The sequence below is a fragment of the Streptomyces sp. NPDC042002 genome (genome assembly GCF_055588305.1).
Window position 1 is genome coordinate 298162 of sequence record NZ_JBVJCT010000006.1, and the last position, 57671, is coordinate 355832.

40 protein-coding genes and 1 pseudogene (1 of these 41 running past the window's edge) are annotated in these 57671 nt (G+C 70.0%); 25 read left to right on the forward strand and 16 right to left on the reverse strand.

What is annotated here, in order from left to right; translation table 11 throughout:
- On the reverse strand, nt 1-1692 hold the beginning of the coding sequence (locus tag ACZ6KY_RS12875) for a GH92 family glycosyl hydrolase (RefSeq protein ID WP_469310337.1). Its footprint begins 2133 nt before the window's first position; only the first 1692 of its 3825 coding nucleotides appear in the window; it begins with the start codon at nt 1690-1692; its stop codon lies beyond the left edge, outside the window.
- Nucleotides 1693-2178: 486 nt separating this feature from the next.
- Here ACZ6KY_RS12875 and ngcE point away from each other — a divergent pair, with 486 nt between their 5' ends.
- The 9 genes from ngcE (at nt 2179) to ACZ6KY_RS12920 (ending at nt 14450) form a co-directional block, all read left to right on the forward strand.
- On the forward strand, nt 2179-3630 hold the full coding sequence (gene ngcE / locus ACZ6KY_RS12880) for an N-acetylglucosamine/diacetylchitobiose ABC transporter substrate-binding protein (protein WP_469310338.1): 1452 nt from the start codon (nt 2179-2181) through the stop codon (nt 3628-3630).
- Between the two features lie 80 nt (nt 3631-3710).
- On the forward strand, nt 3711-4643 hold the full coding sequence (locus tag ACZ6KY_RS12885; protein ID WP_469310339.1) for a carbohydrate ABC transporter permease: 933 nt from the start codon (nt 3711-3713) through the stop codon (nt 4641-4643).
- A 15-nt stretch (nt 4644-4658) separates the two neighbouring features.
- A complete protein-coding gene (locus tag ACZ6KY_RS12890; protein ID WP_469310340.1) occupies nt 4659-5597 on the forward strand; it encodes a carbohydrate ABC transporter permease in 939 nt (312 codons plus the stop codon).
- A 240-nt stretch (nt 5598-5837) separates the two neighbouring features.
- The gene (locus tag ACZ6KY_RS12895; RefSeq protein ID WP_469310341.1) at nt 5838-7037 is read left to right on the forward strand and encodes an ROK family transcriptional regulator; all 1200 of its coding nucleotides are present in this window, start codon (nt 5838-5840) and stop codon (nt 7035-7037) included.
- A gap of 121 nt (nt 7038-7158) precedes the next feature.
- Nucleotides 7159-8262: a sugar ABC transporter substrate-binding protein gene (locus ACZ6KY_RS12900; protein WP_469310342.1), complete on the forward strand. Its 1104-nt coding sequence runs from the start codon at nt 7159-7161 to the stop codon at nt 8260-8262.
- A gap of 246 nt (nt 8263-8508) precedes the next feature.
- Nucleotides 8509-9300 carry an ATP-binding cassette domain-containing protein gene (locus ACZ6KY_RS12905; protein WP_328552899.1) on the forward strand — a complete coding sequence of 264 codons (792 nt, stop codon included), beginning with the start codon at nt 8509-8511 and terminating at the stop codon, nt 9298-9300.
- The gene (locus ACZ6KY_RS12910) at nt 9297-10619 is read left to right on the forward strand and encodes a sugar ABC transporter permease (protein ID WP_469310343.1); all 1323 of its coding nucleotides are present in this window, start codon (nt 9297-9299) and stop codon (nt 10617-10619) included. The genes ACZ6KY_RS12905 and ACZ6KY_RS12910 overlap by 4 nt, the downstream gene beginning before the upstream one ends.
- Before the next feature lie 226 nt (nt 10620-10845).
- Nucleotides 10846-12777, forward strand: coding sequence for a 1-deoxy-D-xylulose-5-phosphate synthase (gene dxs, locus ACZ6KY_RS12915; protein ID WP_469310344.1), 1932 nt, complete (start codon nt 10846-10848; stop codon nt 12775-12777).
- 149 nt (nt 12778-12926) lie between these two features.
- Nucleotides 12927-14450, forward strand: coding sequence for an amino acid permease (locus ACZ6KY_RS12920; protein ID WP_469310345.1), 1524 nt, complete (start codon nt 12927-12929; stop codon nt 14448-14450).
- A gap of 328 nt (nt 14451-14778) precedes the next feature.
- Here the strand turns inward: ACZ6KY_RS12920 and ACZ6KY_RS12925 are convergent, their stop codons facing one another.
- Nucleotides 14779-15153, reverse strand: a complete 375-nt coding sequence (locus ACZ6KY_RS12925) for a PIN domain-containing protein (RefSeq protein WP_469310346.1) — start codon at nt 15151-15153, stop codon at nt 14779-14781.
- A gap of 5 nt (nt 15154-15158) precedes the next feature.
- Nucleotides 15159-16052 (reverse strand): hypothetical protein, encoded by an 894-nt coding sequence (locus ACZ6KY_RS12930; protein WP_469310347.1) that lies wholly within the window; start codon nt 16050-16052, stop codon nt 15159-15161.
- Nucleotides 16053-16156: 104 nt separating this feature from the next.
- Between ACZ6KY_RS12930 and ACZ6KY_RS12935 the strand changes: the two genes are divergently transcribed.
- The 6 genes from ACZ6KY_RS12935 to ACZ6KY_RS12960 all read left to right on the forward strand — a co-directional run bounded on the left by ACZ6KY_RS12935 (nt 16157) and on the right by ACZ6KY_RS12960 (nt 24824).
- Nucleotides 16157-17377 carry a CapA family protein gene (locus ACZ6KY_RS12935; protein WP_469310348.1) on the forward strand — a complete coding sequence of 407 codons (1221 nt, stop codon included), beginning with the start codon at nt 16157-16159 and terminating at the stop codon, nt 17375-17377.
- A gap of 359 nt (nt 17378-17736) precedes the next feature.
- Nucleotides 17737-19998: a HAMP domain-containing protein gene (locus ACZ6KY_RS12940; protein ID WP_469310349.1), complete on the forward strand. Its 2262-nt coding sequence runs from the start codon at nt 17737-17739 to the stop codon at nt 19996-19998.
- 6 nt (nt 19999-20004) lie between these two features.
- Nucleotides 20005-22149, forward strand: coding sequence for a poly-gamma-glutamate synthase PgsB (gene pgsB, locus ACZ6KY_RS12945; RefSeq protein ID WP_469310350.1), 2145 nt, complete (start codon nt 20005-20007; stop codon nt 22147-22149).
- Nucleotides 22146-22628, forward strand: coding sequence for a poly-gamma-glutamate biosynthesis protein PgsC/CapC (locus tag ACZ6KY_RS12950; RefSeq protein WP_469310351.1), 483 nt, complete (start codon nt 22146-22148; stop codon nt 22626-22628). The genes pgsB and ACZ6KY_RS12950 overlap by 4 nt, the downstream gene beginning before the upstream one ends.
- Nucleotides 22629-22666: 38 nt before the next feature.
- Nucleotides 22667-23725: an NlpC/P60 family protein gene (locus ACZ6KY_RS12955; RefSeq protein WP_469310352.1), complete on the forward strand. Its 1059-nt coding sequence runs from the start codon at nt 22667-22669 to the stop codon at nt 23723-23725.
- Nucleotides 23726-23807: 82 nt separating this feature from the next.
- Nucleotides 23808-24824 (forward strand): PLL family lectin, encoded by a 1017-nt coding sequence (locus tag ACZ6KY_RS12960; protein WP_469310353.1) that lies wholly within the window; start codon nt 23808-23810, stop codon nt 24822-24824.
- A gap of 243 nt (nt 24825-25067) precedes the next feature.
- On the opposite strand, the gene ACZ6KY_RS12965 is transcribed toward ACZ6KY_RS12960, so the two are convergent.
- Nucleotides 25068-26183: an LCP family protein gene (locus ACZ6KY_RS12965; protein WP_469310354.1), complete on the reverse strand. Its 1116-nt coding sequence runs from the start codon at nt 26181-26183 to the stop codon at nt 25068-25070.
- A gap of 458 nt (nt 26184-26641) precedes the next feature.
- On the opposite strand from ACZ6KY_RS12965, the gene ACZ6KY_RS12970 reads away from it, so the two are divergent.
- The 6 genes from ACZ6KY_RS12970 to ACZ6KY_RS12995 all read left to right on the forward strand — a co-directional run bounded on the left by ACZ6KY_RS12970 (nt 26642) and on the right by ACZ6KY_RS12995 (nt 38335).
- Entirely contained in the window at nt 26642-28444 is a 1803-nt protein-coding gene (locus ACZ6KY_RS12970) for a stealth family protein (protein WP_469310355.1), read from the forward strand.
- A gap of 95 nt (nt 28445-28539) precedes the next feature.
- Complete coding sequence (locus tag ACZ6KY_RS12975; protein WP_469310356.1) at nt 28540-29406, forward strand: hypothetical protein; 867 nt, start codon at nt 28540-28542, stop codon at nt 29404-29406.
- Between the two features lie 9 nt (nt 29407-29415).
- Complete coding sequence (locus tag ACZ6KY_RS12980; RefSeq protein WP_469310357.1) at nt 29416-32286, forward strand: stealth conserved region 3 domain-containing protein; 2871 nt, start codon at nt 29416-29418, stop codon at nt 32284-32286.
- A gap of 35 nt (nt 32287-32321) precedes the next feature.
- The gene (locus ACZ6KY_RS12985) at nt 32322-34292 is read left to right on the forward strand and encodes a PIG-L family deacetylase (protein WP_469310358.1); all 1971 of its coding nucleotides are present in this window, start codon (nt 32322-32324) and stop codon (nt 34290-34292) included.
- A gap of 576 nt (nt 34293-34868) precedes the next feature.
- A complete protein-coding gene (locus ACZ6KY_RS12990; protein ID WP_469310359.1) occupies nt 34869-36884 on the forward strand; it encodes a PIG-L family deacetylase in 2016 nt (671 codons plus the stop codon).
- A gap of 50 nt (nt 36885-36934) precedes the next feature.
- The gene (locus ACZ6KY_RS12995) at nt 36935-38335 is read left to right on the forward strand and encodes a GDSL-type esterase/lipase family protein (protein WP_469310360.1); all 1401 of its coding nucleotides are present in this window, start codon (nt 36935-36937) and stop codon (nt 38333-38335) included.
- An 88-nt stretch (nt 38336-38423) separates the two neighbouring features.
- On the opposite strand, the gene ACZ6KY_RS13000 is transcribed toward ACZ6KY_RS12995, so the two are convergent.
- The 5 genes from ACZ6KY_RS13000 to ACZ6KY_RS13020 form a co-directional block, all read right to left on the reverse strand.
- Nucleotides 38424-40559, reverse strand: coding sequence for a 3-hydroxyacyl-CoA dehydrogenase NAD-binding domain-containing protein (locus tag ACZ6KY_RS13000; RefSeq protein ID WP_469310361.1), 2136 nt, complete (start codon nt 40557-40559; stop codon nt 38424-38426).
- Nucleotides 40556-41782 (reverse strand): thiolase family protein, encoded by a 1227-nt coding sequence (locus tag ACZ6KY_RS13005; protein WP_261704412.1) that lies wholly within the window; start codon nt 41780-41782, stop codon nt 40556-40558. The genes ACZ6KY_RS13000 and ACZ6KY_RS13005 overlap by 4 nt, the downstream gene beginning before the upstream one ends.
- Before the next feature lie 349 nt (nt 41783-42131).
- Nucleotides 42132-43409 carry an HRDC domain-containing protein gene (locus ACZ6KY_RS13010; protein WP_469310362.1) on the reverse strand — a complete coding sequence of 426 codons (1278 nt, stop codon included), beginning with the start codon at nt 43407-43409 and terminating at the stop codon, nt 42132-42134.
- 170 nt (nt 43410-43579) lie between these two features.
- Entirely contained in the window at nt 43580-44242 is a 663-nt protein-coding gene (locus tag ACZ6KY_RS13015; protein WP_469310363.1) for a LuxR C-terminal-related transcriptional regulator, read from the reverse strand.
- Between the two features lie 280 nt (nt 44243-44522).
- Nucleotides 44523-45200: a DUF3000 domain-containing protein gene (locus tag ACZ6KY_RS13020; protein WP_469310364.1), complete on the reverse strand. Its 678-nt coding sequence runs from the start codon at nt 45198-45200 to the stop codon at nt 44523-44525.
- Nucleotides 45201-45385: 185 nt separating this feature from the next.
- On the opposite strand from ACZ6KY_RS13020, the gene hemE reads away from it, so the two are divergent.
- Complete coding sequence (gene hemE, locus ACZ6KY_RS13025; RefSeq protein WP_469310365.1) at nt 45386-46453, forward strand: uroporphyrinogen decarboxylase; 1068 nt, start codon at nt 45386-45388, stop codon at nt 46451-46453.
- A gap of 22 nt (nt 46454-46475) precedes the next feature.
- Here the strand turns inward: hemE and ACZ6KY_RS13030 are convergent, their stop codons facing one another.
- Nucleotides 46476-47294 (reverse strand): rhomboid family intramembrane serine protease, encoded by an 819-nt coding sequence (locus tag ACZ6KY_RS13030; RefSeq protein ID WP_469310366.1) that lies wholly within the window; start codon nt 47292-47294, stop codon nt 46476-46478.
- A 209-nt stretch (nt 47295-47503) separates the two neighbouring features.
- Between ACZ6KY_RS13030 and ACZ6KY_RS13035 the strand changes: the two genes are divergently transcribed.
- Complete coding sequence (locus ACZ6KY_RS13035) at nt 47504-47836, forward strand: hypothetical protein (protein ID WP_401331607.1); 333 nt, start codon at nt 47504-47506, stop codon at nt 47834-47836.
- A gap of 195 nt (nt 47837-48031) precedes the next feature.
- Here ACZ6KY_RS13035 and ACZ6KY_RS13040 read toward each other — a convergent pair whose 3' ends face one another.
- Together ACZ6KY_RS13040 and ACZ6KY_RS13045 are read right to left on the reverse strand one after the other, a co-directional pair.
- The gene (locus ACZ6KY_RS13040; RefSeq protein ID WP_469310388.1) at nt 48032-49480 is read right to left on the reverse strand and encodes an FAD-dependent oxidoreductase; all 1449 of its coding nucleotides are present in this window, start codon (nt 49478-49480) and stop codon (nt 48032-48034) included.
- 33 nt (nt 49481-49513) lie between these two features.
- Nucleotides 49514-50548: a DUF4349 domain-containing protein gene (locus tag ACZ6KY_RS13045; RefSeq protein ID WP_469310389.1), complete on the reverse strand. Its 1035-nt coding sequence runs from the start codon at nt 50546-50548 to the stop codon at nt 49514-49516.
- A gap of 285 nt (nt 50549-50833) precedes the next feature.
- On the opposite strand from ACZ6KY_RS13045, the gene hemG reads away from it, so the two are divergent.
- Together hemG and hemQ are read left to right on the forward strand one after the other, a co-directional pair.
- Entirely contained in the window at nt 50834-52324 is a 1491-nt protein-coding gene (gene hemG, locus ACZ6KY_RS13050; RefSeq protein ID WP_469310367.1) for a protoporphyrinogen oxidase, read from the forward strand.
- A gap of 4 nt (nt 52325-52328) precedes the next feature.
- The gene (hemQ, locus tag ACZ6KY_RS13055) at nt 52329-53060 is read left to right on the forward strand and encodes a hydrogen peroxide-dependent heme synthase (RefSeq protein WP_469310368.1); all 732 of its coding nucleotides are present in this window, start codon (nt 52329-52331) and stop codon (nt 53058-53060) included.
- An 81-nt stretch (nt 53061-53141) separates the two neighbouring features.
- Here the strand turns inward: hemQ and ACZ6KY_RS13060 are convergent, their stop codons facing one another.
- The 4 genes and pseudogenes from ACZ6KY_RS13060 to ACZ6KY_RS13075 form a co-directional block, all read right to left on the reverse strand.
- A complete protein-coding gene (locus ACZ6KY_RS13060; protein WP_469310369.1) occupies nt 53142-54779 on the reverse strand; it encodes an alpha/beta hydrolase in 1638 nt (545 codons plus the stop codon).
- 150 nt (nt 54780-54929) lie between these two features.
- Complete coding sequence (locus tag ACZ6KY_RS13065) at nt 54930-55712, reverse strand: TIGR04222 domain-containing membrane protein (RefSeq protein WP_469310370.1); 783 nt, start codon at nt 55710-55712, stop codon at nt 54930-54932.
- A gap of 223 nt (nt 55713-55935) precedes the next feature.
- Nucleotides 55936-56076: pseudogene (locus ACZ6KY_RS13070) on the reverse strand (DUF4142 domain-containing protein); the annotation flags it as partial.
- Nucleotides 56077-56112: 36 nt separating this feature from the next.
- On the reverse strand, nt 56113-57576 hold the full coding sequence (locus ACZ6KY_RS13075; protein ID WP_469310371.1) for an MbnB/TglH/ChrH family RiPP precursor modification enzyme: 1464 nt from the start codon (nt 57574-57576) through the stop codon (nt 56113-56115).
- Nucleotides 57577-57671 lie beyond the last annotated feature (95 nt).

A 57671-nucleotide genomic window follows, 5' to 3' on the forward strand; every position in this document is an offset into this window, starting at 1 on the left:
CTGCTCGGTCACGTTGTCGAAGATCACGCTCGCGTCGTCACCGGGATAGGTGAAGCGCAGGGCGGCGGCGTGATCGGTCGGCGCCATCTCCGCCTTCAGACCGTTCTCGAAGGTCACCCCGTAGTAGTACGGCCGCGCGGTCTCGTTCTCGTGCCGGAAGGCCAGTTCGCGGGCCGTGCGCCCGGTGTCCGGGGTGCCCGCGGCGGTCGACGGCATCACCTGGAAGGTCTGCCGGTCACCCATCCAGGGGCTCGGCTCATGGCTCGCGCTGAACGCCTGGATGGTGGGCAGATTGTCCGCGTTGTTGGCGCGGGCGTAGTCGTACAGCCAGCTCAGCGAGCCCGCGTTGGTCACCGGCGTCCAGAAGTTGAAGCCGTGCGGGACAGCCGTCGCCGGGAAGTTGTTGCCGCGCGAGAAGCCGCCGCTGGAGTTGGTGCCGCGGGTCGTCAGCGCGTAGTCGGCCAGGTGTGCCTTGGGCCTCTCCGGGGCGGCCGTCTTCAGGGAGACGTCGTCCAGCCAGCCGCGGAACCTCGCGGGGCCCTTCGGCGAGTCGTACGCGAGGAGGATCCGGTCGACGGTCCTCCCGGCCGCGACGGAGCCGATCCGCGAGGCCACGTTGTTCCACTGGTTCACGTAGAGCACCTTGGACGCGCCCTGGCCCTGCGGCGTCAGCGCGAATCCGTGCTGGTCCACGGCGTTCAGATCACTCAGTGAGGTGCCGTCGGTGAAGACCAGGTCCACGGCCACGTTCGTGGCGTCGTAGTCCCGGTCGCCGTCCGCCATCGAGGGGAAGATCCGGTACGACAGTTCGGTGTCGCGGCCGACGGCGACGTTCACGTCGAAGACCTTGTTGTACGAGTACGCACGGCCGTCACCCTTGTGGGTGCCGGCGTAGCGCAGTGCCCGCTTGCCGGTGAAGCCCGCGCCCGCCTTGGCGGTCGGTGAGCCGCTCGGCCCCCGGTCCACGAGCGAGAGCATGTCCTTGGGCGTCGGGTCGTCGCTCTGGCCCGTCGAGAACTGGACGTCGGCGATCTGAAGGATGTCGCCGCCGTTGTTCTTGGTGACATCGAGCCGGAAGTGCTGGTACTCGACGGGACTTTGGATGTCGTACGTCTTCGTCTGGAACCGCTCGCCGAAGGATTCGCCGGAGCGGGTGTCGAGGGTCTTCCAGTCCTTGCCGTCGGTGGAGCCCTCCAGGGTCCAGTCCTGGGGGTCGCGCTCGTCGTGGTCGTTTGCGGATGTGAGCGCGTACGTGACCACCTTGACCGGCGCGTCCAGGTCGAACTCCGCCCAGCCGGTGGGCTCGAAGGTCAGCCACTTGCTGCTCGACTCGCCGTCGACGAGGTTCTCCTTGACCTCGCCCGCGCCGGTGTTCTCGCCGCTGGCCCGCACGTCGGTGACATGGTCGGTCACGTTTCCGGGGATGCCGGTGCTGTAGCCGCCGTCGACCCCGGCGGACCGCTTCGTCCCGTCGGGAGCCGTATCCACCGTGTTGAGCCAGTCCGGAGATGGATCACCCGATTCGAACGAGGAGGTGAACTCCCGGTCGGCGGCCGTCGTTCGGGCCGGCAGGGCGACCGCGGCGCCCTGCGAGGCCGCTAACAGGCAGAGGGCCGCCACCCCCAGTGCCGTCGAGGAAAGCCATCCGGTCCGACGCGTCAAACTCTGTCTGTACCGAGCTCTGTGCTGCATGCGCGAGCACTCTCCCTGCACCTGGACAACGTTGTCAATTTCGATGCGCAAGGACCATTTGGGAGCCAAGTTGACAGCGCTGTCAAGGGTGTTGGGTGTGGCATCCGGGGTGAATGCCGCGTGACGAACCGTGCATTGCGTTCATTGCGGGAGGCCGGCCGCTGTGGATCTTCGCCGGGGTGGTCCGGGGCTGCCCCATATTTCCGGGAGGTCTCAACTCGGAAAAGACCGACGGTCAAACCTGCATTCGATCTTGCTCCGCTGGCGGGAAGTGGACTATACCTGTCGCGTCCGGCCAGTCGATCGACTGGCGCTGGACAGGCAGGACCCAGGGGGGAATTTCGAGGGCCGGCGGACCGTGGTTCATACACGTACCGCCGATTCGTCCCACTGAATCCCCCATGCACGACCCCAGCTTGACCTAACCGCGGTGCCGGGGAGGATCCGGTTCACCGCCTGAGTCCTGGAGAAGGCGAGGACTTGAGCATGGGATCCACTTCCGCCGAGAACAGCAGCCCCGAGGGTGTCGGCCGCCGTGACCTCATCAAGAGGTCGGCCGCACTCGGTCTGATCACCGTCCCGACGATGAGCTTCCTGTCCGCGTGTGCGAGCGGCGGGGGCGGTGACGACAAGTCCAGCGACAAGGGCACCGGCAAGACCAGCAAGGACAACCCCTTCGGTCTGAAGAAGGGCGGCGGCAAGCTCGACGTCGTCGTCTTCAAGGGCGGCTACGGCGACGACTACGCCAAGGCGTGGGAAGCGGCCTTCGACAAGAAGTGGGGCTCCAAGAGCGCCCACACCGGTACCCAGGAGATCACCGGCAAGCTCCAGCCGCGCTTCAACGGCGGCAACCCGCCGGACATCGTCGACGACTCGGGCGCCCAGCAGATCAAGCTGGACGTGCTCTACAAGAGCGGCCAACTCCTCGACCTGGCCTCGGTCCTCGACGCCCCGTCCATCGACGACCCGACCAAGAAGGTCCGCGACACCCTGATCCCGGGCACGCTCGACCCGGGCCTGCAGGGCGGCAAGGTCGTCTCGCTGAACTACATCTACACGGTGTGGGGCCTGTGGTACTCCGGCAAGCTCTTCAAGGAGAAGGGCTGGGAGGTGCCCAAGACCTGGGACGCCTTCCTCGCCATCTGCAAGGACGCCAAGTCGCAGGGCATCGGCGGTCTCGCGCACCAGGGCAAGTACCCGTACTACATCAACGTCGCCATCATGGACCTGATCGCCAAGAAGGGCGGTCTGGACGCCATGAAGGCGATCGACAACCTCGACCCCAAGGCGTTCGTCGGGTCCGACGCCGCCCTGGCGGCCGTCGAGGCGATCTACGAGGTCGTGGAAAAGGGCTACTTGATGGCCGGCACCAACGGCCTGACCCACACCGAGTCGCAGACCCGGTGGAACCAGTACAAGGCCGCGTTCATCACCTGTGGCTCCTGGCTGGAGAACGAGCAGCTCAAGCAGACCCCGGCCGACTTCGACATGAAGTTCATGCCGATGCCCAGCCTGCCCGGCGACAAGCTGCCGTTCGAGGCGATCCGGGCCGGCTCCGGTGAGCCGTTCATCATCCCGGCGAAGGCCGCGAACCTGCCCGAGGCCCAGGAGTTCATGCGCTCCATGCTCTCCAAGGAGTGGTCGACGCTCTTCGCGCAGAAGGCCAACTCGCTCACCATCCTCAAGGACGGTGTGTCCGACGGCGTGACGCTGCGTCCCGGTACGCAGTCCACCGTCGACGCGTCCAAGGCGGCGGGTGACAACACCTTCAACTACCTGTACCCCAACTGGTACAGCGAGATGGACGTCTCCATCCAGAACGCGTCCAACGAGCTGATGTCCAAGCGCATTCAGCCGAAGGAATGGCTGAAGCGGGCCCAGGCGGCGGTCGACAAGGCGGCCAAGGACCCGGAGTCCAAGAAGAACCACCGCGACTGATCACGTAAAACCCGGAACATCAGGGGCACGCGCACCCGGAACACCCGGGTCGCAGACCCGGAACACCAGGGCAGGATGCCATGCGAAAAGGGCAGTACCGGTTCGTCGCGGGGTTTCTCCTCGCACCTTTGGCGCTGTATCTGATCTTCGTGATCTGGCCTTACATACAGACCATCGGTTACTCCTTCACCGACTGGAGGGGTCAGTCGCAGACGTTCAGTTTCGTCGGCCTGGACAATTACAAGGCGTTGTTCCAGGACGACGTATTCCTCGAAGCGATCTGGCACAACATCCTGTTCCTGGTGTTCATCCCGGTGATCACCATCCTGCTCGCCCTCTTCTTCGCCTTCATGGTGAACGCGGGCGGGCGGGGTGGCGCCGGTGGCGTACAGGGCGTCGCCGGCTCGCGGTTCTACAAGATCGTGTACTTCTTCCCGCAGGTGCTGTCGCTCGCGATCGTGGCGGTGCTCTTCGGGGCCCTCTACCGCAGTGACAGCGGCGGTCTGCTCAACGGCCTGCTGATCAAGCTCGGTCTGGTCGACGGGAACAACCCCATCGAGTGGATGAACGAGCCCAACCTGGTGCTCTGGTGTCTGATGGCGGTCGTCGTCTGGCACGGCGTCGGCTTCTATCTGGTGCTGTTCTCCGCCGCCATGCAGTCCATCCCGCGGGACATCTACGAGGCCGCGCTGCTGGACGGCGCGAGCCGCGCCCACACCTTCTTCCGGGTCACCCTGCCCCTGCTGTGGGACACGGTGCAGACCGCCTGGGTCTATCTGGGCATCATCGCGATGGACATGTTCGTGCTCGTCTCGACCACGACCCAGGGCACCGGGTACGGCGGCGGGCCCGACCACCACAGCGAGGTCATGGCGAACGTCATGATGCGCAACTTCCTCTACTTCGGAAAGAGCGGCTACGCCTGCGCCATGGGCGTCGTCATGCTCTTCCTCACCCTGATCCTGTCCGTGGTCACGCTGCGCGCCACCCGCCGCGAGCGCATCGAGTTCTGAGCGGGAGACACGACTATGAGCGCACCCATCACGGAGCCGACGAAGGTCGACGGCGCCGGAGTACCCCCGCAACGAAACGCCAGGAAGGCCCCGCCCAGGCCCGGTGACAAGCGCGGTGAGGGCATGGCCCTCAACGTCTTCTCGCACGGGTTCCTGGCCCTGTGGGCGATCCTGATCATCCTGCCGCTGCTCTGGCTGGTCCTGAGCTCCTTCAAGACCGACGCGCAGATCGGCGGCTCGGCCCTCGGCTGGCCCTCCAACTGGCAGTTCGACGTCTTCATCCGGGCCTGGAACAAGGGCATCGGCGACTACTTCGCCAACACGCTGATCGTCCTGGTCTTCTCGGTCCCGCTGACCATGCTCCTCGGCGCGATGGCGGCCTACGTCCTGGCCCGCTACGAGTTCCCGGGCAACCGGCTCATCTACTACTTCTTCGTCGGCGGGGCCATGTTCCCCGTCTTCCTGGCCCTGGTGCCGCTGTTCTTCATGGTCAAGCGTCTCGACATGTTGAACACGTACCAAGGTCTGATCCTGGTGTACGTGGCCTACTCGCTGCCGTTCACCGTGTTCTTCATGCACTCCTTTTTCCGGACATTGCCCACGGCGGTCTTCGAGGCGGCGGTGCTCGACGGGGCCTCGCACACCCGGGCGTTCTTCCAAGTCATGCTGCCGATGGCCAAGCCCGGACTGCTCAGCGTCGGCATCTTCAACGTCCTCGGCCAGTGGAACCAGTACATCCTGCCCTCGGTGCTGATGCAGCCGCAGACGAGTTCGGATCCGGAACGCTACGTTCTGACCCAGGGCCTCATCCAGCTCCAGCAGCAGCAGGGGTACGCCACCGACCTTCCCGTCCTGTTCGCCGGCGTGACGATCGCGATGATCCCCATGCTGGTCGTCTACCTGTCCTTCCAGCGCCAGGTCCAGGCGGGCCTCACCTCGGCGACCCTCAAGTAACGATTCGACCCTTTCTTCGCCTACGCCACCTCTGTCCCGGGGGTGGCGTACGCGTGTCCGGGTGCGGCCGGAAATCGAACCTGAGGGCGGAGCCGATTTTCGTCAAGGACTTGACTGCGGTAACCCGTTCAGCGGAGCTTGGAGTTCACAACTTGTAAGTGACCGGGGTCCCGTTGGCGTGACCCAGATCACACGGGCGGCATCGGGGCCGCCCGGCTGAGGGCAGGAGTGGATGAGTCGATGGAGACTCCGGGGTCGCAGTCTTCGCTGCACCGAGCCAATCTGGAACGCGTCGTGCGAGCGGTGCGGCTGGCCGGCTCGCTCACGCAGGCGGAGATCGCGAGGACGACCGGCCTGTCGGCCGCGACCGTTTCCAATATCGTCCGAGAACTCAAGGACGGTGGAACGGTCGAGGTCACACCCACTTCGGCCGGCGGCCGCAGGGCGCGCAGCGTCTCCTTGAGCGGCGACGCCGGCATCGTCATCGGTGTCGACTTCGGGCATACCCATTTGCGCGTCGCGGTCGGGAACCTGGCCCATCAGGTGCTGGCGGAGGAGTCCGAGCCGCTGGACGTGGACGCCTCCGCCGCGCAGGGCTTCGACCGGGCCGAGGAACTGGTCAGCCGCCTGATCGAGGCGACCGGCGTCGACCGTTCCAAGGTCGCGGGCGTGGGGCTCGGCGTGCCGGGTCCCATCGACGTGGAATCGGGGACCCTGGGGTCCACCTCGATCCTGCCGGGCTGGACCGGCGCCAGGCCCGCCGAGGAGCTGCGGGGGCGGCTCGGCGTGCCCGTGTACGTGGACAACGACGCCAATCTGGGCGCGCTCGGCGAGATGGTCTGGGGCAGCGGGCGCGGGGTCAGGGATCTCGCGTACATCAAGGTCGCCAGCGGTGTCGGCGCGGGCCTGGTGATAGAGGGCAAGATCTACCGCGGCCCTGGCGGCACAGCGGGAGAAATCGGGCATATTACACTGGACGAATCCGGCCCCGTCTGCCGTTGCGGCAACCGCGGCTGCCTGGAGACCTTTGCGGCGGCGCGCTATGTGCTGCCGCTCCTCCAGTCCAGTCACGGGACCGATCTGACCATGGAGGGCGTGGTCAGGCTGGCGCGGGACGGAGATCCGGGCTGCCGTCGCGTGATCGCCGACGTCGGCCGACATATCGGTAGTGGAGTCGCGAATCTCTGCAATTTGCTGAACCCGAGCCGGGTGGTCCTCGGCGGCGATCTCGCCGAGGCCGGCGAGCTCGTCCTCGGGCCCATCAGGGAGTCTGTCGGCCGCTACGCGATCCCCAGCGCCGCACGTCAACTCTCGGTGTTGCCAGGGGCGCTCGGGGGCCGTGCGGAGGTCCTCGGGGCGCTTGCTCTCGCGCTCAGCGAGATGGGCGATTCGACCCTTTTGGACGGGTCTCTGCCTGTCGTTACACCTGCCTTCACTTAGAGAACGAAACACGCCGTTGCCAACCCGTTAAGTATTTACTTCTTGACGTCGCACGGGCGGCCGAGTTGACTCCAAACCACCTCGGCCGCAGCGTTGCGGCCCTGTCAGGGAGGCACCACCAATGAACAACACGATGCGTAGAGTCGTCATCGGTACCGCCGCTGTTTCCATGGCCCTCTCGGTGGCCGCTTGTGGCAAGGCCGGCGACAAGAGCTCCAGCGACAGCAGCAGCTCCTCCTCCTCGGGCAGCAAGACCATCGGTCTCCTGCTCCCCGACAGCGTCACCGCGCGCTACGAGAAGTTCGACCACCCGCTCTTCGTCTCGAAGGTCAAGGAGCTGTGCCCGGACTGCAAGGTCCAGTACGCGAACGCGGCCGGTGACGCCGCCAAGCAGGCCCAGCAGGTCAGCACCATGATCACCCAGGGCGTCAAGGTCCTCGTGATCAGCGCGCAGGACTCGGCCGCCATCAAGTCCTCGATCCAGACCGCGGTCAACAAGGGCATCAAGGTCGTCGCGTACGACCGCCTCGCCCAGGGTCCGGTCTCGGCGTACGTCTCCTTCGACAACGAGAAGGTCGGCGAGCTCCAGGGCCAGGCGCTGCTCACCGCGCTCGGTTCCAAGGCGACCCCCAAGTCGAAGATCGTCATGATCAACGGTGACGACGCCGACCCGAACGCCGGTCAGTTCAAGGCGGGTGCCCACAAGGCCCTCGACGGCAAGGTCAAGATCGCTTACGAGCAGTCCGGCCTCTGGAAGGACACCGTCGCCGCCCAGAAGATGTCCGCTGCCATCACGCAGCTCGGTGCCAAGAACATCGCGGGCGTCTACTCCGCCAACGACGGCATGGCCGGTGGTATCGCGAACACCCTCAAGGGTGCGAAGATCAGTGGCATCCCGCTGACGGGTCAGGACGCGGAGCTCGCGGGTATCCAGCGCCTCGTCGCCGGCACCCAGTCCTCCACCGTCTACAAGGCCTTCAAGCCGGAGGCGGACGCCGCTGCCCAGCTCGCGGTCAACCTGCTGGAGGGCAAGGACATCAAGTCCCTCGCCAACCAGACGCTGACCAGCGGCTCCGGCGACAAGGTGCCCTCGCAGCTCCTGGTCCCGGTCTCGGTCACCAAGGCCAACATCAAGGACACGGTGATCAAGGACGGCCTCTACACCGTCGCTGACATCTGCACCGCGGACTTCGCCAAGGCCTGCAAGGCTGCCGGCCTGCAGTAGCACGACCGGCTCGGGCGACCTCCGTACAACGGGTGGCCGCCCGGGTCACGGCCGCTCAGCGGTCTCGCGAACCTGTCCGACGCCTGCCCCACCTTCACACCCCGCTGCGGGGCGGGCGTCGGATGGATCCGTTGCGAAATGCAGCGGATTCGCGCATGTTCATCTTGTAAACCTTGTGCATTTCGCACATCCCTCCGCGCCGGTTGGTTCGAGCGCGGCATCCCCGCCGGTCAGGCGGCGAAGGAGATGGTTCACGTGTCCGCTACGCCCGTGCTGGCGTTGCGCGGAGTCTCCAAGCGATTCGGTGCTGTGCAGGCACTCACCGATGTCGAGCTGGAGGTCCACCCCGGAGAAGTGGTCGCCCTGGTGGGCGACAATGGCGCAGGAAAGTCCACCCTGGTCAAGACAATCGCGGGTGTCCACCCCATCGATGAAGGCGTCATCGAGTGGGACGGTCAGCCCGTCAGCATCAACAAGCCGCATGACGCCCAGGGACTCGGCGTCGCGACCGTCTACCAGGACCTCGCCCTGTGCGACAACCTCGATGTGGTCGGAAACCTCTACCTCGGTCGTGAACTGCTGCACCGCGGCGTGATCGACGAGGTCACGATGGAGCAGAAGGCGCGTGAGCTGCTCAGCACACTCTCCATCCGCATCCCGAGCGTGCGTATCCCGATCGCCAGTCTTTCCGGTGGTCAGCGCCAGGTCGTGGCCATCGCCCGCGCCCTCATCGGTGACCCCAAGGTCGTCATCCTCGACGAGCCGACCGCCGCTCTCGGTGTCGAGCAGACCGCGCAGGTCCTCGACCTGGTCGAGCGGCTGCGCGAGCGCAACCTCGGTGTCATTCTCATCAGCCACAACATGGCTGACGTGAAGGCCGTCGCGGACACCGTCGCCGTCCTGCGCCTGGGCAAGAACAACGGCTCCTTCTCCGTGAAGGACACCAGCCACGAAGAGATCATCGCCGCGATCACCGGAGCCACGGACAACGCCGTGACCCGTCGTGCGGGGCGTCGCAACACGGAGGCCGCAAAGTGAGCGACACGTCCAAGGTTTCCAAGGCGGAGGCCGAGGTGGAGCACCAGAACACGGTGGCTCCCTCCGACGACCCCACTGCCGCTCCCGTGTCGGTCGTGGACCCGCGTCTGCTGGTCCGCGAAGAGGGTCTCAAGGGCTACGTCACCGAGTTCAAGCGCAAGATCAAGGGTGGCGAGCTGGGCTCGCTGCCGGTCTTCGTCGGTCTGATCATCATCTGGACGATCTTCCAGACGCAGAACAGCCGGTTCCTGAGCGCCGACAACCTGTCGAACATCAGCTACTTCATGTCGGCCACCGGCATGCTGGCCATCGGCCTGGTGTTCGTCCTGCTGCTCGGTGAGATCGACCTCTCCGTCGGCTCGGTCAGCGGCCTCGCCTCCACGGTCTTCGCGGTGTTCGTGGTCAACCACGGCGTGAACCCGTGGCTGGCCCTGTTCCTGACCGTCCTCACCGGTGCCGTCATCGGCGCGATGCAGGGCTGGTTCTTCGCCAGGATCGGCGTGCCCGCCTTCGTCGTGACGCTGGCCGGCTTCCTGGGCTGGAACGGCCTGATGCTGTGGCTGCTCGGTTCGAGCGGCACCATCAACATCCCGGCCGACAGCGGCCCGGTGTACCTGCTCGGCCAGAGCTCCTTCTTCATGGGCCAGGCCGTCATCGGCGCCTACCTGCTGGCCGGCCTCGGTGTCGCCTCGATGCTCGTGGGCTCGCTCATCGACCAGCGCCGCCGCAGGGCCGCCGGTGTGCCCTTCCGGCCCACCAGCGAGATCGCGCTGCGCGTCGGTGCGCTCGCCGTGGCGTCCTTCGCCGCCGCCGCCGTGCTGAACAACGCCTCCGGTGTCTCCAACGCCCTGGTGATCTTCCTCGCCTCCCTGGTGATCGTCGACTTCGTGCTGCGTCGCACCACCTACGGCCGCAAGATCTTCGCGGTCGGCGGTGGCATCGAGGCCGCGCGCCGCGCCGGTATCAGCGTGCCCATGGTCCGCATCACCGTCTTCGCCATCTCCGGCGGTTTCGCGGCGGTCGGCGGTATGTTCTTCGCCGGTCAGACCGCGAGCGCCACGCTGAACGCCGGTGGCGGCAACACCCTGATGCTCGCCATCGCGGCGGCCGTCATCGGTGGTACGAGCCTCTTCGGTGGTCGCGGAAACGTTTGGTCGGCCCTCCTGGGCATGCTGGTCATCCAGTCGATCCAGACCGGTCTCGACCTGCTCAACATGAACACCTCGATCCAGTACATGATCACTGGTGCGGTGCTCCTGGGCGCGGTCGTCATCGACTCCGTCTCGCGCAAGAGCCAGAAGGCCGCGGGCCGCGCGTAACACTCCGCGGGGAACGCCGCAGCACATCGCGGCGGCGTCCCTGTGAAAGACCTTGTGCCCGGCGCCCACGGCGGCGCCGGGCACAGTCACGTCCGGGTGCGAACGCTTGTTCCCGTCGGGTTGGGCCGATCGTGTGGCGTACATCGCCAGGCCCGGCCCGCGCCCGAGAAGGCGGAACATTAGACTCGACCAAGCCCGGCAACAGCTCTACTGCAAGGAGGCACGGGTGCCGCTGCTGACCCGCATCAGGGGACCGCGCGATCTGGACCGGCTCAGCCTGGAGCAGCTGGACCAGCTGGCCGGCGAGATCAGGACCTTCCTCGTCGACGCGGTCTCCAAGACCGGCGGCCATCTCGGCCCCAATCTCGGTGTCGTGGAGCTGACCATCGCCCTGCACCGCGTCTTCGAGTCACCGAAGGACAGGGTGCTGTGGGACACGGGCCACCAGTCCTACGTCCACAAGCTGCTCACCGGCCGCCAGGACTTCTCCCGGCTGAAGATGAAGGGCGGCCTGTCCGGCTACCCCTCACAGGCCGAGTCCGAGCACGACGTCATCGAGAACTCGCACGCCTCCACGGTCCTCGGCTGGGCCGACGGCCTGTCCAAGGCCAACGAGGTGCTCGGCAGGAACGACCACGTGGTCGCCGTCATCGGTGACGGCGCCCTCACCGGCGGCATGGCCTGGGAGGCGCTGAACAACATCGCCGACGCCAAGGACCGCCCGCTGATCATCGTCGTCAACGACAACGAGCGTTCGTACGCGCCGACCATCGGCGGTCTCGCGAACCATCTGGCGACCCTGCGCACCACCGACGGCTACGAGCGCTTCCTGGCCCGCGGCAAGGACCTCCTGGAGCGCACTCCGGTCGTCGGCAAGCCTCTCTACGAGACCCTGCACGGCGCGAAGAAGGGCCTGAAGGACTTCATCGCCCCGCAGGGCATGTTCGAGGACCTCGGCCTGAAGTACGTCGGCCCGATCGACGGCCACGACATCGAGGCCCTGGAGTCGGCCCTCGCCCGCGCCAAGCGCTTCGGCGGCCCGGTCATCGTGCACTGCCTCACCGAGAAGGGCCGCGGCTACCAGCCCGCCCTCCAGGACGAGGCGGACCGCTTCCACGCCGTCGGCAGGATCCACCCCGACACGGGCCTGCCGATCGCCTCCTCCGGCGCGGACTGGACCTCCGTCTTCGGCGAGGAGATGGTCGAGCTCGGCAAGGAGCGCGAGGACATCGTCGCGATCACCGCCGCGATGCTCCAGCCGGTCGGCCTCGACCGGTTCGCCAAGGCGTTCCCCAAGCGGGTGTACGACGTCGGTATCGCCGAGCAGCACGCCGCCGTCTCCGCCGCGGGCCTCGCCACCGGCGGACTGCACCCCGTGTTCGCCGTGTACGCGACCTTCCTGAACCGCGCCTTCGACCAGGTCCTGATGGACGTGGCCCTGCACAAGTGCGGCGTCACCTTCGTCCTGGACCGCGCGGGCGTCACCGGCACCGACGGCGCCTCGCACAACGGCATGTGGGACATGTCCATCCTCCAGGTCGTCCCGGGCCTGAGGCTCGCCGCGCCGCGCGACGCCGACCAGGTGCGTGCTCAGCTCCGTGAGGCCGTCGAGGTGAAGGACGCGCCCACCGTGGTGCGCTTCTCCAAGGGCGCGGTCGGCCCGGCCGTGCCGGCCGTGGGCCGGATCGGCGGCATGGACGTCCTGCGGGAGCCCGGCACCGACGCGCCCGACGTGCTGCTGGTCTCCGTCGGCGCGCTCGCCCCGATGTGCCTGGAGATCGCCGCTCTCCTCGACCGGCAGGGCATCTCCACCACCGTCGTGGACCCCCGCTGGGTCAAGCCGGTCGACGAGGCCATGGCCCCGCTCGCCGAGCAGCACCGTGTGGTCGTCACCGTCGAGGACAACTCCCGGGTCGGCGGAGTCGGCTCGGCGGTCGCGCAGGCACTGCGCGACGCGGGCGTCGACGTCCCGCTGCGCGACTTCGGCATCCCGCCGCGCTTCCTCGACCACGCCTCGCGCGCCGAGGTCATGGCGGAGATCGGCCTGACCGCGCCGGACATCGCCCGGCAGGTCACCGGTCTCGTCGCCAAGCTCGACGGCCGGTACGAGCGCACCGCCGCGCAGGCCATGGACGCGGTGGAGCCCGCGCGCGACTGACAGCGGCACAGGCTGGGCCGATGGGCCGGTTTCAGCACCCTGTACGGGTGGTGGAACCGGCCCATCCGCGTGAACCGGGCCGCGTCGGGGGATACGTGCTACCTGCCCTCTCGATCATGTCGAGGACGACAAGCGTGGGAGGTACGTCCGTGAGCAACACCCTCTTCAGGACGAAGAAGGTCGAACAATCGATCTTGGACACTGAGGAGCCGGAGCACGCGCTCAAGAAGACGCTGTCCGCTCTGGACCTCACCGTGTTCGGTGTCGGTGTCATCATCGGCACCGGCATCTTCGTCCTCACCGGCAAGGTGGCCAAGGAGAACGCGGGACCGGGAGTCTCGCTCGCCTTCGTCGCCGCGGGGGTCGCCTGCGCGCTGGCGGCCCTGTGCTACGCGGAGTTCGCCTCCACCGTCCCGGTCGCGGGATCCGCGTACACCTTCGCCTACGCCTCCCTCGGCGAAATGCCCGCCTGGATCATCGGCTGGGACCTGGTCCTGGAATTCGCGCTCGGCACGGCGGTGGTGGCCGTCGGCTGGTCGGGCTATGTGCGGTCGCTGATGGACAACGCGGGCTGGCACATGCCCGAGTCGCTCAGCGGGCGCGACGGGGCCCACGGGTTCGGCTTCGACATCCTCGCCGCCGCGCTGGTGCTGGTGCTCACCGCCATCCTCGTCGTCGGCGTGAAGCTCTCCGCCCGGATCACCACGCTGGTCGTCGCGATCAAGGTCACCGTCGTCCTGATCGTGATCATCGCGGGTGCCTTCTTCATCGAGGGCAAGAACTACAAGCCCTTCATCCCCCCGGCGCAGGCCGTGGAGGCGGGCAGCGGCATCAAGACACCGCTGATCCAGTTGATGTTCGGCTGGGCGCCGACCAACTTCGGCGTGATGGGCATCTTCACCGCGGCCTCCGTGGTGTTCTTCGCCTTCATCGGCTTCGACGTGGTCGCGACCGCCGCCGAGGAGACGAAGAACCCGCAGCGGGACATGCCGCGCGGCATTCTCGGCTCGCTCGTCATCTGCACCACGCTCTACGTCCTCGTGTCGATCGTGGTCACGGGCATGGAGAAGTACACCAGGCTGTCCGTGGACGCCCCGCTCGCCGACGCCTTCAAGGCCACCGGGCATCCCTGGTACGCGGGCGTGATCAGCTTCGGCGCGGCCATCGGACTGACCACGGTCTGCATGATCCTGCTGCTCGGCCAGACCCGGGTCTTCTTCGCGATGAGCCGCGACGGACTGCTGCCGCGGTTCTTCTCCCGCGTGCACCCGAGGTTCCGCACCCCGCACCGGCCGACGATCCTGCTCGGTGTGATCATCGCGATCCTCGCGGGCTTCACCAGTCTCAGTGAGCTGGCAGAACTGGTCAACATCGGCACGCTCTTCGCCTTCATCGTGGTCGCCGTCGGCGTCGTCATCCTCCGCCGCACCCGCCCCGACCTGCCCCGCGCCTTCCGCACCCCGCTGGTGCCGTGGGTGCCGATCCTGTCGGTGCTCGCGACGCTGTGGCTGATGCTGAACCTGCCCGCCGAGACCTGGCTGCGGTTCGCGATCTGGATGGTGATCGGCATCGTCGTCTACTTCCTCTACGGGCGCTCGCACAGCCGCCTCGGCCGGCACGAGGAGACGACACTCGGCGAGACCCGCAACCCGCGCGGCGGCACCGCCGGGTAGCCGACTCGCCGTGCCCCCGGGCCCCGTACGTCCCGCTCCGGCCGGGACGGCGGGGCCTTGTGGCGTGCTCGTACGCCCGCCGGACGGCGGCGGTGCGGTGCGCGGGCCGGTGTCACGGGGGCCCTGGACCCGATCCGGTCGTCGCGACGCGCGCCGGCCACCGGGGCCGCGCGAGCGCGGGCGGCGGACGCGATACCGCGCTCGTGGGCGCCGTCGGCGCACGCGGTGAACGCGACGCACGCGGTGAACGGCGACGAGGAAGGCGAGGTCGGCGAGGTCCGCGTGGGGCAGTGGCGCGGGCGGCGGTGCCGTACACCCGGACCGGTGGTCAGGGTCCGGGGCGTACCGTGCGCGGCCCCGTGACCTCCGCGCCCAGTTCGCCGACCCGGCGCCGCAGTTCGCGGTCGGCCGTGACGACCAGACAGGCGCGGTCCGGCGCCCCGGCCACCAGTTCCACCACGCGGTCGTCGCCGCTGCCCGGAGCCTCGTCGACACGGACCCCGGGGACGGAGTCCACCCCGCGCGCCGCGCCCTCCACCACCAGGACGATCTCCAGCGGGCCGGGGCGGCCGGGCAGACCCCGTTCGGCGAGGTCCGCCAGCGTGTCCCTGAGCCGCTCGGCGGCGCCGCGACGGTCCCGCCACCAGCCGTCCGGCACGGACCCCACCACATTGGCGCCGTCCACGATGAGCAGAGTCGTCATGCCCCTCACCCTGCCAGAACGCCCTCGGCCCAGCGCCGCGTCACGACGGACACGGCCTCGGCCACCCGGGCCGCCCGCGGGGCGTCCGCCCGCGGCCCCGGGGCGAACTCCACGTGCAGGAAAGGAATCCCGTCGGCGGCGGCCGCCCGCCCCTGCACGTTGTCCCGCCCGGCGAGCGGGCAGGTGCGGGTCCAGGCCCGGCACACGGCGAAGTCCCTCGCCCGGAGCGCGTCGGCGAGCCGGCGGCCCGCGGGGCGGCCGGCCGTTCCGGCGCCCGCCGAGGCGATCACGTCGTAGCCCGGGGCGGAATCCTGGGCGAAGCCGTGCAGTTGGACGCCCGCGACACGGCGCCTGACGAGTTCCGCGCAGACCGCGTGGAACACCGTGTCCCGGCGGTGCGCCACGTCCGCGGCGTTCCCCTCACCGGATTTGCGATGTGCTCCGGCAATGATCAGGAGACCTCCGGGGGAGCCTTTCAGGACGCGTACGCCCAGCAGTTCCGTGTTCTCGTCCGCGACCGGATGAGGCACCTGTACCGACCACCGGACGGGGTGGTCGAGGTCGACGAAGACACGGCCCCAGCCGCGTGGCGAAGGCCCCTGGTCGACACGGTCGTACACCTCGGTGAATCGGCGTCCGGTGCCGCTGTCGACCAGTGTGCGCACGGCGAAGTCGACCTCGGCGAGCCGCTGTTCTGCCTGTTCGCGGCGGTGGTCGAGGAGCAGCCCCACCCCGTCGGCGACGGTCTGCCGCTCGGCGCGGGAGGGCGGCCGGAAGGCGCCCTCCGGCGAGAAGCGGTCGGTGTAGGCCGCGACGGCGCGGGCCAGGTCGACGGCCGGCGGACCGTCCCCTTGGTGGTCGCCCACCGCGTCCCCGCCGGTGTCGTGGGTGCCGCGCACGACGACCGTTCCCCATCCGGCGAGGGAAGTGAGGAGCAGGAGAAGTGTTGCGATCGTTATCGTTCTGGAGCGGTTTGCCCTCATGGTTGTATCAAGATATCTCGGTGACCAGACGTCGTAGCCGCCGCACCTTGCCCACCCTCCTGGCCCCCGTCGCCCTCGTCGCCGCCCTGGCGGGATGCGGTCTCGTCGGAGGCGGCTCCGGCTCGGCGTCGAAGGCGGGCGGGCGTTCGTTCACGGTGGCCGCGGCCGGCGACATCCTGATCCATCCTCAGCTGATCGACCAGGCGAGGGCGGACGCCGAGAAGACCGGCAAGGGCGCCGACGGCCTGGACTTCGGTCCGCTCATGGCCGGGGTCAAGCCGGTGATCAGCAAGGCGGACCTGGGGATCTGCCACATGGAGCCGGTGATCGGCAAGCCGAACGGCCCCTTCGAGAGCTACCCGGACTTCCTCGTGCCGCCGCAGATAGCCGGGACCATCAAGGACGTCGGCTACGACACCTGCTCGACCGCCTCCAACCACTCGATCGACCACGGTTACGCGGGGGTGAAACGCACCCTCGACACGCTGGACTCCGTGGGCCTCAAGCACACCGGCTCCTTCCGGACCGAGAAGGACGCGCTCACCCCGCTGATCATGGACGTCAAGGGTGTGAAGGTCGCGCAGATCTCCTTCGCCTTCGGCTTCAACGCCCATGAGGTGCCCAAGGACAAGCCGTGGCTGGTCAACCGGAACGACCTGGGCCGGATCAGGACGGCCGAGAAGCGGGCCCGCGCGGCCGGTGCCGAGGTCGTGATCCTCTCCATCCACTGGGGCCGTGAGCACCACCCGAACCCCTCCACCCCGCAGCTCGAGTTCGCCCGGCGGCTGGCCCGGGAGACCGGGATCGACCTGGTCATCGGGCACCACGCGCATGTCGTGCAGCCGATGGAGAAGGTCGACGGCACATGGATCGCGTACGGCCTCGGCAATCAGGCCGCGCGCCACGACGTGCCGACGGGACTCACCGAGGAGGGCGTGATCGGCTGGTTCACCTTCACCGAGCGCGGCGGCAGGTGGGACGTCGAGGCCCGGTACGAGCCGACCCTCACGCAGATTCCGCCGGACCCCGAGGCCGGCACGGACGGCACCCCGGCCGAGCCGGCGAAGGGCCAGGTCGAGGACTACCGGCTGGTGGACGTGGCGGCCGAGCTCAAGCGCGACGACCTGAGCGACCAGCAGCGGTCGCGTCTCCGGCTGGCCTTCGAGCGGACCGAGGGCACCATGCTCAACCGCGGCGCGGCGAAGGACGGGCTGAGGCCCCTCACGGAGCTGCCGGGCTGAGGTCACCAGACGCCAGGACCGGTGGCGTCCGGCCCGACCTGGGGCCTGGCGCCGCTGTTCGCCCGGGCCGCCGGAGCGGTCCCGAGCCTGATCGGAACCGGAATTCAGCGGATCTGCGCGAAGATGTCCGTCCGAATTGTGGTGTTGTTCAGATCACTTTAGATTCGTGCAACTTTTTCTTACCTTCGCCGGTCTGACACGCGCAGGGACTCAGTTCTCCCTTCTGTACCTCCGCGTCGCATCCGTACCACCCGCACCGCGAGCAGGTCGCTCGTCCGCCCGTACAACCGCTTGAGAGGACCTGTCCGTTGGCGTCATCGCCCCCGGCGCGGCAGCACCGTGCTCGCCGCAGAGCTGATATGTCGCTGCTTGGCGGCATACGGCCGCCCATAGCGGTCCTCTCGGTGCTCCTCCTCTCCCTCGCCGCCGTCACGGCGTTCGTGCTCGGTCCGGCCGGCGACACCACGCTGCCCAGGGCCGTCCAGACCTCGCAGCAGCACTTCGCGGAGGACGGCGCGATCGCCCTGCGCGCCTCCATCGACGAGTCGGTGACCGACCTCGACCGCTCCGCCGCCCTGTTCAGCGCGGGCGCGCCGGTCTCCGGCGACACCGTCCTCGACAAACTGGGCAACACGTACCAGAAGTGGATGGGTACGGCGGTCATCGAGATCCGGTCGGGCAAGCTCGTCGCGACCCGCGGCGAGACCGTCCCGCTGACCTCCCTCGACCGGTCCGCGCTGAGCGACGAGGGCGGTCTCGCGCCCCGCATGGTGCGCCTGGAGAACGGCGAGGTCCGGCTGCTGTCCTTCGCGCTGCTGTCCTGGCCGGGCAAGCCCCAGCTGCTTCTCGTCGCCTCCAACAGCCTCAAGTTCCCCGGCATCAGCCTCGGCCGGTTCCGCGCCATCGCGGTCGTGGACCGCTCCGGGACGATCCTCAGCAGCGACGGCATCCCCGAGCCCGAGCAGGTTCTGACCGACCTCCAGCGCAAGGAGGTCGCCGCGTCCGGCAAGCAGCTCAGGTCCTTCGCGAAGAACGCGGCGGCCAAGGCCGGGAACAACCCGCTCAGCACCAGGGAACCCGGCTCCGGCGGTTACCCGGGCGTCAGCGGCAGCCTGCTCGGCGGCACCTTCCTCTCCGACCGGTCCGTCGCCGGATACGCCACGCTCGCCTCGCCGCAGCCCGGCGAGACCACCACGGCGACCGCCCTCGGCCTCAGCGTGGTCGCCATGGTGAAGGTCGCCGAGGACCCCACCCGCTCCACCTCACCCGTCTTCGGACTGATGGCGGCCGGCGCCCTGCTGGTCATCGGCGGCATCGCCGTCGCCGTCCTGCTCGGCACCGTGCAGCGGCCGCTCATCCGGCTCTTCCTGGAGTCGCGCCGCCTCACCCGCGGCGACCTGGCGCGCCCGGTGAACGTGCCCGGCTACGGCGAGGCCCGCCGGATCGGCACGGCCCTTGAGCGACTGCGCGGCCAGCTGCTCGGCGAACCCGCCGAGCAGAGCGGGTCCGCCGCCCGGCCGCGCGGCCCGCGCCGCATCGGCACCCGCGGGCTCCTCTCCGTCTGCGCGGTCCTGCTGCTCGCCTGGTCGGCCCCGCTGCTGCTCATCCTCAACCGGGCCGACGGGACCGTCGTCGTACCGCAGCAGCTCGTGAACGACCAGCGCGAGCGCACCGACACGCTCACCGACCGGGTCCGCCGCGCGCTCAACGAGGGCGAGGCCGACCTCCAGTCCGTGGCCACGCTGATCGGCGACCGCACGTCCCCCGCCGACATGACCAAGGTGCTGGACCGCACGCTCGACCAGCACCTGCGCTACCAGTCGCTCTACGTCGTCGACGCCTCCGGCCACGTGGTCGCCCGGGTCGGCGACGAGCCCCGCGAGGCGCGGCCCAGGCCCGCCACCGCCGACCCCATCCGGCTGCTCGGCCGGGGCGGCAAGAAGCCGCTCGTGGTCGGCACCGCGGAGATCCCCGGCCGCGACGGATCTGCGCTGGTGGGCGAGTTCCGGATCGACTTCCTCAACTCGGTGCTCAAGAGGCCGGGCCTCGGCGTCGTACGTCTCGTCGACGACCAGGGCAAGATCATCGCGGGCAACACCGGCTACCTCGCCTTCCAGTCGCTGCCCGACGACCGGCTGAAGGACCTGGCCTCCGCGGCCGGACAGAAGGCCGGCAAGTCCGCGCACGCCGCCGGTGTCCTCTACCGCGACGGCGGGGTGCAGATCGCCGCCGCGGCACCCTTCGCGGGAGGCGGCGCGGCCAAGAAGCTCGGCTGGACCGTCGTGAGCTGGCAGCCCGCGGACCGGCTCGCCATCCCCGAGTACGACATCCAGCACCGCACGGTGCTCGCCGGACTGCTGGGTGCCGCGGCCGCGGCCGCCTGCCTCGGCTGGATGCACATCGTGGTGGCCCGGCCGCTGCGCGCCCTGGCCGGGCAGGCCGAGGCGCTGGCCGGCGGGGACCGCAAGACCGTCCTGTTCCCGCGCAACCACGACGAGGTCGGCGCGGTCGCCCGCTCCCTGGAACTCGTCCGCCAGCAGCTCCAGGAACAGCGCAGACAGCAGCCGTCCCCGCGCCGGAGTACACCCGGCACCACCCACCAGCAGCCCGTAAGGAACTGATCAGCCGTGCTCTTCCCCTTCACCGTCCTGGTGGTGTGCTGCGCGATCCTGTTGGTGGCAGGTGTCGTCGAACAGCGGCGGCACTTCACCAACCTGGACAACATTCCCACCCGGGTGCTGGTCAACGGCATCCGCGGCAAGTCGTCCATCACCAGGCTGTGCGCGGGCGCGCTGCGCGGCGGCGGGCTGACCACGGTCGCCAAGACCACCGGCACGGCGGCCCGGTTCATCCACCCCGACGCCACCGAGGAGCCGGTCTACCGCAAGTTCGGCATCGCCAATGTCGTCGAGCAGATCGGTATCGTCCGGCGCGCGGCCGCGTACAACCCGCACGCCCTGGTCATCGAGTGCATGGCCGTCATGCCGGCCCTCCAGGAGATCAACCAGTCCAAGCTGATCCGCTCCACGATCGGCGTCCTGTGCAACGTCCGTGAGGACCACCTCGCCGAGATGGGCCCCACCCTCGACGACGTGGCCCGCTCGCTCTCCCGGTCCATGCCGGAGGGCGGTATCTGTGTCACGGCCGAGCAGGACCGGTTCGGCATCCTCCAGGAGGAGGCCGACTCCCGCGACTGTCAACTGGTCTACGCCGACCCGGAAACCGTCTCGGACGAGGAGCTGCGCGGCTTCAGCTGGTTCACCTTCAAGGAGAACGTGGCGATCGCGCTCACCGTCGCCGAACTCCTCGGTGTGGAGCGGCAGACCGCTCTCCAGGGCATGTACGACGCGCCCCCGGACCCCGGTGTCCTCTCCGTCGAGCGGTATGTCACCGAGGACGGCAAGAAACTCCGCTTCGCCAACGTCTTCGCGGCCAACGACCCCGAGTCGACGCTGATGAACATCAACCAGCTGCTCGACCTCGGCGCCGTCCACCGCCCGCTCAACGTGGTCATCAACTGCCGTCCCGACCGTGTCGAGCGCAACGGCCAGATGGGCGAGATCATCCCCGAGCTCGACCCCGAGAAGGTCTTCGTGATCGGCCACCCGGCCAAGAGCGCCATCGACGCGATGCCCGCGGAGTACCGCTCCCGCGCGGTCGACCTCGGCGGCGACCGCCGCGACCCCGAGGAGTTCATGCGGCAGCTCCTCGGCGAGCTCGGCACGGACACCTCGCTGGTCGCCATCGGCAACATCCACGGCCAGGGCGAACACCTTCTGGAGCACCTCGCCGAGCTCCCGGCGGACGAGAGCGTCGACGAGCACGCGGCTGGTCACGCGGGCAACTCCGCCGACGCCGACGCCGACACGGCCGACGGCGCCGGTGCGGCGGCCGATGACCCGCGCGTGGCGCAGGCCGTGCGCGAGCACGTCGAGACCGTGCAGCTCTACGCGCCGCGGATCGACCCGTACCAGCGGTACTCGGAGGCGTACGAGTCGCGGTACGCACCCCGGACCCAGGTCCCCGCCCAGCGCGCCGCGGACCACCCGTACCCCCAGCAGGACAGCCCGCAGCCGGCCTACGCGCAGCGGGGGCACCGGCAGCCGACGCGCGTCCGCCAGAGCCAGCCGCAGCAGGGCGACCCGCAGGCCGGGTACCAGCAGCAGGGGCAGCTTGAGCAGGGGTACCAGCAGCACGACCTAGCTCAGCAGGGCCACTCGCAGCCGCCCCACTCGCAGCAGGGGCAGCCGCAGGCGGCACACGAGCAGCCGCAGCGGGCGCCCTCGCCGGAGGGGGGTCCGCAGCAGGGCCGCGCCCGTCCGGCGCGTCCCGAATACCCGCAGCAGACACACCAGCAGCAGCCGGAGCAGGCGCAACGGCACCAGCACCAGCCGGAGCGGGCCCAACAGCAGCAGCCGCGACATTCGTTCCAGCCCGAGCAGGGGCGGCAGCGGCCGCAGCACCTGTACCAGCCCGAGGAGGCGCGGCGGCAGCCGCGGCACGCGTACCAGCCGGAGCACCCGCAGCAGGGGCATCAGCCGGAGCACCCGCACCAGGAGCATCAACTGGAGCGGCCCGAGCCGCCGTACCGGCCCGAGCAAGGGCTCGAGCCCTGGCCGGACGGGGCGCCGGGGCCCGCCGCCGCGCGGCTTCAGACACCGCCCGGGCTCGGTGAACAGCCCGGATCCCGGGGTCCGTTCGAACCCCGCGTCCCTTCCGCCCGCCCCGCCGACGACCCCCAGCAGTGGCACAGCCCAGGAGAGCCCCGTTGATCCCCTCCGTCCTCACCCCCGAGATCGCCGCGATAGGCATCGGCCTGGGCCTGATGTTCTCGCTGGTCTGCTACCTCACGACCAACCTCTCGCCCGGCGGCATGATCACCCCGGGCTGGCTGGCGCTCACCCTCATCGAGGACCTTCAGCGCGCCGCGCTCGTCGTCGGCGTGACCGTTCTGACGTACGTCACCACGCTGCTGCTCCAGCGCTTCGTGATCCTCTACGGCAAGCGGTTGTTCGCGGCCGTCGTGCTGAGCGGCGTCCTGATCCAGGCGTCCGTGATCATCGTGCTCCAGATGGAGTTCCCGCTCCTGTACGCCAACCAGACCCTGGGCTTCATCGTCCCCGGTCTCGTCGGCTACCAGCTCGTGCGCCAGCCCAAGGGGGCCACGCTGCTGTCGACCGGCGCCGTCACCCTCGCGACGTATGTCGTGCTGACCGCCGGAATCCTCCTCGGCGCCATGCCGTCCGCCTGAGCCCGCCCGTCTTCCCCGGAACCTCTGGAGCCGTCACCATGCCGAAGCGCAAAGGCCGTCCCGTCCTCCACGCGGCCACGGTCATCGCGCTGCTCGCGGGCAGCGCGTACTTCACCTTCGAACTCCGCAAGGACGAGGCGGCGAAGGTCCCGGCCGTGCAGGCCGTCACCGACAGGCCCGACCTGGAGAACTCGGGCAAGGCCACCGGCAAGCAGACCTGGGAGCGCCTGAACAACCCGACGCGCTCCGTGCTGCGCGGCGAGAACGGCGACGTCCTCGCCACCTTCACGGACGGCGCCCGCACCGCGACCCTCCGGGGCCCCTCCCGCACCTTCTCCGAGCCGGCCAACACCCGGACCCGTGTCATGACACAGGACTGGGTGCGTCTGATGCCGGAGGCCTGGCGCAAGGGTGCCGAGAAGGAGCAGTGGTTCAAGGACTGGTTCAAGGAGTTCTACGGCAGCGAGGCCGACGACGTCTTCGCCATCGCCTTCCAGTACATCGAGGGCGCACCGGTGAAGAAGGACGACGAGGGCGTCCCGTACGCGGGTGACGCGGTCTTCGGCCCCTTCAAGGAGGACGGTGTCGACCGCCTCGAACAGAACGACTTCTACGACTACCTGGGCATCGGCTACACCTTCCGCGACGGCACCACGATGGTGGCGCGCAAGGATCGCTACCGCGCCCTGGACTGCTCCGGGTTCATGCGGATGGTCTGGGGCTACCGGGCCCGCTATCCGCTGATGTCGACGAACACGTCCGGCGACGGACTGCCGCGCAGCGCCGACGGCATGGCCCGCTCGAAGGCCGGCGTCGACATCCTGAAGCTCTCCGGCCCGGCCCCCTGGTACACGCGCCCCCAGAACATCGACGTGGTCCAGCCAGGCGACCTCCTCTTCTTCAAGATGGACCACCGCACCGGCAACCACCTGGACCACGTCGGCCTGTACCTGGGAGTCGACACCGACGGCCACCGCGTCTTCATCTCCAGCCGCAAGGAGGTCAACGGACCGACCATGGGTGACAAGGGCGGTGCCTCCCGCATCGACGGCAACGGTTTCTACGCCGGGCTGCTGCGCAGCGCCAAGCGCCTGTGAACGGCTGACCGTGTCATGGCGGGTCCGAACGAGCGGCCCGCCCCCGATTACCGGGCGGCCCGCGCCCGATTAAGGTGAAGCGGTGAACGTCGACTGGCTCATACGCGGCCGCGACGGCAGGCTCAGTGCGTACCTGCTGTCGGAGGCCACGGTCCGCTGCCGGGCGGAGCGAGGACCCGGTGGCCCCTGGGACCCCCCGCGCACCGTGGGCGGCGACCAACGCCTGCACTCCGTAATGGCCTTGGGCCAGGGCCCCGATCGCTATACCCACCTGGTCTCCTGGCGTCCGACGGTCCGCGACCAGTCGGGCCTCGTCCACTCGACCCACTTCCGGCCGGACCTGGCCGCCCTCGACTGGAACCCGATCGGTCACCCCAACCGCGACGGCGACCGGACCGGCAACCCCGCCGTCGCGGTCGACGCGGAGGGACGCGCCCATGTCTTCGTACGCAACGGGGGCGGCGGAGTGAGCATGATCGCCCAGAAGGAGAAGGGCGGCTGGGGGCCCTGGTACGACCTCAGGGGGCATGACGTCCAAGGGGACCTGGCGGCGGTGACCGGGACCTCGGGCCGTGTCGAGCTGTACGCGGCCGTCCCGGGCGGTGTCCTGCACTGGCGCCAGGAGGAGGCGGGCGCGAAACCCGCTCTGGAGGAGGCGCTGGAGGCACCGGTCCGACCGGGCAGCCTGCGCGCGCTCCCGACTTCGGCGGACTCCACCACGCTCTTCTTCACCGACGAGTCGGGCGATGTGTGCGCCTGGCGGCCCGGCGCCAAGCCCGTGGCCCTGCTGGCCTCGGCCGGCCCGGGTCCGGTCTGCGTCATCCGCTGCGAACTCGACGGCCACGACTGCACGTTGCTGGCCCAGCGCTCGGACAGCGGACGGGTGGCCTTCGCCGCCTACCCGACCGAGGACGAGTCCGCGGGCGCGTGGTGGACGGAGTCGGGGCCCGAACTCCCCGCCGACGCCCTGCTGTCGCTGGCGGAGGACGAGGAGGGCCGGGTGGTCGCCGCGACCCTCTCCCCGGGTACCGGCGAACTCCGCGTCACCCGCCGCAAGGACGAGCCGGGGATCGCCCTGGAGGCATGGCAGGCGGTCTGACACCGAAGGCCGAGGCCGAGTCGAAGGCCGAGTCGAAGGCCGAGGCCGGGGTCAGGACCTGTCCAGGTCCTGACCCCGGCCTCGGCCTTCGGTGTCGGTTCCCCGTTCCGGATCCGCGGGTTCGTCTCGCTGCGCGCGCCAACACCGCCGTACTGAAGGCGAGTACGGCGGTGGAGCGGGCCAACCGGTGCGCGGATGGGGGCAGTCGGGTCCTCTGCCGGGAACCCCGGCCCACGTGACGGGTCAGGAAGTCCCGCCGGTGGCGGGCGACTTCTTCGCCGACTCGGGGATCTCGGAGTCGGAGCGCAGCGCCTTCCACAGGGTCGACGCCTGCGGCTCGGCCGCCACGACCCGGTTCGGGTCGATCTTGTCGTACGACACCGGGAGCATGATCGTCTCCATGGTGGACGGGTCGACGCCGTTCATGCTCCGGCCGAACTCGGCCAGGGCGGTGAGCGAGGCGAGGCCGGAGTCGGTGGTGAGCGCCTTGGTCAGACTGTCGGCGATCTTGTACGTCCTGGTGGGGCTGCCCAGCAGGTCCTGCTTCTTGATCTCGGAGAGCAGCGCGGTCATGAACTGCTGCTGGAGACCGATCCGGCCGAGGTCGCTGCCGTCGCCGATGCCGTGCCGGGTCCGTACGAACTGGAGGGACTGGGTGCCGTCCAGCCGGTGCGTGCCCGCGGTGAGGTCGAGGCCGCTGGAGGTGTCGTGGATGTCCTTGCCGACGGTGACGGTCACCCCGCCTATCGCGTCCACCAGGCCCTTGAAGCCGGCGAAGTCGATCTCCATGTAGTGGTCCATGCGGATCCCGGAGATCTGCTCCACCGTCTTGACCACACAGGCCGAACCGACCTGGGAGTAGATGGAGTTGAACATGACGCGCCGCGCGGACGGGACCTCGGTGCCGTCGGCCTTGGTGCACTTGGGGCGGGTCACCAGCGTGTCGCGCGGGATGCTGATCGCGACGGCCTTCTTGCGGCCCTCGGGTATGTGCATCACCAGGGCGGTGTCGGAACGCGCTCCGGAGACGTGGCCCGTCTTGAGCGCGGCGTTGGCGCCGGCCCTGGAGTCGGACCCGAGGACCAGGATGTTCTGGCCGGAGGTGGGCAGCTTGGCCGGCCGGTCGTCGCCGATCGCCTTGTCGAGGTCGATGGCCTTGATGTTGTGGTCGAGGCCGCTGTAGAGCCAGTAGCCGGTGCCGCCGGCGGCGATGACGAGGACGGCCAGCCCCAGCAGGATCTTCCTGCCGGTCCGGCGGCCACGGGCGCGCTCGCGTTTGGCTCCTTGCCCGCCGCCGTTGCCGTCGCCCCGGGGCGGTGCGTCGGAGTCGGTGGGCTGGGGCGTCGGGACATGGCTCATCCTGGTCCGGGTCCTAGCTGGTCGTGCCCGTGAGGGCGGAAGTCGATGGCTTGAGGACTCGGGTGGGGGGAGGCCGGTCCGTGCGTTGCCGGGCTGACGTGCACTATAGACACGGGTTCGGACGTTTGTGCGGCCAGGGCCGTCGGCGCCGTCCGCACGGTTCGGGGCCGTACGGGCCGCCGTACCGAGGGGTTTCCGGCGGGCGGTCCCGGGCGGGCGGTGCCGAAGATCCCCTGCTCGGGGGCGCGAGCCGGGCCGCGAGTCCGACTTAGGTGAAAGTTTAAGTGAAACGCGTCTCAGGTTTGTGTCTGCTGGGGACAAAAAGTAGACAACCGATGGCTTAGATGTGAATATTCCGTGACGTGATCTCCTCGGTTCGGGGCCGGGCGGTCGCGCCCATGTGATCGCTTTGGGTGTGAGGGGGGCCTCAGCCCTTTTCTGAAGGATGCTGAGGAGCCGTGGTGAGCCCGGGTAACCCCGAGACCAGTGCCTTGGTATCGACATATCGATCCCTGGTGCCCGTGCAGGCGCGCCGGCGCATTGTGCGCCGTGTGCCGCGCCCGCTGCGGATCGCCGTCATACGCACCCTCGCGGCCCTCGACTCATTCCGCTCGGCCCTGGTGAAAACCGCCCTGGGCGGGCGCCGCGGTCCGGCTCGGCGCGACGACCGCGCTCCGATGCGCGTCGTGCAGTCCGACGGCCGGCATGTCCTGGCCACGGTCGTCCCCGGCGCCACGGAGTGGGCCGCGCGGGCCAGGAACCTCCATCTGATGGTGGCGGTCCTGGAGGATGCCGAGATCGACTACTTCGCCGTACGCGGCACCGGCAAGAGCGTGCCCTGCGTGGCCGTTCCCGCGGCGCTCCGTGCCGACGTGGAGGAAGTGTTCCAGCTCGTTTTCGCCCGTAACCCCGGCTACGCCTGTGCGGTACCGGGGGGAGCGCCGCTGACCGGACAGTCGGCGAAGACCTGGCGCAGGCTCCGCTCGCAGCAGGTGCTCCGGCTGTCCTGGAACGTCTGCGACCCGACGGAGAACCTCGTCTTCGCCCACGAGTCCGGCTGCGATATCGAGTTCTGGGACGAGGTCGACGGTGAACTGGTGGCGCCGCGTTCCAATCCGGTGGTCACGAGCACGCCGTCGCGCGGCGAACGCCGGCAGGCCGAGCAGCGCCTCTTCAGCCCTGTCCCGTCTCTGTACCGGACGGGACAGATCCGCACGCTGCCCGAGTTCACCGCTTCGCTGATCGGTGACCACCTCTACCCGATCGACGTCGTCTACACCTGGGTCGACGACTCGGACCCGGTGTGGCGCGCGGGCAAGAACGCGGCACAGCGGAAGTCGGCCGCCGGCCTGGCGCCGCTGCACGAACAGGCGACGAACGACGCGCGCTACACGAGCCGGGACGAACTCCGCTACTCGCTGCGCTCGCTCCACCAGTACGCGCCCTGGGTGCGGAACATCTTCCTCGTGACCGCGGGGCAGGTCCCCGGCTGGCTCGACACCGAGTACCCGGGCCTGAAGGTCGTCGACCACCGGGAGATCTTCACCGATCCGCAGGCGCTGCCCACCTTCAACTCGCATGCGATCGAAAGCCAGTTGCACCACATCCCGGGACTCGCCGAGCACTTCCTCTACCTGAACGACGACGTGTTCTTCGGCCGGGCGGTGCGGCCGGATCAGTTCTTCCATCCGAATGGACTGACCAAGTTCTTCATGTCCAAGGCGCTGATCCCGCCCGGTCAGATCAAGCCGGCGGACCTGCCCGTGGACGCCGCGGGAAAGAACAGCCGCGGCCTCATCGCCCAGCAGTTCGGCACCGTGATCTCCCAGAAGATGAAGCACACCCCGCACGCCCTCAGGCGCAGCATCCTCTCCGAGATCGAGGAGGTCTACGAGCGGGCGCACTGGGTGACCCAGCACTCACGGTTCCGTTCGCCGAGCGACGTCCCCGTCGCGTCGTCGCTGCACCACTACTACGCGTACAACTCGGCCCGCGCCACGGTGGGCGAGCTGCGTTACGTCTACATCGACATCGGCGACGGCAAGGCGGAGCAGCGGATGAACCGGCTGCTCGCCAAACGGGACTTCGACACGTTCTGCATCAACGACACCGTGGTGCCAGAGGACAGAGAGGCACAGGCGCGGATGGTGACCCGCTTCCTCGACTCGTACTTCCCCGTACCTAGCCCCTACGAGCGCACGGTCGGCGCCCTCGCTCCGCGGGTGGCTCCGACGACAGAGCTGGGGGCCTTCCAATCGTGACTTCCTCTAGGACGAGTCCTCCCACCGCGTCCAGCAGGACCGGGAATCGGCGGTATGGGCTTCACGGCCGAGTAGCGGCGCTCCGACTCTGGCTGATGCTGCACCTGTTCCTCCCGATGCGGGGGAAGCGCACCGCACAGCTGCGCTACGCGGCCGTTCTCGACGGCCAGACCGTGAATCTCCATGCGATCCTGCCCCCTGCCACGCCCATGCCTGAGCGCGCGACCGTGATACTTCAACGGGGCCGTAGGCGGCACCATGCGGAGGCGCATGTCTACCAAGGCCAGGCTGGTGACGTCCTGGTGGACGCGGCCGTCTTGATGGGTGCGGAGGTCGGCGGGGTACCCATCGGCACCGGAAAGTGGAAACTCCGGCTTCGCATCCACGCAGGGCGCCGGCTGCGGTCCATAGCACTATTGCTCCTGGAGCCCCCGGTTCCCTACGAGGGGCCGACGAAGCCCATGACGGTCTCCCGTGTCACGGGGGCGCGCTATCGTGTCGGGCGCACCATCACCGGTACCGCCCGGATCGTGAGCTCGGCCCCGGTACCGGCTGCCGAGGTGTCCAAGGTGCACATGTCGCACGCCGGAATAACACTGGACTTTCGTGTACTGGGTACCGAAGTCGATCGCCCATGGGCAGAGTTCGTAGCGGCCGGACGTCGGATCCGCCAGCCCGCTCAGCCTTTGGGACCGGGTGTCTTCAGGACCGAAGTTCCGCTGGAGCGGATGAAACCACGCTCCGGGAGGCCGGAGCACTGGGACGTCGTGCTGTGCCAGGAGGCCGGGCCCCCACTGAGGCTGGGCCGGCGGCTGCACGATGTCCGCAACCCGCGGCGTGTCTTCGCGATGCGCAGCATGGCCATGACTCCGGTCGGCCGCACTCCCATGATCGTCCAACCGCGCTATACCCCCGCAGGAAATCTCCGGGTCACCTGTACGCGCATGCCCGAGGCAGACTGATTCCGAGAAGTGAAGATCACATTCCTGCTCACCACCGCGGACGCGGTCGGTGGCACCGAACGCGCCGTTTTCAACCAGGCGACCGAACTCGCCGCCCGGCACGACGTCCGCGTCCTCAGCGTCTTCAAGAGCAAAACCACGCAGTTCTTCGCACCTGGCGAACGTGTGCGACTCGATTATCTGGTCGACATCACAGGGGAGACTCCGCGACCGCTGCGTTCCAGCACGGTGGGGGACGAGGTGTGGTCCGGTCTGGCTGCCCGGCCGAGTGAAATCGTCGACAGGGGCTGGGAATCGGCATTCAACCGTCTTACCGACCTTGAGCTCGAACTCGCCCTGCAGCAGAGCGACACCGACATTCTGATCACCACGACTCCCGCGCTGATGGCACTGGCAGTCCGGCTGGCCCCGGCCCGGGTGATCACCGTCCACCAGGAGCACCGTGTTTCCGAGCTGCGGGGCGCAAGCGGCGAACCCCTGCTGCGTTATGCCGCACGGCTGGACGCGCTGGCTGTGCTGAGCGAGCGGACACTGGAATGGTTCGCCGAGACCCTGGGGGCGGCAGCTCCTCGTCTGGCGGTGGTGCCGAACGCACTGCCCAGCGGGTTCCGGCCCCGGTCGACCCTCGAGACCCGGACCGTCGTCATCGCCGGCCGGCTCGTCGGGGAGAAGCAGATCGACCACGCGCTCACCGCGTGGGCGACGGTGACGAAGCAGCACCCCGACTGGCAGTTGCGCGTCTTCGGGGACGGGCCGCTCAGTGGTGCTCTGCGCCGCCAGATGGACATGCTCGGACTGCACGACTGCGTGCAGCTCAACGGCAATTCGCCGAAGCTCGCGGAGGAGTGGGCCAAGGCGAGCATCGCCCTGCTCACCTCTCGGAACGAGGCGTTCGGGCTGGTCCTCGCGGAAGCGCAGGCGGCGGGTGTTCCCGTCGTCTCCTACGACGCGCCCAACGGCCCGCGGGAAGTGGTGATCGACGGGGAGACCGGCATTCTGGTGCCCCCTGGTGACATCGACTCCCTGACCTCCGCTCTGCTGCGGCTGATCGAGGATTCGGAGCTCCGCCACCGTATGGGCAGCGCGGCGCTCGCCTCCGTCAGCCGGTTCTCTCCCTCTGTGGTCACCGCTCAGTGGGAAGAGATGTTCCACGAGCTCTTGGCAGAGCGCGAGCGTGGGCGCAGGGAACTGGTGAAGGCCGAGCGCCAAGCGGTGCACGCCCACCTGAGCGGCCCCGAAGGCGGCATGGCGGCGGCACCTCCCCCTCCTCCCGGATCCGTCCGTTCGAGCGATCAGCGGGCATTGGAACAGCGCCTGCTGAAGAAGCCGGGCATGGTCCAGGACGGTGGTCAGGTGTGCGCGCTGCTCGATTGGCAGTCGCCGTGGGACGTGGTCCAGGCGAATCTCGCGCTCGTGGCCAACGCCTTGGAGGGCGCGGCCATCCCGTACATGGTCGTGCGCGACCACATGGTGCGTCACTCGGTCGCCGTGCACCGTTCCTATCAGCAGGCTGTTTTCAAGGTGCTGGCCGAGCGGTACCAGGACGAGGCCGTCTACGCGTCCGTCCTCAACGAGGCACAGAAGACGGTCGCGACGGCTCTCGCTGCTCTGATCAGCCAGTACTCCGAGGAGCCGTGCTCAGGCATCAGCGTCTACCGGAGTGTCGTGTCGCCATCACGGACTCTGCGCCTTGGCGCGGTCTACGGTTGCCTGATCACCTTCTGGGACGACGAACCCGACGAGACCGGTTACCTCAGAGGCCCGTCCCGGACTCTCATCGGTGACCGAGTGCCTGTCAGTGCCATGCGCCGCACCCCCATGAGTCTGGGCGGGCGCAGTTATCCGACGATCGTGCCTTTCGGACAGACGCTCCACGGCGACATCGACTTTCCTGTGGACGCCGTCTATACGTGGGTGAACGGTGCCGACGTCGCCTGGCTGGAGCGGAAGAATTCCGTCCTGGCCGGTCTGGGAATGGACACTCAGGACGCAGCCACGAGCGCGGCCCGCTTCCGCGACCGGGACGAACTGCGTTACTCCTTGCGGTCGATCGACATGTACGCACCGTGGATCCGTAACATCTACATCGTCACCGACAAGCAGGACCCGAAGTGGCTGGACCTGTCGCATCCCCGTGTACGGGTCGTCGACCACACGGAGATCTTCGGTGACAGGGGAGCGCTGCCCACGTACAACTCCCATGCCATCGAAAGTCAGTTGCACCATATCGAGGGCCTGGCCGAGCACTTCCTCTATTTCAACGACGACGTATTCCTCGGACGGACTGTGCAGCCCGGCATGTTCTTCCTCGGAAACGGCCAGGCCAGACATTTCATGTCGCCCACGGCCGTGCCGATGTCCCCGTCGTCGAACGAGGACGAGTTCAATATCGGTGCTGCGAAGAACAATCGGTCCCTGATCGAGCGCTCCTTCGGACAGACATTGGTGCACTCGTTCCTGCACGCTCCTCATCCCTTGCGGCGCAGCGTTCTTGCCGACATCGAGCGGGAATTCGAGCAGGAGATGGCGGTCGCCGCAGGCAACCAGCTACGTGATCACAGTGATGTTTCCGTGGCATCGTCCCTGCATCACTACTACGGATTCCACACGCTGCGCAGCGTACCGGGCAGCATCTCCTGCGGATTCGTCAATGTCGGGCTCGCCGAGCACGGGCCGCGATTGCAGCGCATTCTGACAGCGCGTCCCCATGACGTGTTCTGCCTGAACGATTTCCACGACGGAGATGTATCGGAAGAGGAGCAGGACGCGATCCTGACAGCCTTCCTTCCGAGCTATTTTCCGGTGGCCAGTCAGTTCGAGACAGGGTCCATTCGGAACCGCCGAGCCCATTCCGGATATCTGCCGGGATGGCCGTTGTGAATTATTTTGACCAGGTAGTAGAAAGAGAACTCAGCGTGTCCACCCCCGCAGCCTCCGTACTGCAGATCGTCGCGCACCCGGACGACGACCTGTTCTTCATGAATCCCGTCACTTTCCACACGGTCAAAGCGGGTACACCCACCACTACCGTGTATCTGACGAACGGGGACTCGGACGGCCGAAACCGCCGCCCCTGGCAGTTGACCGCGCCTGTCGTGGACCAGGAGGCCTACGGGAAGGCGCGACAGAACGGCATTCGAGCCGCCTACGGTGCCATGGTGCTCGGCGACCGCACGGCCGCCTGGACGCCGTCCACCCTGCCCACGGCGGACGGTGCCGTCGCCGAGGTCTACACCCTCACGGACGCGCCATGGATCAAGCTGATCTTTCTCAACATCCGCCAGCACGGAATTCAGGGCGGACTGCCGCGAAGCCTGCACGTTCTTTGGCAGGGGCAGGAAGACCGCGTCCGTACGCTGATGGTGAGCGGCGGAATCGTGAACGAACAGCACTGGTACACGCGTTCCGGGCTGGTCGACACCCTGGTCCAGATCCTCGACCTCACCCGGCCGACGCTGGTCAGGACCCTCGACCCGGACCCTGACCGGCTCATCCATGACGAACGGTTCCCGCAGCGATACGACTTCGGCGATCATGCGGACCACTGCGACCACACCGCGGCCGCACTCTTCGCATCCCTCGCGCTGGAACAGTACGAGGGGCCTGGCGAAGGCCGTACCTTCGTGGTCGAGGCCTTCCGTGGCTACTACAACGAACGCTGGCCCCACGGTCTCGGTACGACGACGGTGTCCCTCAAGGAGTACTTCCTCAACATCTACGGGGCCGCCGACGGGTACGACTGCGGCGATCCCGCAGGCAGCGGTGACTACTCGGTGGGTCTCAGCGCACGCTCCACGGGCTGGGTGCAGAGCACCACGCCACGCCATCCGAACGGGCCCTGGCTCGGGAAGGACGCACGCGGTCGTCTGACGGCGTTCGCGGTGGTCAACCAGCAGGCAGCGCTCTGGTTGGAGTCGCAGGCGGGGAGCGGCCAGTTCCGTGGACCGTTCCTCCTGGGCGGTGGCCCGCTGTCGCCGGGGCTGACGGCGAGCCTCACCGCGGACGGCCGTTGGCAGGTCTTCGCCCGGCGCATGTCCCACATAGGACCGGACCACGCCCACCGACGCGAGATCGTCGTGCTCGAGCAAGCCGAGCGGGACGGGGCGTTCGCCGACTGGGTCATTCTGGGCAACCCCAGCGCGGGGCAGCCCGGACGCGATCGCCATCTGGGTGTGCCGGCCGTCACCCGTGACGCTCTGGGACGCCTGCATCTCTTCGTCCGCAACGCCGGGCAGGGACTGCACACCCGTGTCCAGGAGACGGACGGCGCCTGGGGGAGGTGGACCGATCTGCGTGGTCATGAGCTGCAGGAGGGCGTCTCCGCGCTGACCGCGCCGAACGGTCGCGTAGAGATCTTCGCCTCCAGCAGAGAAGGGGTCTTCCACTGGGTCCAGAGTCCCCATCAGGAGGAGCTGCTGCGCGCTCCCCGTTTCCGGCTCAAGGTTCCAGCCTCGCCCGCCACGGCCGTGGTGCAGCCGAACGACCGGGTCATGACCGTGTTCCGGCAGCCTGAAACGGGGCGGCTGCTCATGGCGGAAGAGGACACACCGGGCGGTCGGTGGAGCAAGCCGGCGGTGTCGATCGGTGGACGGGGTGGCTTCGGTGCGATCGCCTGTGCCGCGAGTCCGGACATGGAGCTCGGAACACTGGTGGCGACCCTCAGCGATCTGGGCGGCATCGCCTATCGTTTCGTTCCCGGGGATCACCCCTGGCAGGAACTCTCCACCGATGTCCTCGGCGGACCGCCGGCACACGCTCCGGCTGCGGCCTTCGACATGCTCGGCCGTGCGTGGATCGCCGTGCTGGGTGTGGACGGGCGTTTGGCCGTGGCCCGGCAGGCCGGCAGGGGATCGGTCGGGTTCGAAGCCTGGCAGGTTCTCGGCTGAAACCTGACGTCGAGTGACCCCGGCGCGGAGCCTCGAAAACAGGCGCCGCAACAAACGACCATGACGTGCTGATCGCTGCTCCGCCCGCCTCGCGCCGGATGGCCCGGGGCGGGTCGGGCCGGCGCTGATGGGGCGGGCGCGCGGGTGAGAGTGATGCGGCAGGCCGACAAGGCATGTCGCCGACGGTTCTGGGCCGCTGCCGGAGGTGCGACCGGCTCCCGGACCGATGTGCAGAGAAAACGAGGAAGGAAGAGGGAAACGTGAGGAGGATCTGCGTCCCGGGCGACTCCGTGGCCGTCTCGGCGGCGGAGAGGAAAGCACCGTTCGCCCGCTGGGGCCAGTACCTCGGCGAGTTCCTGAACGACTTCCACGAGGGGGAGGCACAGGAGGACGGGCAGGCGGCTACGCCGGTGGCCGTACCGCCCACTTCTTCCCGATGCCCAGTCAGTTCGAGGCGGGTCCACCGCGTAATCAGATGTTCCGCGAGGGACGTCTTTCTGGATGGCTGCTATGAGTTTTAGTCTCCCTGACCTGAATCGTCCCTCTTCCGTCCCGGAGCGAGGAGAACCCGGCGGCGTGGAGCCCGCGAGGGAACCCGCCGCGCGGCCCTCGCTGGTCCAGATGCTGGCGCATCCGGACGACGACCTGTACTTCATCAACCCCGACCTGCAACGAGCGCTGGAGACGGGCCACCGGGTCACCAGTGTGTATCTGACGGCAGGGGAGGCCGACGGGCGCAACATCGACACCCGCGAGCTCAGCCGTATGGACGGCGAGCCGGACTTCGAGGGGTACGCCGAGGCGCGCCAGCAGGGACTGCGCGCGGCGTACGCGGACATGCTGACGGGCGACCGCGAGAGCGAGTGGGCGCGTGACGTCTTCATGTTCTCCACCGGTGTGACGGTGGACCGTTCCACCCTGGTGGCCGCCCCCCACGTTCAGCTGGTCTTCTTCGGGCTGCGGATGATCGACCCCGAGAGCGGATTCCTGGAAGACGACGTGCCGCCCATCCAGCTGCTCGAGCTGTGGAACGGGGAGGTCTCCGCCCAGCCCACCCTGATCGCCGCGGAGTCGCCGCTGCGCCGGACGCAGGAGATCAGCAAGGACGGGCTGCTGCGCTCCCTGGTCGAGCTGCTCCACCGCGCGCGGCCCGACCAGCTCTGGACCATGGACCCCGACCCCTGGCACACGGACTGGGACGAGGAAGAAGGGCCGAGGTCCAGCGACCACCAGGACCACACCGCGGCGGCACAGTTCGCGCTGGCGGCGCTGGAGCGCTACATCGGGGAGGGCGGCGCGCCGCCCCTCGTCGACAACTGCGTCGGCTACGGGAACAAGAACTGGCCCAGCAACCTCACGGAGGACGGCTGGGCCGAGAAGAAGCGCGTGCTCCACGTGTACACCTCCGCCGACGGACACGACTGCCGGCGCCGCTACTGCGGTGACCTGCAACTCTCCGACGGGGCCGACATCCGCCGCTACGGATGGAGCACCCGGGCCCGGTACGAGGGCGGGACCGACTGGCTCCATCTCCAGGCCGACGGCCGGCTCGCCGCGTACGCCATGCTCGGTGGCCGGGTGGCGGTCTGGACGGAGAGCAAACCGGGCAGCGGCAGCTGGGACGGGCCGGACCTCCTGCCCGGCGTCCCCGGCCTGGCCCCGGCACTGTCCGTGGCTCCGGACCGTGATGGCGGCGTGCATCTCGTCGCTCTGCGCCGCACCCCAGGGCCGGGCGGTCAGGTGGACGTGGAGGTCGTCCGTATGTGGCGGCAGGCCCACACCGAGGTGCTGCTGCCCTGGGAGAGCGTCGGGAACCCCAACGAGCGGTCCGAGGACTGGCGGCGCTGCCGGGAGGTCGGTGTCCCCGAGGCCGTCGCCGAACCCACGGGGAGACTGCATGTGTTCATGCGCAACTTCGGGTCCGGTATCAGCGGCCGCCGCGAGACCGACGAAGGCTGGGGTGGCTGGGAGGACCTGGGCGGCCGCAACATGCAGGACTGTCTGACCGCGGTCCTGAAGTCCACCGGCCGGATCGAGCTGTTTGCCGCGAACCGCTCAGGTGGCGTGCACTGGTACCAGGAGGCCGTGTACGGCCGGTACAAACTGCAGGACGGTGTGGGCTCGGCCGACCCGGACGCCTGGCGGCCCGTCGGCGGACTCACGCCGGTGCAGATCGGACGCTCGCGCATGGCGATCTTCTACCGCGAGGAGGACTCCGGCGAGGTGCTGTGCGTACGCCAGAGACCTGACGGCCGGTGGAACGGACGGGTCGAACGGCTCGGGGGCCACGGCGGGACCGGCAGGATCGCGGCGCTGCGGCAGCAGAACGGCCGCCAGGACTCCGTCGTCCTCGCGCGCCGCAACGCCCGGAACCGGCTGAGCACCGCGGTCGTCGCGACCCAGGGGCAGGGTCTGGGGCAGGCGCCGGAGTGGACCGACCACGACGTGCTGATCGCCCGTCCGCCCGCCCTCGCGCTGGACAGCGCGGGGCGGGTCGTGGTGGCGGTGATGGGCACGGACGCGCGGGTGAGAGTGATGCGGCAGGCCACGCGGGATGTCGCCGACGGGTTCGGGCCGCTGACAGTCGTGTGACCGACTCCCGGACCGATGTGCAGAGAAAACGACGAAGGCATGAGGAAAACATGAGAAAGATCCGCATCGTGGGCAACTCGGTGGCCGCTTCGCGGGTGGAGAGGGAGGCGCCGCTCGCCGGCTGGGGCCAGTACCTCGGCGAGTTCCTGAACGAGGGCTACGAGGTGCACAACTACGCCCGTGATGCCATGACGTTGCGGGGCTACTTCTCCAAGCGCCTCGCCGAGCTCCTCACCCTCCTCCACCCCGGTGATCTGGTGCTCCTCGCGTTCGGTCTTGTGGAGCAGCGCATCAACGAGCCCCGCCGTTACCACGGACCGCGTGAGTACAAGGAGTACCTGCGCCTGTGCGTCGAGGCGATCCGGGCCGAGGGGGGCATCCCCGTGCTGCTCACCCCGGAGGCCCGCTGCGCCTTCGACGAGGCCGGGAACGTCGTGAACACTCATGACGAATACCCCGAACTCACCCGTCAGGCTGCGGCCGAGACCGGCGCCCTGCTGGTCGACATGACCGAGTACACGACGACGATGCTCGCGGAACTCGGGCACACGCGAGCACGTCGGCTCTACCGGTGGCTGGATCCGGGTGAGCACCCGAACCATCCCGAAGGCATCATCGACGCCAGTCACTTCAACGACCTGGGAGCGCGCGAGGTGGCGCGCCTCACGGCTGCCCGCTTCCTCGAAACCCCGGGCCTGCCGCCCGACATGGTCGACCCGCAACTGCTGACGCCTGGCGACATTCCCCCCGTGCTCACCGAGTTCATGGTGAGCAACCCCGAGTTGGCCCTCACCATGACGCCGAGCGTGTCGGGCATGCCGGACTTCACCTCGCCGACGCCGCGTCAACTCGTCGGCGCCATGCGCAGGCTGGAAGGCAAGGCACCCGCCGGAGCCGACTACGTCCTCTTCTACGAGCAGGGCCGATACCTCGGTGGCACCGCCGTCTCCGCTGCGGGGACGTGGCAGTGGCGCCGGACTGTCAGCTGGAGCGCGGGCCGGCACAGCGTGGAGGCGCTCGCGGTCAAGGGCAGCGCCGTGTCCTGGACGTCCGTACTCGAATTCGAGGTTCTCGACCACGTGGAGCCGCCTCGGATCGAGGGCCCGACGCCGGACGTCTGGAGCGGTCCACGCCCGCGCTTCTTTGGCAAGGCATCCCGCGGCACGACCAAGGTCATGGTTCTGGAGCAGGGCCGACTCATCGCCGCGGCCCCCGTCAAGGCGGACGGAACCTGGCAAGTGACCCACGCCCACGACTGGCGGCCGGGTACCTACACGGTCGAGTTCGTAGGGGTGTTCAGCGCCATCCACTCCGAGCCCGCCTCGCTGACGCTGCGGGTGCACGGCATACCCGAGGACAGCTGGCTGCACACCTCGCTGGCGTCCCGCGAAACCTGCTCGGGCGGATGCGAGCACTACCCGGCCATGCCGGTCTGGCGAGCTGACGCCTGACGCCTGGGACTTGACGTCCCGGCCTCGAACGAGGAAGAGGGCCTCCGCGCAGTGCGCGGAGGCCCTCTTCCCTTGTGCCGTCAGGCCGTTACGCCGGAACCGAGGCCAACCCCGGCTCCAGGAACCGCTTCCCGGTCACTCGCTCGGAGACACCCTCGCGGTCCAGGTACGGCGTGATGCCGCCCAGGTGGAAGGGCCAGCCGGCGCCGGTGATCAGGCAGAGGTCGATGTCCTGGGCCTCGGCGACGACGCCCTCGTCGAGCATGAGCCCGATCTCCTGGGCGACCGCGTCGAGGACCCGGGCGCGCACCTGCTCCTCCGTCAGGACGACGTCGCCCTGCTTCAGCAGCGCCGCGACCTCGGGGTCCAGCTCCGGCTTGAAGCCGTTCTCGGCGGAGTAGACGTAGAAGCCGCGCTTGCCCGCCTTGACGACGGCCGCGAGGTTCGGGGAGACCGTGAAGCGGTCCGGGAAGGCCCGGTTGAGGGTCTCCGAGACGTGCAGACCGATCGCGGGACCGACCAGTTCGAGCAGGACCAGCGGGGACATCGGCAGGCCGAGCGGCTCGATCGCCTTCTCGGCGACCTCGACCGACGTGCCCTCGTCGATGACGTTCTGGATCTCGCCCATGAAGCGGGTCAGGATGCGGTTCACGACGAACGCCGGGGCGTCCTTGGTGAGGACCGCGGTCTTCTTCAGCTTCTTGGCGACGGCGAACGCCGTGGCCAGCGAGGCGTCGTCGGTCTGCTCGCCGCGCACGATCTCCAGGAGCGGGAGGATCGCGACCGGGTTGAAGAAGTGGAAGCCGACGACCCGCTCGGGGTTCTTCAGCTTCGACGCCATCTCGGTGACCGACAGCGAGGAGGTGTTGGTGGCGAAGATCGCGTGCGCCGGGGCGACCGCCTCCACCTCCGCGAACACCTGCTGCTTGACGCCGATCTCCTCGAAGACCGCCTCGATGACGAAGTCGGCGTCGGAGAAGCCCTCGGCCTTGTCCAGCACACCGGAGACCAGGGCCTTCAGGCGGTTGGCCTTGTCCTTGTTGACGCGGCCCTTGAGCAGCAGCTTGTCGATCTCGGCGTGGACGTAGCCCACACCCTTGTCGACGCGCTCCTGGTCGATGTCGGTCAGCACGACCGGCACCTCCAGGCGGCGCAGGAAGAGCAGGGCGAGCTGCGAGGCCATCAGGCCGGCGCCCACGACGCCCACCTTGGTGACCGGACGCGCGAGGGACTTGTCCGGCGCACCGGCCGGACGCTTGCCGCGCTTCTGGACCAGGTTGAAGGCGTAGATGCCGGAGCGCAGTTCGCCACCCATGATCAGGTCGGCGAGCGCCACGTCCTCGGCGTCGTAGCCCTTCTGCAGGTCGCCGTCCTTGGCCGCGGCGATGATGTCCAGCGCGCGGTAGGCGGCCGGGGCGGCCCCGTGCACCTTGCTGTCGGCGATGGACCGGCCGCGCGCGACGGCCTGGTCCCAGGCCTCGCCGCGGTCGATCTCCGGGCGCTCGATGGCGATCTCGCCCTTGAGGACGGCGGCCGTCCACAGCAGCGACTGCTCCAGGAAGTCCGCGCCCTCGAACAGCGCGTCGGCGATGCCGAGGTCGTAGACCTGCCCGCCCTTGAGCTGCTTGTTCTGGTTGAGCGAGTTCTCGATGATCACCGAGACGGCCTTGTCGGCGCCGATCAGGTTCGGCAGGATCGTGCAGCCGCCCCAGCCGGGGACCAGACCGAGGAAGACCTCGGGCAGCGAGAAGGCCGGCAGGGCCGCGGAGACGGTCCGGTACGAGCAGTGCAGACCGACCTCGACGCCACCGCCCATCGCCGCGCCGTTGTAGTACGCGAAGGTCGGGACCGCGAGGCCCGACAGGCGCTTGAAGACCTCGTGGCCGCCCTTGCCGATGGCGAGCGCGTCCTTGTGCTCCTTGAGGAGCTCGACGCCCTTCAGGTCCGCGCCGACCGCGAAGATGAACGGCTTGCCGGTGACGCCGACACCGACGATCTCACCGGCGGCGGCCTCCCGCTCGACCTGGTCGATGGCGGTGTCGAGGTTCGCCAGCGACGCCGGGCCGAAGGTGGTCGGCTTGGTGTGGTCGAAGCCGTTGTCGAGGGTGATGAGCGCGAAGCGCCCGGCACCGAACGGCAGGTCGAGGTGGCGTACGTTCGCGGACGTCACGACCTCGTCGGGGAACAACTCGGCCGCGCCCTTGAGGAGTTCAGCGGTACTCACTTGTCGCCTCCGGCGTCCTTGTGGTGCGGGTTCTCCCAGATGACCGTGGCGCCCATGCCGAAGCCGACGCACATGGTCGTGAGGCCGTAACGGACCTCCGGCTGCTCCTCGAACTGGCGGGCCAGCTGCGTCATCAGACGGACGCCGGACGAGGCCAGCGGGTGGCCGTACGCGATGGCGCCGCCGTACTGGTTGACGCGCGCGTCGTCGTCGGCGATGCCGTAGTGCTCCAGGAAGGCGAGCACCTGGACGGCGAAGGCCTCGTTGATCTCGAAGAGGTTGATGTCCTCGATCGACAGACCGGCCTTGGCCAGGGCCTTCTCGGTGGCCGGGATCGGGCCGTAGCCCATGACCTCCGGCTCGACGCCCGCGAAGGCGTACGAGACCAGGCGCATCTTGACCGGCAGGTTGTTCTCGCGGGCGAAGTCCTCGGAGGCGAGGATCGAGGCGGTCGCACCGTCGTTCAGACCGGCCGCGTTACCGGCCGTGACGCGGCCGTGGACGCGGAACGGGGTCTTCAGGCCGGACAGGTTCTCCAGCGTGGTGCCCGGACGCATCGGCTCGTCGGCGGTGACCAGGCCCCAGCCCGTCTCACCGACCTCCGCGTTGGTGTTGCGCACCGAGATCGGCACCAGGTCCTGCTGGATCTTGCCGTTGGCGTACGCCTTGGCGGCCTTCTCCTGCGAGCGCACGGCGTACTCGTCGGCGCGCAGCTTGGTGATGGTCGGGTAGCGGTCGTGCAGGTTCTCGGCGGTCATGCCCATGAACAGGGCGGACTCGTCGACCAGCTTCTCGCTGACGAAGCGCGGGTTCGGGTCCACGCCCTCGCCCATGGGGTGGCGCCCCATGTGCTCGACACCACCGGCGATGACGGCGTCGTACGCGCCGAAGGCGATCGAGCCCGCGGTGGCGGTGACGGCCGTCAGGGCGCCGGCGCACATGCGGTCGATGGAGTAACCGGGGACCGACTGCGGGAGCCCGGCGAGGATGCCGGCCGTGCGGCCCAGGGTCAGACCCTGGTCACCGATCTGCGTGGTCGCCGCGATGGCGACCTCGTCGATCTTCTTGGGGTCAAGACCGGGGTTGCGGCGCAGCAGCTCCCGGATGGCCTTCACGACGAGGTCGTCGGCGCGGGTCTCGTGGTAGATGCCCTTCGGGCCCGCCTTGCCGAACGGGGTGCGGACGCCGTCGACGAAGACGACGTCCCTGACGGTACGAGGCACGATGGCTCTCCTCCAGATGCGGGATGGCACTGCTGCGCGGACACGCCTGAGCGCGCGCTCAGCACCCATGCTACTTGCGAGTAACCAACCTGCCCAGTCCCGAGGCCGGGAGCGGCGAACGTCACATCCGAATGGCCTCGGTGTCCCCGGCCCGGCCCCATGGCCTTCCGCCGCGGCTGGACGTCCGGGAAGCCGGGCGGTGCGTTCGGGCGGGCCAGGATCTTGGCGTGATCTCGTCGTCCGTTCGACGGGGCGGTTCCGCTTCAAGAACCCGTTCGGCGTAAACCGAGCACGCGGAGCACCCGGAACCCGCCGACGGAGGCGGTCGAACGGCGGCCCTGGACGTGCCCTAAACGGTCTTCAGGGACAGCGCGGTCACCAGCACCGGCGTGACCAGTCCGACCTGCCAGGGCCGCGCCCCGCAGGCGGTGAGCGCCGCGCCCACGGACTCCGTGTCCGGTGTCGTCGGCGGCTCCCAGCACACGCGCCGCACGGTGTCCGGGGTGATCAGGTTCTCCTGCGGCATGTTCAGCCGCTCGGCCAGCGCCGATACGGCGGCCCGCGCGGCGGAGAGCCGGGCGGCGGCGGCCGGGTCCTTGTCGGCCCAGGCGCGCGGCGGAGGAGGCCCGGTCACCGGCTGTCCGGGCTGCGGCAGCTCGTTGTCCGGCAGCGCCTTCGCGCGGTCGACCGCGGCCTGCCACTGTTCGAGCTGGCGCCGGCCCATGCGGTGCCCGAAGCCGTTCAGGGCGGCCAGGGCGTGCATGTTGGCGGGCACGGCGAGCGCCGCCTCGACGATCGCCGCGTCCCCGAGCACCTTGCCCGGCGAGATGTCCCGGCGCTGCGCGACCCGGTCCCGGGTCTCCCACAGTTCCCGTACGACGGCCATCTGCCGGCGGCGGCGCACCTTGTGCATCCCGGACGTACGGCGCCAGGGGTCCTTGCGCGGCGGCGCGGGCTCGGCCTGCGCGATCGCGTCGAACTCCTGCCGGGCCCATTCCAGCTTGCCCTGCCGGTCGAGCTCCTTCTCCAGGGCGTCGCGCAGGTCGACGAGGAGCTCCACGTCGAGCGCGGCGTAGCGCAGCCAGGGTTCGGGCAGCGGGCGCGTCGACCAGTCGACGGCGGAGTGCCCCTTCTCCAGGACGAAGCCGAGGACGCTCTCGACCATCGCGCCGAGGCCCACCCGGGGGAACCCGGCCAGGCGTCCGGCCAGCTCGGTGTCGAAGAGGCTGGTGGGGATCATGCCTATCTCACGGAGACAGGGCAGGTCCTGGGTGGCGGCGTGCAGGACCCACTCGGCCCCGGAGATCGCCTCACCGAGACCCGACAGGTCGGGACAGGCGACGGGGTCGATCAGCGCGCTGCCCGCGCCTTCGCGGCGCAGCTGCACGAGATAGGCGCGCTGGCCGTATCGGTACCCGGACGCGCGTTCGGCGTCGACGGCCACCGGGCCCGTTCCGGCGGCGAAGGCGGCGATCACCTCGGCGAGCGAGGCGTCGTCGGCGATCACGGGCGGAATGCCTTCTCGGGGCTCGAGCAAGGGGGTCGGCGCCGATTCGACGTCGTCCGGAGGGCCGCCTCCGGTGGTTCGCAGTGAGCTGTCTGCTGCGGTCTCTTGGGCGTCGGTCACCTGTCAAGAGTATCTGTGTATGGACAACGCCCGCCGACGGAACGTTCCGTCGACGGGCGTCTGATGGTCGTAAACCAGTCACGTACGTGCAAGACCCGGTTCACGCACGGGGGAGGCGGCCACAGGGCGGAGGAGGGGGGAGGGGAGGACGGGCGGTGTCGGGGGAGGGGTCAGTGGATGATTCCGGTCCGCAGGGCCACCGCGACCATTCCGGCGCGGTCGCCCGTGCCGAGCTTGCGCGCGATGCGGGCGAGGTGGCTCTTGACGGTCAGCGCGGACAGGCCCATGGAGACGCCGATGGCCTTGTTCGACTGGCCCTCCGCGACCAGTCGAAGGACCTCGACCTCGCGTCCGGACAGTTCGCGGTAGCCGCCCGGGTGGCTCGGGGCACCCGGGGGGCGGCGGTGCATACGGGCGGCGGCCGAGCCGATGGGAGCGGTGCCGGGCCGGGTGGGGAGCCCGACGTTCGTACGGGTGCCGGTGACGACATAGCCCTTGACGCCGCCCGCGAGGGCGTTGCGCACGGCACCGATGTCGTCGGCGGCGGAGAGGGCGAGGCCGTTGGGCCAGCCCGCGGCTCGGGTTTCGGAAAGGAGGGTGAGGCCGGAACCGTCCGGCAGGTGGACGTCGGCGACGCAGATGTCACGCGGGTTGCCGATTCGGGGACGGGCCTCCGCGACGGACGACGCCTCGATGACGTCGCGCACTCCGAGCGCCCACAGATGGCGGGTGACGGTGGAGCGGACCCGGGGGTCGGCCACGACCACCATGGCGGTCGGCTTGTTCGGGCGGTAGGCGACCAGGCTTGCGGGCTGCTCGAGGAGAACGGACACCAGGCCTCCTGGGGTGCGGGACGGGACCGGCTCTGGGGGGCGAGCCAGGACGAACCGTGCTTTCAAGGTCACAGACGTCTTCGGCACTAAACCCATGGACCTTTAGAGAATGATCACGATGTGATGAGTAACAATCCGTGCAATTCGGACACGCGATCGATCATCCGAAGATCGAACCGAGTCGTTCCAATGTCGATACGCGGCCGAAAGTGGTCGTATCGACATTCGGCCGGTAAGGAAACGGAAAGGGCGCGCGCGTCGGCGCGCGCCCTTGTGGGGGTCAGCGGGACTGTGGTCCCCGGCGCTGCGGCAGGGTGACGACCGAGGCGTCACCCGGGGTCACCGGCGGCAGTCCGGCGATCTGGCACAGCAGGTCGCACCAGCCCGCGAGGTGCGCGGCGGTGTCCGGGACGCCGCCGAGTCCCTCCCGGGGCGTCCACGACGCGCGGATCTCGATCTGCGAGGCGGCCGGGCGCTCCGCGAGCCCGCCGAAGTAGTGCGAGCTGGCGCGCGTGACGGTGCCGCTCGCCTCGCCGTACGAGAGGCCGCGGGCCTGGAGCGCGCCGGTCAGCCATGACCAGCAGACCTCGGGGAGCAGGGGGTCGGATGCCATCTCCGGCTCCAGTTCCGCGCGGACCAGGGTCACCAGACGGAAGGAGCCCTGCCAGGCGTCGTGCCCGGCCGGGTCGTGCAGCAGGACGAGGCGGCCGTCGGCCAGATCCTCGTCGTCGGCGACGACCGCGGCCTCGAGCGCGTACGAGTACGGGGCCAGGCGCTGCGGTGGTCGCGTCGGGTCGATCTCGATGTCCGGCCGCAGCCGCGCGGCCTTCAGCGCGTCGACGGCCGCCCGGAAGGGCAACGGGGCCGTCTCCGCCGCATTCCTGTCCTCCTCCTTCTTCTCCTTCGCGTCGTCCATTCCGCCAGCGCCGTCCGACAGTCGTCCCTGAGCCGCAGCCATGCCGGGAAGATTAAGGGGAACGGAGCCCGCGCGCAGGGAGAGACACCCGTGCGTGGGACCCCTGTCCGGATCGTGCCGCGCGAACACCACTCCGCGGACGGGCCGTCCGCGGGTCCGGAGCCGGGGCGGCGGGCGCACCGGAGCCCGGGACGGGGATGCCCGCGAGCCGTGGGAGACTTTGCGTCGTGAGCGCCAACCACAGCCCCGCCGGGCAGCAGCCGACAGCCACGTACGAGTCCGCCTTCCTGAAGGCGTGCAGGCGCGAGCCCGTGCCGCACACGCCTGTGTGGTTCATGCGGCAGGCCGGTCGCTCGCTGCCCGAGTACCTCAAGGTGCGCGAGGGCATTCCCATGCTGGAGTCCTGCACGCGGCCCGAGCTGGTCGCCGAGATCACCCTCCAGCCGGTGCGCCGGCACAACGTGGACGCGGCGATCTACTACAGCGACATCGTCGTCCCGCTGAAGGCCATCGGCGTCGACCTGGACATCAAGCCGGGCGTCGGCCCGGTCGTCCAGAACCCGATCCGCACCCGCGCCGACCTGGCCCAGCTGCGCGATCTGACCCCCGAGGACGTCTGGTACGTCACCGAGGCGATCGGACTCCTGACGGCCGAACTCGGCGAGACCCCCCTCATCGGTTTCGCGGGCGCGCCTTTCACCCTCGCGAGCTACCTCGTGGAGGGCGGTCCGTCCAAGAACCACGAGCACACCAAGGCGCTCATGTACGGCGACCCGCAGCTGTGGGCCGACCTGCTCGACCGTCTCGCCGAGATCACCTCCGCCTTCCTGAAGGTGCAGATCGAGGCCGGCGCGAGCGCCGTCCAGCTCTTCGACTCCTGGGTCGGCGCCCTGGCCCCCGCCGACTACCGGCGCTCGGTGATGCCCGCGTCCACCAAGGTCTTCGACGCCGTCGCCTCGTACGGCGTCCCGCGCATCCACTTCGGCGTCGGCACCGGTGAACTGCTCGGCCTCATGGGCGAGGCCGGCGCGGACGTGGTCGGCGTCGACTGGCGCGTCCCGCTCGACGAGGCCGCCCGTCGCGTCGGCCCCGGCAAGGCGCTCCAGGGCAACCTCGACCCCGCGGTCCTGTTCTCGACCACCGAGGCCGTCGAGGCGAAGACCCGCGAGGTGCTCGACGCCGCCGCCGGTCTGGAGGGCCACGTCTTCAACCTCGGCCACGGCGTCCCGCCGAGCATGGACCCGGACGCGCTGACCCGCCTGGTGGAGTACGTCCACACGCGGACGGCCCGCTGACCCGGCTCCCGTACCCGCCGGCTCACCAACTGTGCCGCGCCTGTCTGCCGAACAGCAGACGGCGCGGTTCGGGCGGTGGCGGGGTGCCGGGGCGCAGCGGCCAGGCCAGGAGCATGCCGGCCAGGAAGCCGACGACGTGCGCCGCGTAGGCCACGGTTCCCGCGGCGGGCACGGCGGCGCCGGACGAGTACGCCGCCTGGAGCACGAACCAGAAGCCCAGCACGAGCCACGCGGGCAGCCGGAGCGGCAGGAACACCAGGAACGGGACGAGCACCCAGACCCTGGCTCTCGGATACAGCACCAGATAGGCGCCGAGGACCCCGGCGATCGCCCCCGAGGCGCCGATCAGCGGGTCGCCCGAGTCCTCGTTGACCAGCGCGAAGCCGTACGCCGCCGCGAAACCGCAGGCCACGTAGAACAGCGTGAAGCGCACATGTCCGAGCCGGTCCTCGATGTTGTTGCCGAAGATCAGCAGGAAGAGCATGTTGCCCAGCAGATGCAGCCAGCTCCCGTGCAGGAACATCGCCGTGAACACCGACAGCGGCGGCGACTTGTCGTAGCCGGGCGGGCCCACCACACAGCCCGACCCGTGCGGGCCGCCGCCGACCTCGCCGGTCGGCACCAGCCGGGGCATCCGATGGTGGATCAGTTCCCGCGGCACGGCCGCGAAATGGTCCATGAACGCGTGCAGATGGCACAGCTGCGACTGGGCGCTGTCCCCCGCCACCGATCCGGCGAGGCCGGGTGTGTAGAGGAACACGAGGACATTGGCGGCGATCAGCGCGTACGTCACATAGGGCGTGCGCCGCACCGGGTTCACGTCATGGACGGGAATGACCACGAGAAAGTACTGCCCCCGATGAGCGGGGTGAATCCGTGCCCGGCCGCGCCCGGGCGAGCGCCCAACTGCCCGGCGGCCGAGGCGGTTTCCCTTCGAACACACTGAACACCTGTGCCCCCGCGGCCGTATGTCTCCTCGACCGCCCGCGCCGCGCCGAAGACGCGACGCGGGTACGACGCGACGACGTTGAAGACGTGAGGACACAGGCCATGAGCGACCGAGTTACTCCTCCGATGCATGCCCTGCCCGACGGCGAGGCGGAAATCGCCCTGGTGCTGCACCTCCCCTGGGAGGACGTCGCCGCGCTCGGCCAGGAGGCCGGACGGCTCGCGGCCCGGATGCAGCGGCCCGTGACCCTGGACGAGGCCGTCAGTCACCGACTGCGCTCCTCCCGGTCGGCGGCGCACGCGAAGCCGGCCCAGACCCCGCCCGCGGTCACTGCGGCGGCCTCGGTCTCCTCGCTGCCGCCCCGGCCCCCGGCGGAGCAGGCCCGGCAGGCGATCGACCGGATCAACGGGACGGCCGGGCACGAGTCCGCGTAACCGGCACGCGGGCCACCGCACGCGCCGTCGGCCACGTGCGCTACCCACCCGGCAGGCCGGCCGACGCGCCTTCCCGTGCCCGAGACGGGGGCGGGAGGTGCGTTCCCGTGCCCGTGACGGGGCGTCGTGCTCTGTCCTTCCCGCGCCCGGGACGGAGCCCGTGTCGTACCTCCCTCGCCCATCAGGGGGGACTCGTCACCGGTCGCCGTGCCGTACCTTCGCCACCGCCTTGCGGGCCGCCACCAGGACGGGGTCCCAGACCGGGGAGAACGGCGGCGCGTAGCCGAGGTCCAGCATCGTCATCTGTTCCACCGTCATGCCCGCGGTCAGCGCCACCGCCGCGACGTCCACCCGCTTCGCCGCGCCCTCCCGGCCGACGATCTGCACGCCGAGCAGCCGCCCCGTGCGGCGCTCCGCGAGCATCTTCACCGTCATGAGGGCGGCGTCCGGGTAGTAGCCCGCGCGGCTCGTCGACTCGATGGTGACGGACTCGAACCGCAGGCCCGCCCGGCGCGCGTCCTTCTCGCGGAGCCCGGTGCGCGCGATCTCCAGATCGCAGACCTTGCTCACCGCCGTGCCGACCACACCGGGGAACGTGGCATATCCACCGGCCGCGTTGGAGCCGATCACCTGCCCGTGCTTGTTCGCGTGGGTGCCCAGCGCGATGTGCCGCTCGCGGCCCGAGACCAGGTCGAGCACCTCGACGCAGTCGCCGCCCGCCCAGATGTTCTCGTGCCCGCGCACCCGCATCGCCAGATCGGTGAGCAGGCCGCCGTGCTCGCCGAGCGGCAGCCCCGCCGCGCGGGCGAGCGTGGTCTCGGGGCGTACGCCGATGCCCAGCACCACCACGTCCGCCGGGTACGTGGCTTTGTCCGTGACGACCGCGCTGACCCGCCCCCCGTCGCCGGTGAGGAACGCGGTGACCTCGGCGTCGCCGACCATGGCGATCCCGAGCCCCTCCATGGCCGTGTGCACCAGGCGGCCCATGTCCGGGTCCAGCGTGGACATGGGTTCCCCGCCCCGGTTGACGACGGTCACCTCGTACCCGCGGTTGATGAGCGCCTCGGCCATCTCCACGCCGATGTAGCCCGCGCCGACGACCACGGCACGGCGGCCCTCGGTCACCGCCAGTGTGTCGAGCAGGGCCTGTCCGTCGTCCAGGGTCTGCACGCCGTGCACGCCCGGCGCGTCGGCGCCCGGCAGATCCGGGCGGACCGGACGCGCGCCGGTCGCGATCACGAGTTTGTCGTACGACGTCCACGCCTCGGCCCCGGTGCCGAGGTCCAGGGAGCGCACCCGGGCACCCGCCACGTCGATCTCGGTGACCTCCGTACGCATCCGCAGGTCGATGGCGCGCTCACGGTGTTCCTCGGGGGTCCGCGCGATCAGCCGGTCGCGTCCGGGGACGTCGCCGCCCACCCAGTACGGGATGCCGCACGCCGAGTACGACGTGAAGTGCCCCCGCTCGAACGCCACGATCTCCAGCTCGTCCGGACAGCGCAGCCGGCGGGCCTGTGACGCGGCGGACATGCCCGCCGCGTCACCGCCGATCACGACCAGTCGTTCCCGGGCCCCGCCCCTGTCGCCCGTACTCGGCGTACCGCCCGTAGTACCCGTACTACCCGTATCGCTCGCACCGCTCATGCTCATGCGAACACGCTACGGGGGCACGGCACTTCAGTCCTCCTCGCCGCCTGCCGAGGAACCGTCGCGGGTGGGCGGGGCGGCCTTCGGCGCGCCCGTGCTCCCTGAAGCCGGCCCGGCAGCCGGGTCCGAAGCCGGGCGGGAGGCCGGAACCGGGGCCGCGGACGGATGCGCTGCGGGACCGCCGTACGGCCCGGCAGCCACCGCCGGAGCCTGGCGCCTGCGCAGACGGGGGCTCACCCCGCGCATCCACACCAGGGCGACCAGGGCCAGGGCCGCCGCGAAGGGGAGCACCGCCCCGATCGCCAGGGCCAGCCAGCGCACGACGGTGACCAGCACGTTCCAGCCACCGGAGAGCGCGTCCAGGAAGCCCGGGTCCTCGTGCTTCCTCTCGGCCTTCCTCACCGGTGTCTCGGACAGCGAGAGCGTGATCGTGGCCAGGCTCGTACGGTCCTTCAGCGACGCCTGCTGGGCGAGCAGCGCCTCCAGGTCGGACTCCCGGCTGCTCAACTCCCCTTCCAGGGTGACCACATCACTGAGCTTGGTCGCCTGGTCCATCAGTTCGCGGACCCGGGCCACGCTCGCGCGCTGCGACTTGACGCGGCTCTCCACGTCCACGACCTGATCGGTGACGTCCTGTGCCTTGGCCGTCCGCGCCACGACCTTGCCGGTGCCCTCCAGCTCGGCGAGCACCTGGTCGTACCGCTCGCCGGGCACCCGCAGGACGAGGCGCGTGCGCTCGTGGCCCCGCCTGTCGCGGGTGGTGGTCTCGTCGCCGACATAGCCGCCGGCGTTCTCGGCCGTCGCGCGGGCGTCGTCCAGCGCCCTGGGCACCTCCTTGACCACGACGGTCAGGGAGGCGGTGCGGATGATGCTGTTCGCGGTCACCTCGGGCGGGGCGGCCTTGCGGCCTCTCGAACCGTCGCTCCCCGCGGCACCCGGGGCCACCTTCTCGGCAGCGGCACCGTTCGCGCTCCCGGCGTCCGGGGCGGCCGCCTTGCCGTCGGCGGCGCTTCCCGTCCCACCGGCGCCGCATCCCGTCAGCGCGAGCGCGGCGACGAGGAACATCCCCGCGAAGACCCGCGCGGGGCGGACAGGCCGGCCAGGGCGGACGGGCGGTACCGGCGACGCGGACGCGGCGGACAGGACAGGTGACACGGGCCGTAGCGGATGTCCGGAGCTGCGTGTGTGCATGCGGGTCTACCCCCAGGGTGGTGACGACTGACGGTTCTTCGACGCCGGACCGGTGCGGAACGTTGGCGGGATCCGGTCCCGATGCGGTCACGGTCCGGACTCACGCGGGACACCGGGCTCCCCGCCGGAGGTGTCAGCGGGGTCTGAGAAAGTGGAGGCATGCGCGAAGAGGACACTCGTACCGGTTCGGGACACGTCGTGGTCGTCGGCGGAGGGATCGCGGGACTGGCCGCCGCCCACCGCCTGCTGGGGCGGGGCGCGCGCGTCACCGTCCTGGAGGCGTCGGACCGGATCGGCGGCAAGCTGCTGACCGGCGAGATCGCGGGCGCCCGCGTGGACCTCGGTGCCGAGTCGATGCTGGCGCGCCGCCCGGAGGCCGTCGACCTCGCCCGCGAGGCCGGACTCGGCGACCGGCTCCAGCCGCCCGCCACCGCGACGGCCTCCCTGTGGACCCGCGGAGCCCTGCGCCCCATGCCCAAGGGCCATGTCATGGGCGTCCCCGGCAGCGCGTCCGCCCTCGCCGGCGTCGTCTCCGAAGAGGGCCTGCGCCGCATCGAGCGCGACGCCGATCTGCCCCGCACGGAGGTGGGCGAGGACATCGCCGTGGGCGAGTACGTGGCGGCACGCCTCGGCCGCGAGGTCGTCGACCGTCTCGTCGAACCCCTCCTCGGCGGCGTGTACGCGGGCGACGCCTACCGCATCTCGCTGCGCCTGGCCGTCCCCCAGCTCTACGCCGCCGCCCGCACGCACACCTCCCTCACCGGGGCCGTCCGCGAGATCCAGACCAGGGCGGCCGCCGCCGGACAGAGCGGCCCGGTGTTCATGGGCATCGACGGGGGAGTGGGCCAACTGCCGCTCGCCGTCGCCGAGTCGGTGACCGCACGCGGGGGCGAGATCCTCACCGGGACGCCGGTGACCGAGCTGCGCAGGACCGCGGCGGCCGGGCCCGGCACCGGTGAGCCGCCCCGCGCGGCCTGGCGCGTCGTCGCCGGAGACCGTGTCCTGCACGCCGACGCGGTCGTCCTCGCGCTGCCCGCCCCGGCCGCCGCCGCGCTGCTGCGGGCCGAGGCCCCCGCCGCGGCGGCCGAGCTGGCCGCCGTGGAGTACGCGTCGATGGCCCTGGTGACGCTCGCCTACCGGAGTGAGGGCGTCACCCTCCCCGAAGGAAGCGGTTTTCTGGTGCCGCCGGTCGACGGGCACACCATCAAGGCGTCCACCTTCGCCTCCCGCAAGTGGGGCTGGATCGCCGACCAGGACCCCGGTCTGCTGGTGCTGCGCACCTCCGTCGGGCGGTACGGCGAGACGGAGGTCCTCGGCCGGTCCGACGCCGACCTCGTCCAGGTGTCCCGGCACGACCTGCGGGAGGCGACCGGGCTCGACGCCGAGCCGGTGGAGACCCGGGTGACCCGCTGGAACGACGGACTGCCCCAGTACCCCGTCGGCCATCACGCGCGCGTGGCCCGCGTCCGCGAGCACGTCGGCAAGCTGCCGGGCCTCGCGGTCTGCGGCGCCGCGTACGACGGGGTCGGCATCCCCGCCTGCATCGCGTCCGCGTACGCCGCCGTCGACCGGATCGAGGGCGACACCCGCGCCCTGGACGCGCTCCGGGCGAACCCGGTGCGGAGCCCGCACGGCGGCGCGGGAGAATAGCCCCATGAGTGACGACGCCCCCACCACCGATTCCGGCAGGGTCCCGAACAAGGGCAAGCTGGCCAAGGACCTCAACGAGGTCATCCGCTACACCCTGTGGTCCGTCTTCCGGCTGAAGGACGTGCTGCCCGAGGACCGCACCGGTTACGCCGACGAGGTCCAGGAGCTGTTCGACCAGCTCGCCGCGAAGGACGTCACCGTCCGCGGCACCTACGACGTGTCGGGGCTGCGCGCCGACGCCGACCTCATGATCTGGTGGCACGCCGAGACCGCCGACCAGCTCCAGGAGGCGTACAACCTCTTCCGCCGGACGAAGCTGGGCCGCGCCCTGGAGCCGGTCTGGTCGAACATGGCGCTGCACCGGCCCGCCGAGTTCAACCGCTCGCACGTCCCGGCGTTCCTCGCCGACGAGACGCCCCGCGACTACGTCAGCGTCTACCCGTTCGTGCGCTCGTACGACTGGTACCTGCTGGCCGACGAGGACCGCCGCCGGATGCTCGCCGACCACGGCAAGATGGCCCGCGGCTACCCCGACGTGCGCGCGAACACGGTCGCCTCGTTCTCGCTCGGCGACTACGAGTGGATCCTCGCCTTCGAGGCCGACGAGCTCCACCGCATCGTCGACCTGATGCGCCACCTGCGTGCCTCCGAGGCCCGGATGCACGTCCGCGAAGAGGTCCCGTTCTACACCGGCCGCCGCAAGGACGTCGCCGACCTGGTCGCGGGCCTCGCCTGACCGTCCCGGCAATGAGGCGGGCGCCCCTTTGGGGGACGCCCGCCTTCACGTTTTCGGGATGTCTGTCAGGGAGCCTGTCTGTCAGGGCGCCCGCCGGACGCTCTTCGTCCCCTTCGTGCCCCGGGCGTTGTCCGGTGCCTGCGGTGTCGGTTCCCGGTGGGGTGCGCAGGCCGCGCTCCGGTCGGGGAGCCGGCCCTCCAGCAGGTAGGCGTCCAGATAGCCGTTGACGCACTTGTTGGGGCCGCCGGCGATCCCATGGGTACCGGCGCCGTTCTCGGTCACCAGCACCGAGCCCCACAGCCGTCGCTGCAGCTCCTTGGCACCCTCGTACGGTGTCGCCGCGTCCCGCTCGGCGGCCAGGATCAGCGTCGGCGGCAGCTCCCCGGGCAGTGTCCGTACGTCGAGCGGCTTCTGCCGCGGCGCGGGCCAGTACGCGCACGGCAGGTTCATCCACACGTTGTCCCAGGTCTCGAACGGCGCGACCCGCGCGAGACGGGTGTTGTCGCGGTCCCAGGTGCGCCAGTCGGTCGGCCAGGGCGCGTCGTTGCACTCCACGGCCGTGTAGACCGCGTTGCCGTTCTCCTGCTCGGCCGCCGCCTCCGGATGCGGTCCCGCCACCTGGATCAGCGGCTTCGGGTCACCCTTCAGATAGGCGGACAGCGCCAGCGCGCGCTGCGGCCAGTAGTCGTCGTAGTACCCGGCCTGCAGGAACGCGCCCTGCAACTGGGCGGGCCCCACCTTGCCGCCCGCGGGGGAGACGGCGAGCCGCGCCCGCGCCTTCTCGTAGGAGCGCCGGACCTCCTCGGGCGTGCGGCCGAGCTTGTACACCTTGTCGTGCCGGGCGATCCAGGCGCGGAAGTCCGCCCAGCGGACCTCGAACGCGGCCGACTGGTCCAGGTTGTTCTGGTACCAGACCTTCTCGGGCGCGGGGTTCACCGCCGAGTCGAAGACCATCCGGCGTACGTGCGAGGGGAACAGCGTCGCGTACAGGGAGCCGAAGTACGTCCCGTACGAGGCGCCCATGAAGGTCAGCTCGCGCTCGCCGAGCGCGGCGCGCAGCACGTCCAGGTCACGGGCGTTGTTGAGCGAGGTGTAGTGGCGCAGGGCGGGACCCGAGCGCTGGGCGCACCCGCGGGCGTACGCCTTCGCCTCCGCGATCCGTGCCTTCTTGTACGACTCCGAGGGGACCGTCGGCGACTGCGTGGGTGCCTTCGGCGGGCGTTTCGGGTCCTGGCAGGACAGCGGCGCGGAGCGGTCGACGCCGCGCGGGGCGTAGCCGACGAGGTCGTACGCGGCCCCGATCCGCTTCCATTCGGGGAGGAAGCCGATCAGCGGGAAGTACATGCCGGAGGCGCCGGGACCGCCCGGGTTGTAGACGAGGGCGCCCTGACGAGGCACCTTGTGCTTCGCGTTGTGCGGGTCCTTGCCGGTGGCCCTCACGCGGCTGACAGTCAGTCTGATCCGTTTGCCGTCGGGGAGGGCGTAGTCGAGGGGCACGGCGACGGTGCCGCACTGGAGGTTCGACGGCAGGTGCTCGACCTTCGCGCACGTGCCGAAGCGGATGCCCGCGGCCGCGGCGCGCTGGGCGGCGACGGCGGTGCCGCGCGCCTCGGCGGAGACGGCCGGGCCCGGCCGGGCCGGTGCGCCGCCCGCCGGAGCGGCGACGAGGCCGGTCAGCAGCAAGGACCCTGCGGTTCCGTGGAGGACAGCAGCTCTCATCGCGAATCCCTTCAGCGTGCGGCAGCGACAAAAGGGATGCTTCGTTCGGCGGTTGGCGAAGTAAAGCACCGGCCGCCGGTGTCGGCGCCAATGACCCCGATGCGCCCCCCGGGGGCGCCCTTCAGCCCCCCCCTCGTGAGCCCCTGGCCGTCAGCTGCCGTGGCCGGTGCCGCGGTCCCGGTGTGTCAGGGCCGCCCGCACCTCCGGCTCGCCGATCGCGCGAATGCCGCGTACGGCGACCGATGTGAGGTACGTACGGTCGTCGCCGGACGCGTCGGAGTGCCGGGCCAGGGTGCCGAGCAGCCGTTGCCCGGCCGGGGAGGCCCAGCGGGTGTAGGGGTGCACCTCGATCCGGGCTATGGCGAGACAGCTCACCGTCAGAATCAGCGGCAGCAGGAACCAGACGGCCACCGGGACCTCGCTCCCGGGGGACTGGCCCGGCAGCAGCAGGGCCGCGGCGGCCAGCGCGAGGACCGCGGCCGCGGCGGCCTGGACCTGGCGGACGGCCTCCGCGACGGTGGTGCGGGCCCCTTCCGGGACGGCGAGGCCGGCCGCGACCAGGTGGTCCGCGAGCCGGCGCACCGAGTCGGCGCCGGCGGTGTTCGCCCGTACCGGCGCTATCCGGGACTGGCCCTCCGGGCCGATGGCCCCGATGACCGAGCGCTCCATGTCGTCGCGCCCGCGCGGATCGACCACCGTCGCCCAGCCGGTGTGCGCGAGCAGCAGCCGATGCTGACGGGCCATCGACACCAGGGTCAGATCGGCCACCCGGGCCGGCCCGCCGGACAGGAACGCGGCCTCGTACAGCGTGAGGTCGTGCCCGCGCGCGATGTCGGCGTCGAGCGTCGCGGCACGGACGGCGGCCAGGCACAGCCGCGTGCAGGAGATACCGGCGGCCGCCCAGGCCAGGAGCAGGAGAAGGACCCAGAACATGGCGTTTTTCTATGCGAAGCGCCGGGCGGGCGCCATGCCTTATTCACTATGTGGGACGGAGCCGTTGCGGGTATGTGACGTTCCGTTTGCCGGGCGTCGCGGGGCGGCCGAAGCCGCCCGGACGCGCGCTCAGGAGGTCGAGGCCGGGTTGGGTCGTGCGGCGGCCGGTGGGACCGGGTAGCCCGAGGACGGGGTCACCGGGACCGGCGACGACGGTGACCGGACCGGGCCGGGCGGCGACGCTGCGGACGAGGGCGTCGAGGAACGTGTGCCCCTCGATGAGGGGCTCGCCTGCCGTCCGTACGGCCTGGGTGGTGCCGCGCTCCTGGGCCTGCTGTCCCGCGGGCAGCTCCCAGAGCCCGGCCGGGCTCACGGGTGGAGCCCGGGCCGGTGTGCTGGTTCAGCGGCCCAGCAGCGCCCTGCGGGTGGCGCGGGCCAGCCGGGCCACGGGACGCCCCGAGAGCGGGGCCGGCCCCGATCGCTCCAGCCACCAGTCGCGCAGCCGCCGGGTCTCCGCGCCCTCCGGGCGTCCCGCGAGCAGAAGACGTTCGGCGAAGTCCAGGGCGTCGCGCCGGTAGCCGCCGGTCATCGGATGCCTCTGGGCGTACGCGAGGAACGCCGGCCGGTAGCCGTCCGCGAGGATCTCCGGCAGCTCCGGAGCCACCTTCGCCACGACGTCCGCCCGCTTGGCGGCGAGGGCACGCGCCTGCACGCCGAGCCGTACGCGGTCGAAGCCCTCGGGTACGGGGGTCCCCGCGACGAGCGCGGACAACAGGGCGGCCTGCGCCAGCGCGAGCCGCTGCCGGGCGGCGCCTTCGGCATGGGTGCCGGGTCGCGTGCCGGATTCCGTGCCGGATTCGGTGGGGGAGCTCGCGCCGGCCGGGATGTCGGGCCCGGTTCCGGCGTCGCCCGGTGTCCGGGATGCCGCTGGGGTGACCGACGGGACTACCGCAGGGGTCGGCGCCGAGGGAGCGGCCGAACTGCCCAGCAGGACGGTCGCGTTGCGCTCGGACTCTTCGGCCGCTCCGGCCGAGGCCCGCTCCAGCGTCCCCCGGATCGCGGTCAGCTCCCGCTCCAGCTCGGCCGGTTCGGGGAAGTCGTCGTCCCGTTCGAGGAGGACCCCCGGCGGGGTCACCCGGGAGGCGAGGTCGGCGAGGATGTCGAGGACGGGCCGCGGAACGGGATGGGCGTGGCTGTCGTGCCAGACGCCGTCCCGTTCGAAGCCGCCGGCGACGTGGACGTAGGCGATGGCCTCGACGGGCAGTTCGTCGAGCGCCTTGGCGGGGTCCTCACCACGGTTGACATGGTTGGTGTGGAGGTTGGCCACATCGATGAGCAGCCGGACGCCGGTGCGGTCGGCCAGGTCGTAGAGGAACTGTCCCTCGGTCATCTCCTCGCCCGGCCAGGAGATCAGCGCGGCGATGTTCTCCACCGCGAGGGGGACGGGCAGCACGGCCTGAGCCGCGCGGACGTTCTCGCACAGGACGTCCAGCGCGTCCCGGGTGCGCGGAACCGGCAGCAGGTGCCCGGCCTCCAGCAGCGGTGACGCGGTGAGCGGGCCGCCCGCCCGGACGAACGCGATGTGCTCCGTGACCAGCGGAGAACCCAGGGCCTCGGCGCGTTCGGCGAGCGCGGCGAGCCGGGACTCGTCGGGCCGGTCGGCGCCGCCGAGGCCCAGGGAGACCCCGTGCGGCACCACCGTGACACCGCGCTCGCGCAGCCGCAGCAGCGACGCGGGGACATGGCCGGGGCACACGTTCTCCGCCACGGCCTCGACCCAGTCGATGCCGGGCATACGCTCCACGGCCTCGGCGATCTCCGGCCGCCACCCGATTCCCGTACCCAGCCGCACAGGCTGCCGCATGTCCCCTCCTCCGTCGCCGCCTCGACCGGGCCCGCTTGCGCGTCGCTCCCCCGCGACAGCCCGTGTTCCGGCGTGACGGAGTCATGGCCCCGGAA

Bases quoted from the DNA above. Each gene is read 5' to 3' on its own strand.
- ngcE (WP_469310338.1), top strand. From the start codon at position 2,179: ATGGGATCCACTTCCGCCGAGAACAGCAGCCCCGAGGGTGTCGGCCGC.
- ACZ6KY_RS12885 (WP_469310339.1), top strand. From the start codon at position 3,711: ATGCGAAAAGGGCAGTACCGGTTCGTCGCGGGGTTTCTCCTCGCACCT.
- ACZ6KY_RS12890 (WP_469310340.1), top strand. From the start codon at position 4,659: ATGAGCGCACCCATCACGGAGCCGACGAAGGTCGACGGCGCCGGAGTA.
- ACZ6KY_RS12895 (WP_469310341.1), top strand. From the start codon at position 5,838: ATGGAGACTCCGGGGTCGCAGTCTTCGCTGCACCGAGCCAATCTGGAA.
- ACZ6KY_RS12900 (WP_469310342.1), top strand. From the start codon at position 7,159: ATGAACAACACGATGCGTAGAGTCGTCATCGGTACCGCCGCTGTTTCC.
- ACZ6KY_RS12905 (WP_328552899.1), top strand. From the start codon at position 8,509: ATGGTTCACGTGTCCGCTACGCCCGTGCTGGCGTTGCGCGGAGTCTCC.
- ACZ6KY_RS12925 (WP_469310346.1), bottom strand. From the start codon at position 15,153: ATGACGACTCTGCTCATCGTGGACGGCGCCAATGTGGTGGGGTCCGTG.
- ACZ6KY_RS12940 (WP_469310349.1), top strand. From the start codon at position 17,737: ATGTCGCTGCTTGGCGGCATACGGCCGCCCATAGCGGTCCTCTCGGTG.
- ACZ6KY_RS12955 (WP_469310352.1), top strand. From the start codon at position 22,667: ATGCCGAAGCGCAAAGGCCGTCCCGTCCTCCACGCGGCCACGGTCATC.
- ACZ6KY_RS12965 (WP_469310354.1), bottom strand. From the start codon at position 26,183: ATGAGCCATGTCCCGACGCCCCAGCCCACCGACTCCGACGCACCGCCC.
- ACZ6KY_RS12975 (WP_469310356.1), top strand. From the start codon at position 28,540: ATGCTGCACCTGTTCCTCCCGATGCGGGGGAAGCGCACCGCACAGCTG.
- ACZ6KY_RS12995 (WP_469310360.1), top strand. From the start codon at position 36,935: ATGAGAAAGATCCGCATCGTGGGCAACTCGGTGGCCGCTTCGCGGGTG.
- ACZ6KY_RS13020 (WP_469310364.1), bottom strand. From the start codon at position 45,200: ATGGCTGCGGCTCAGGGACGACTGTCGGACGGCGCTGGCGGAATGGAC.
- ACZ6KY_RS13035 (WP_401331607.1), top strand. From the start codon at position 47,504: ATGAGCGACCGAGTTACTCCTCCGATGCATGCCCTGCCCGACGGCGAG.
- ACZ6KY_RS13040 (WP_469310388.1), bottom strand. From the start codon at position 49,480: ATGAGCGGTGCGAGCGATACGGGTAGTACGGGTACTACGGGCGGTACG.
- ACZ6KY_RS13045 (WP_469310389.1), bottom strand. From the start codon at position 50,548: ATGTTCCTCGTCGCCGCGCTCGCGCTGACGGGATGCGGCGCCGGTGGG.
- hemG (WP_469310367.1), top strand. From the start codon at position 50,834: ATGCGCGAAGAGGACACTCGTACCGGTTCGGGACACGTCGTGGTCGTC.
- hemQ (WP_469310368.1), top strand. From the start codon at position 52,329: ATGAGTGACGACGCCCCCACCACCGATTCCGGCAGGGTCCCGAACAAG.
- ACZ6KY_RS13060 (WP_469310369.1), bottom strand. From the start codon at position 54,779: ATGAGAGCTGCTGTCCTCCACGGAACCGCAGGGTCCTTGCTGCTGACC.
- ACZ6KY_RS13065 (WP_469310370.1), bottom strand. From the start codon at position 55,712: ATGTTCTGGGTCCTTCTCCTGCTCCTGGCCTGGGCGGCCGCCGGTATC.
- ACZ6KY_RS13075 (WP_469310371.1), bottom strand. From the start codon at position 57,576: ATGCGGCAGCCTGTGCGGCTGGGTACGGGAATCGGGTGGCGGCCGGAG.